This window comes from Massilia sp. P2_C2, assembly GCF_056404615.1.
The window spans coordinates 1-41598 of record NZ_JBFUDR010000014.1 but is presented as its reverse complement, the minus strand read 5'-3'; the positions used below and the strand labels follow the sequence as shown (position 1 = coordinate 41598).

The 41598-nt window shown below is 65.4% G+C and carries 39 protein-coding genes, 1 other RNA gene and 1 pseudogene; 25 read left to right on the top strand and 16 right to left on the bottom strand.

The annotated features are described in order from the left end of the window. Positions 1–74: 74 nt before the first annotated feature. The 3 genes from AC1DYX_RS03310 to AC1DYX_RS03300 form a co-directional block, all read right to left on the bottom strand. Positions 75–1874, bottom strand: coding sequence for an ABC transporter ATP-binding protein (locus tag AC1DYX_RS03310; RefSeq protein ID WP_477256234.1), 1800 nt, complete (start codon positions 1872–1874; stop codon positions 75–77). Continuing rightward, positions 1864–3615 (bottom strand): ABC transporter ATP-binding protein, encoded by a 1752-nt coding sequence (locus AC1DYX_RS03305; protein ID WP_477256232.1) that lies wholly within the window; start codon positions 3613–3615, stop codon positions 1864–1866. Before AC1DYX_RS03305 ends, AC1DYX_RS03310 begins: the two co-directional genes overlap by 11 nt. Before the next feature lie 156 nt (positions 3616–3771). After that, on the bottom strand, positions 3772–4650 hold the full coding sequence (locus tag AC1DYX_RS03300; protein WP_477256230.1) for a phasin family protein: 879 nt from the start codon (positions 4648–4650) through the stop codon (positions 3772–3774). A 211-nt stretch (positions 4651–4861) separates the two neighbouring features. On the opposite strand from AC1DYX_RS03300, the gene AC1DYX_RS03295 reads away from it, so the two are divergent. The 7 genes from AC1DYX_RS03295 (at position 4862) to AC1DYX_RS03265 (ending at position 8764) form a co-directional block, all read left to right on the top strand. Further along, on the top strand, positions 4862–6136 hold the full coding sequence (locus AC1DYX_RS03295; RefSeq protein ID WP_477256228.1) for an amidohydrolase family protein: 1275 nt from the start codon (positions 4862–4864) through the stop codon (positions 6134–6136). A 204-nt stretch (positions 6137–6340) separates the two neighbouring features. After that, entirely contained in the window at positions 6341–6823 is a 483-nt protein-coding gene (locus AC1DYX_RS03290) for an N-acetyltransferase family protein (RefSeq protein ID WP_477256226.1), read from the top strand. Positions 6824–6828: 5 nt separating this feature from the next. Then, positions 6829–7338: a GNAT family N-acetyltransferase gene (locus tag AC1DYX_RS03285; RefSeq protein ID WP_477256224.1), complete on the top strand. Its 510-nt coding sequence runs from the start codon at positions 6829–6831 to the stop codon at positions 7336–7338. A 158-nt stretch (positions 7339–7496) separates the two neighbouring features. Further along, positions 7497–7748: an AbrB/MazE/SpoVT family DNA-binding domain-containing protein gene (locus AC1DYX_RS03280; RefSeq protein ID WP_477256222.1), complete on the top strand. Its 252-nt coding sequence runs from the start codon at positions 7497–7499 to the stop codon at positions 7746–7748. Then, entirely contained in the window at positions 7742–8092 is a 351-nt protein-coding gene (locus AC1DYX_RS03275; RefSeq protein WP_477256220.1) for a type II toxin-antitoxin system ChpB family toxin, read from the top strand. The genes AC1DYX_RS03280 and AC1DYX_RS03275 overlap by 7 nt, the downstream gene beginning before the upstream one ends. A 48-nt stretch (positions 8093–8140) precedes the next feature. After that, positions 8141–8476, top strand: coding sequence for a hypothetical protein (locus AC1DYX_RS03270; protein WP_477256218.1), 336 nt, complete (start codon positions 8141–8143; stop codon positions 8474–8476). 54 nt (positions 8477–8530) lie between these two features. Then, positions 8531–8764 (top strand): hypothetical protein, encoded by a 234-nt coding sequence (locus AC1DYX_RS03265; RefSeq protein WP_477256216.1) that lies wholly within the window; start codon positions 8531–8533, stop codon positions 8762–8764. A 78-nt stretch (positions 8765–8842) separates the two neighbouring features. Here the strand turns inward: AC1DYX_RS03265 and AC1DYX_RS03260 are convergent, their stop codons facing one another. Then, positions 8843–9925 carry an alpha/beta hydrolase gene (locus AC1DYX_RS03260; RefSeq protein ID WP_477256214.1) on the bottom strand — a complete coding sequence of 361 codons (1083 nt, stop codon included), beginning with the start codon at positions 9923–9925 and terminating at the stop codon, positions 8843–8845. Continuing rightward, positions 9922–10647, bottom strand: coding sequence for a hypothetical protein (locus tag AC1DYX_RS03255; protein ID WP_477256212.1), 726 nt, complete (start codon positions 10645–10647; stop codon positions 9922–9924). Before AC1DYX_RS03255 ends, AC1DYX_RS03260 begins: the two co-directional genes overlap by 4 nt. 33 nt (positions 10648–10680) lie before the next feature. Between AC1DYX_RS03255 and AC1DYX_RS03250 the strand changes: the two genes are divergently transcribed. The 5 genes from AC1DYX_RS03250 (at position 10681) to AC1DYX_RS03230 (ending at position 17246) form a co-directional block, all read left to right on the top strand. After that, on the top strand, positions 10681–11118 hold the full coding sequence (locus AC1DYX_RS03250; protein ID WP_477256210.1) for a hypothetical protein: 438 nt from the start codon (positions 10681–10683) through the stop codon (positions 11116–11118). A gap of 197 nt (positions 11119–11315) precedes the next feature. Further along, entirely contained in the window at positions 11316–13100 is a 1785-nt protein-coding gene (locus AC1DYX_RS03245) for a DEAD/DEAH box helicase (RefSeq protein WP_477256208.1), read from the top strand. Between the two features lie 371 nt (positions 13101–13471). Next, entirely contained in the window at positions 13472–13825 is a 354-nt protein-coding gene (locus tag AC1DYX_RS03240; protein ID WP_477256206.1) for an MFS transporter, read from the top strand. Positions 13826–13895: 70 nt separating this feature from the next. Then, complete coding sequence (locus tag AC1DYX_RS03235; protein WP_477256204.1) at positions 13896–15536, top strand: alpha-D-glucose phosphate-specific phosphoglucomutase; 1641 nt, start codon at positions 13896–13898, stop codon at positions 15534–15536. A 27-nt stretch (positions 15537–15563) separates the two neighbouring features. Then, positions 15564–17246: an alpha-amylase family glycosyl hydrolase gene (locus AC1DYX_RS03230; protein ID WP_477256202.1), complete on the top strand. Its 1683-nt coding sequence runs from the start codon at positions 15564–15566 to the stop codon at positions 17244–17246. 100 nt (positions 17247–17346) lie between these two features. On the opposite strand, the gene AC1DYX_RS03225 is transcribed toward AC1DYX_RS03230, so the two are convergent. Both AC1DYX_RS03225 and AC1DYX_RS03220 read right to left on the bottom strand, forming a co-directional pair. After that, positions 17347–17946 (bottom strand): response regulator transcription factor, encoded by a 600-nt coding sequence (locus tag AC1DYX_RS03225; protein WP_477256200.1) that lies wholly within the window; start codon positions 17944–17946, stop codon positions 17347–17349. Continuing rightward, complete coding sequence (locus AC1DYX_RS03220; RefSeq protein WP_477256198.1) at positions 17943–20081, bottom strand: sensor histidine kinase; 2139 nt, start codon at positions 20079–20081, stop codon at positions 17943–17945. The genes AC1DYX_RS03225 and AC1DYX_RS03220 overlap by 4 nt, the downstream gene beginning before the upstream one ends. A 164-nt stretch (positions 20082–20245) precedes the next feature. Between AC1DYX_RS03220 and AC1DYX_RS03215 the strand changes: the two genes are divergently transcribed. From AC1DYX_RS03215 to AC1DYX_RS03205, 3 genes are all read left to right on the top strand, one after another. Further along, positions 20246–21604 (top strand): MFS transporter, encoded by a 1359-nt coding sequence (locus AC1DYX_RS03215; RefSeq protein ID WP_477256196.1) that lies wholly within the window; start codon positions 20246–20248, stop codon positions 21602–21604. Positions 21605–21794: 190 nt separating this feature from the next. Beyond that, entirely contained in the window at positions 21795–23666 is a 1872-nt protein-coding gene (locus tag AC1DYX_RS03210; RefSeq protein WP_477256194.1) for a glucokinase, read from the top strand. A gap of 11 nt (positions 23667–23677) precedes the next feature. Continuing rightward, positions 23678–24529 carry a DMT family transporter gene (locus tag AC1DYX_RS03205; protein WP_477256192.1) on the top strand — a complete coding sequence of 284 codons (852 nt, stop codon included), beginning with the start codon at positions 23678–23680 and terminating at the stop codon, positions 24527–24529. A gap of 67 nt (positions 24530–24596) precedes the next feature. Here AC1DYX_RS03205 and AC1DYX_RS03200 read toward each other — a convergent pair whose 3' ends face one another. Continuing rightward, entirely contained in the window at positions 24597–25142 is a 546-nt protein-coding gene (locus AC1DYX_RS03200) for a GNAT family N-acetyltransferase (RefSeq protein WP_477256190.1), read from the bottom strand. 204 nt (positions 25143–25346) lie between these two features. Between AC1DYX_RS03200 and AC1DYX_RS03195 the strand changes: the two genes are divergently transcribed. Together AC1DYX_RS03195 and AC1DYX_RS03190 are read left to right on the top strand one after the other, a co-directional pair. Next, positions 25347–25826 carry a group II intron maturase-specific domain-containing protein gene (locus AC1DYX_RS03195; protein ID WP_477256188.1) on the top strand — a complete coding sequence of 160 codons (480 nt, stop codon included), beginning with the start codon at positions 25347–25349 and terminating at the stop codon, positions 25824–25826. A gap of 532 nt (positions 25827–26358) precedes the next feature. Then, a complete protein-coding gene (locus AC1DYX_RS03190; protein WP_477256186.1) occupies positions 26359–27546 on the top strand; it encodes a TonB C-terminal domain-containing protein in 1188 nt (395 codons plus the stop codon). 208 nt (positions 27547–27754) lie between these two features. On the opposite strand, the gene AC1DYX_RS03185 is transcribed toward AC1DYX_RS03190, so the two are convergent. After that, positions 27755–28639 (bottom strand): TraB/GumN family protein, encoded by an 885-nt coding sequence (locus tag AC1DYX_RS03185; RefSeq protein WP_477256184.1) that lies wholly within the window; start codon positions 28637–28639, stop codon positions 27755–27757. A 137-nt stretch (positions 28640–28776) separates the two neighbouring features. Between AC1DYX_RS03185 and AC1DYX_RS03180 the strand changes: the two are divergent. Both AC1DYX_RS03180 and glk read left to right on the top strand, forming a co-directional pair. Next, positions 28777–29999 (top strand): annotated as a pseudogene (locus AC1DYX_RS03180) (alpha-amylase family glycosyl hydrolase); the annotation flags it as partial. Beyond that, on the top strand, positions 29999–31861 hold the full coding sequence (gene glk / locus AC1DYX_RS03175) for a glucokinase (RefSeq protein ID WP_477256181.1): 1863 nt from the start codon (positions 29999–30001) through the stop codon (positions 31859–31861). The pseudogene AC1DYX_RS03180 and the gene glk, both read left to right, overlap by 1 nt. 236 nt (positions 31862–32097) lie before the next feature. On the opposite strand, the gene AC1DYX_RS03170 is transcribed toward glk, so the two are convergent. From AC1DYX_RS03170 to groES, 4 genes are all read right to left on the bottom strand, one after another. After that, entirely contained in the window at positions 32098–32547 is a 450-nt protein-coding gene (locus AC1DYX_RS03170) for a hypothetical protein (protein ID WP_477256179.1), read from the bottom strand. Positions 32548–32692: 145 nt separating this feature from the next. Next, the gene (locus AC1DYX_RS03165) at positions 32693–33121 is read right to left on the bottom strand and encodes a hypothetical protein (RefSeq protein WP_477256177.1); all 429 of its coding nucleotides are present in this window, start codon (positions 33119–33121) and stop codon (positions 32693–32695) included. Between the two features lie 154 nt (positions 33122–33275). After that, complete coding sequence (groL, locus tag AC1DYX_RS03160) at positions 33276–34919, bottom strand: chaperonin GroEL (protein WP_477256175.1); 1644 nt, start codon at positions 34917–34919, stop codon at positions 33276–33278. Positions 34920–34951: 32 nt separating this feature from the next. Next, entirely contained in the window at positions 34952–35242 is a 291-nt protein-coding gene (groES, locus tag AC1DYX_RS03155; protein ID WP_036232227.1) for a co-chaperone GroES, read from the bottom strand. Positions 35243–35614: 372 nt separating this feature from the next. Here groES and AC1DYX_RS03150 point away from each other — a divergent pair, with 372 nt between their 5' ends. The 4 genes from AC1DYX_RS03150 to AC1DYX_RS03135 all read left to right on the top strand — a co-directional run bounded on the left by AC1DYX_RS03150 (position 35615) and on the right by AC1DYX_RS03135 (position 36915). Beyond that, the gene (locus tag AC1DYX_RS03150) at positions 35615–35842 is read left to right on the top strand and encodes a hypothetical protein (protein ID WP_258848967.1); all 228 of its coding nucleotides are present in this window, start codon (positions 35615–35617) and stop codon (positions 35840–35842) included. Next, complete coding sequence (locus tag AC1DYX_RS03145) at positions 35839–36150, top strand: cell division protein ZapA (RefSeq protein WP_477256172.1); 312 nt, start codon at positions 35839–35841, stop codon at positions 36148–36150. The genes AC1DYX_RS03150 and AC1DYX_RS03145 overlap by 4 nt, the downstream gene beginning before the upstream one ends. A gap of 44 nt (positions 36151–36194) precedes the next feature. After that, positions 36195–36376: non-coding RNA, 6S RNA (gene ssrS / locus AC1DYX_RS03140), on the top strand. A 74-nt stretch (positions 36377–36450) separates the two neighbouring features. Then, positions 36451–36915: an EVE domain-containing protein gene (locus tag AC1DYX_RS03135; RefSeq protein WP_477256170.1), complete on the top strand. Its 465-nt coding sequence runs from the start codon at positions 36451–36453 to the stop codon at positions 36913–36915. A gap of 93 nt (positions 36916–37008) precedes the next feature. Here the strand turns inward: AC1DYX_RS03135 and lgt are convergent, their stop codons facing one another. Together lgt and AC1DYX_RS03125 are read right to left on the bottom strand one after the other, a co-directional pair. Continuing rightward, complete coding sequence (lgt, locus tag AC1DYX_RS03130) at positions 37009–37821, bottom strand: prolipoprotein diacylglyceryl transferase (RefSeq protein WP_477256167.1); 813 nt, start codon at positions 37819–37821, stop codon at positions 37009–37011. A 2-nt stretch (positions 37822–37823) separates the two neighbouring features. After that, positions 37824–38711, bottom strand: coding sequence for a LysR family transcriptional regulator (locus tag AC1DYX_RS03125; protein WP_477256165.1), 888 nt, complete (start codon positions 38709–38711; stop codon positions 37824–37826). 115 nt (positions 38712–38826) lie between these two features. Here AC1DYX_RS03125 and ilvD point away from each other — a divergent pair, with 115 nt between their 5' ends. Then, positions 38827–40512 (top strand): dihydroxy-acid dehydratase, encoded by a 1686-nt coding sequence (ilvD, locus tag AC1DYX_RS03120; RefSeq protein WP_477256163.1) that lies wholly within the window; start codon positions 38827–38829, stop codon positions 40510–40512. Between the two features lie 241 nt (positions 40513–40753). Here ilvD and AC1DYX_RS03115 read toward each other — a convergent pair whose 3' ends face one another. After that, on the bottom strand, positions 40754–40978 hold the full coding sequence (locus AC1DYX_RS03115) for a TIGR04438 family Trp-rich protein (protein WP_477256161.1): 225 nt from the start codon (positions 40976–40978) through the stop codon (positions 40754–40756). 176 nt (positions 40979–41154) lie between these two features. Here AC1DYX_RS03115 and AC1DYX_RS03110 point away from each other — a divergent pair, with 176 nt between their 5' ends. Further along, the gene (locus AC1DYX_RS03110) at positions 41155–41469 is read left to right on the top strand and encodes a c-type cytochrome (RefSeq protein WP_477256158.1); all 315 of its coding nucleotides are present in this window, start codon (positions 41155–41157) and stop codon (positions 41467–41469) included. The last annotated feature ends 129 nt before the right edge of the window (positions 41470–41598 follow it).

The window sequence follows — 41598 nt, the reverse complement described above, 5'->3', positions numbered from 1 at the left end:
ATCACGCACTGTGCCCACGCGTGAAGCATGCGGTTTGTCGGCGTTACGCGTGGGCACGGGGTGCCCACCCTACATCAGACGCTCAGCTGCTGTAGTAAATAAAGCCGCTGGTACAGGCCGCCTTCGATGCGCATCAGCTCATCGTGGCTGCCGGCTTCGCTGATGCGGCCGTGGTTCAGCACGACGATGCGGTCGGCGTCGCGGATCGTCGACAGACGGTGCGCGATGGCGACGATCGTGACCTGGCCGCGCAATTCGTCGAGCGCCTGCTGCACGATCTGCTCCGTCTGGCTGTCGATGCGCGACGTGGCTTCGTCCAGCAGCAGGATGCGCGGCCGGCCGGAGAGGGCGCGCGCGATGGCGATCAGCTGCTTCTGGCCGGACGACAGCCGCGAGCCGCCTTCGCCCAGCGGCGTGTCGTAGCCATCTTCCAGCCGCATGATGAAGTCGTGCGCGTGCGCCGCGCGCGCGGCGGCCTCGATGGCGTCCTGCGGCAGGCCGCGGCCCATGTCGATGTTCTCGCGCGCCGATGCCGCGAGCAGGAAGGGATCCTGCGGCACAAGGCCGACTTCCGCGCGGAAGCGCTCGTTGCCGATGGCCGCCAGCGGTTCGCCGAACAGGGCAATCGTGCCCTGCTCGAATGGGTAGTAGCGCAGCAGCAGCGACAGCAGCGTGGACTTGCCGCTGCCCGTGTGGCCGACGATGCCGAAGAAGGCGCCCTGCGGGATGTCGAGCGACAGGTCGTGCAGCACCGTCTGGCCTTGCACGTAGCCGAAGGAGAGGCCGCGCACGCGCACGGCCGGGACGTCGATGGCGACCGGCCGCCGCGGAGGTGAGCCGGGATTCGCCGCGCGGTTCGTCGCATGCTCCGGCGCGCCGGCTTCGTCCAGCAGCGTGGCCACGCGCGCCGTCGCGACGACGGCCTGCTGCAGGCCGGAGAACTGCATCGTGATCTGGATGAGCGGTTCGACGACCCGCGCGATATAGCTGATGAACGCGTACAGCACCCCGACCTCGACCGCGTTCATGCTGCGCTGCCCGAAGCTGAAGATGACGACGGCCAGCAGGACCACGTTGAGGAAGTCGAGCGCGGGCCGCAGCAGGAAGGCGTTGGCGCGCAGCTCGGCCACGCGCGCCGTGTAGTGCTGATCGTTGGTGTGGGCGAAGCGCTGGCCGAAGCGGTGCTGCGCGTTGTTTGCCTGCAGCACGCTCATGCCGCCGATGGATTCCGCCATCTGGCCGTTGATGTCGCTGCGCAGCGCCCGCGCGCGCGTGACGGCGGGGGCGGACAGGCGCTGGTACAGCCACACGATGCCCAGCACGGCCGGCACGAGCGCCAGCACGATCACCATCAGGCGCCAGTCCAGCCAGGCCATCGCGATCGATGTGCCGACCAGGACGATGCTGGAATCGAGGATCACGAACAGCACCTGGATGTACAGCGTCTTGACGGCCTCGGTGTCGTTGGTGACGCGGCTCACGAGCTGGCCCGTGATCGCGCGGTCGAAGAAGGCCATGGGCAGGCGCAGCACGTGGCCGTAAACCCATTCGCGCAGGCGCTGCACGGCGCGCATAGCCATACCGGACAATCGGACCAGCTGCAGGAAGCGCAGCCACGACGCGGCCCATCCCGTGAGGAGCACGCCGGCCAGCAGCCAGGCCATGCGCGGCCAGTCGAGGTGGTGCGGCAGCAGGTGGTCGTCGATCAGCTTCTTGCCGAGCAGGGGCCCCAGCACTTCCAGGGCGGCCGCGAGGATGAGCCACAGGGTTGCCCAGACGAGGTGGTTGCGGTCCGGATGCGCGGCGCGGCGCAGCAGGCCGGCTGCCTGGCGCGCCTGCGCCGAGGTGACACTCTTCACGGTTTCAGATGGCATCGAGGCTGGCCTCCAGTTGCTGGTAGCGCCACTGGCTGGCGTACCAGCCGTCCAGGGCGAGCAGTTCGTCGTGCGTGCCGCGTTCGACGATGCGGCCTTCGCGCAGCACGACGATCAGGTCGGCCTTCACGACGGCCGACAGGCGGTGGCTGGCGATGATGGCCGACAGTTCCGGACGTGCGCGGCGCACGTCGTCCAGGTGGTCGAGGATGTTCGTTTCCGTGCCCGTGTCGACGGCCGACAGCGCGTCGTCGAGCAGCAGCAGGGCGCTCTCGGCCAGCAGTGCGCGCGCGATCGCCACGCGCTGGCGCTGTCCGCCCGACAGGGTGATGCCTTTTTCGCCGACGGGCGTGTCGTAGCCGTCCGGGAAGCGCAGGATGTCGTCGTGGATCGCCGCCATGCGCGCCGCCTGCTCGATCTCGGCGCGCGACGCGCCCGGGTTCCCGAGGGCGATGTTTTCCGCGATCGACGCCGAGAACAGGAACGATTCCTGCGGCACCCAGCTGACGTGGGCGCGCAGCGTGGCGAGCGTGTATTCGTCCAGCGCGTGCCCGCCCCACGAGACGCGGCCGTGCTGCGGCGTGGCCTGGCGCAGCAGCACGCGCAGCAGCGTGGACTTGCCCGCGCCGGTGGCGCCGACGAGACCCAGCGTCCGGCCCGGCGCCAGGCGCAGCGAGACGTCGTCCAGCGCGGGACGCGCGTCGCCGCCATAGGTGAAGCGGACGTGGTCCAGCACGAGCGGGCCGCGCCCCAGTTCCTGCAGCGTGCCGTGGTCGTCGACGGTCAATGGCGCATCGAGCAGCGGCTGCAGGCGCGCCAGCGCGGCGCGTCCGCGCTCGATCAGCGACAGCACCCAGCCGGCCGCGAACATCGGCCAGATCAGCTGGCCCAGGTACATGGAGAAACTCGTCAGGCTGCCGATCGTGATCTGGCCCTGCCACACGAGATAGCCGCCGAGGCCCAGCGTGAGCCCGGTGGCCGCAGTCAGCGTGAGGCCGACGGCCGGCTCGTATGCGGCTTCCCATTTCTGGGCCGAGAGGCTGGCGTCGGCGGCGCGCGCGGCCAGTTGCGCGAACTGGTTGGCGCTGCGCTGTTCCAGGCCGAGCGCGCGCAGGGTGCGCACGCCGGACAGCGTTTCCTGCACGTGGTCGTTGAGCGCGGAGAAGCGCTTCAGCGAATCCGTGGACGCCGTGTGGATGTGGCCCGAGATGCGCCAGAACGCGAGCGCCATCAGCGGAAACGGCAGCAGGGCGATCAGGGTCAGGCGCCAGTCGACGCCGAGGAACATGATGCCCAGCACCATGACGAGCGTGAGGGTGCCGTCGAAGCCGGCCAGCAGCGCCTCGCCGGCCGCCTGCTCGATGGCGTCGATGTCGTTGGTGGCCAGTGCCATCAGGTCGCCCGTGCGCTGGCGCTGGAAGAATGCCGGCCCCTGCGCCGCCAGCCGCTCGTACAGCTTCGTTCTCAGCTCCACGCCGAGCCGGTACGACGCGGAATACAGGCGCAGGCGCCAAGCGACGCGCAGCACGTAGATCGCGAGGCCGAGCCCGAGCAACTGGAAGAGCTGGATGACGAGATCATGCCCGGCGAGGCGGTGCGCGGCCAGGCCGTCGATCATGGCGCCAACCTTGCGCGGCACGAGCACCGTGCACAGGGCCACGCCGAACAGCATCACCGCCGACGACGCATAGGAACGCCAGTGCCGGCGTACGAAGCCGCCGATCAGCCTTGCCAAACCCATGGGAGATCCTGTTCTTGTTGTTGAGCGAAAAAAGAAAAAGCGGGCCGAAGCCCGCTAATTTACTATTTTTGCCGAATTCGTGCTGCGGATGCCAACATGACGCGGACGTCACGCGTGGGCACAGGGTGCCCACGCGTGACGTTCATTCGATGCGCGTTATTTCTTGCGCGGGTTGCGGGCGGATTTGCCACCCTGCGTCACCACGCGCAGCGGCTGCGCTCCCTCGGCCGGCGCGACGATCGGCAGGTCGACCTGCGGGCCGGCTTCCAGCGGCACGGTCGATGCGATCGGATGCTCGGCGGCGGGCGGCTTCGGTGCGGCCTTGTTCAGGGCCTTGGCCACCGGCTTGGCCTTGGCCGGCGGCACGTCGTCGGCAATGGCCGTGTCCACCGGATCGGGCGTCGGTGCCGGCGGCTCCGCGGCGGCCAGCGGTTCCGCCGAGGCAGCGACCGGTTCGGCCGGCGCGGGAGCCGGCGCGGCAGCCGGTGCCGGCGGTTCGGCCTGAGCGGCTTCCCCGGCGCGGGCCACGGCCTGCTGGCCCGCATCCAGCGCGGCCTCGGCCAGTGCGCTGCCGGTATCGACGGCGGCGCGGGCGATCTCGCTGCCCACCGTGGTGGCATCGGCCGTCGCGATGGCCGCCTGTTCCATCAGCAGCGGCACGGACGTCGGCACGTTCGCCGTCGCGGCGGGCACCAGTTGTRGCGGATTCAGCGCGGAGGCCGGGTCCGTGGTCCAGGTGCGTTCGTGGGTGCCGGTGGCAATGCCCAGCAGTTCACGGCCGTAGGAAAAGAATTGCTGCCACTGGCCCTGGGCCGTTGAACCGATGGCGACCAGGTCGCGCGGATTCGTAACTTCGAGTAATTGCTTGAAAGTGCCCGTCGCTTGTTCCACCGACGCACGGGACGTCTTCATATTAAGTGCAATCAGTTGTTCGGCACTGTCCAGTGCGCGTTTGCTCAAGGCGCGGAACACATCGAGCTGGGCTTCCCATTGGGACTTGCGGACGGCGGACAACTGTTCGGAAAGTGAAGTCATCTGAGTTCCTTGTCTTTCAGGTTTATGACCGTATGGTTTATGACGCACTGCAATAAGATTAGTGTAAAGGTGTTCATGCGGGATGAAAAGTAAATTCTATGTTGTTTTTATAAGGAAATCTTGCGGTGCAGCATTGTGGTTTGATATTTATCATTGACAAGATGATCATCGTGGTAATCTGATGTGATCGGAACGCAACAGGAGCCAACGCATGGATCTCATCCTCCGCAACGCCACCCTGGCCGACGGCCGCCGGGTCGACATCGCCATCGAGGGTGGCTGCATCGCGGCCGTGGAACCCGTCTTGACGCAACGCGGCAGCCGCGAGATCGACGTGGGCGGCGACCTCGTCATACCGCCTTTCGTCGACGCCCATTTCCACATGGATGCCACGCTCAGTTATGGTTTGCCGCGCGTGAACGCGTCCGGCACCTTGCTCGAAGGTATCGCGCTGTGGGGCGAGCTGAAGCCGCAACTGGCGCAGGACGCGCTCGTCGAACGCGCCCTGCAGTATTGCGACTGGGCCGTGGGGCGCGGGCTGCTGGCGATCCGCAGCCACGTGGACGTGTGCGACGACCGCCTGCTGGCGGTGGAGGCATTGCTCGACGTCAAGCGCCGCGTCGCGCCTTACCTCGACCTGCAACTGGTCGCGTTCCCGCAGGATGGCCTGTTGCGCAGCAGGACGGCGCTGGACAACCTCAAGCGCGCGATCCGCATGGGCGTGGACGTCGTCGGCGGCATCCCGCATTTCGAGCGCACGATGGCGGACGGTGCCGAGTCCGTGCGCATCCTGTGCGAATACGCGGCGGAGCAGGGCCTGATGGTCGACATGCATTGCGACGAAAGCGACGACCCGTTGTCGCGCCACATCGAGACGCTTGCCGCCGAGACCTTGCGCCTGGGCTTGCAGGGCCGTGTCGCAGGCTCGCACCTGACCTCGATGCATTCGATGGACAATTACTATGTGAGCAAGCTGCTGCCGCTGATGGCGGAATCGGGCGTGGCCGCCATCGCGAATCCCCTGATCAACATCACCCTGCAGGGCCGCCACGACACGTATCCGAAGCGGCGCGGCATGACCCGCGTACCGGAACTGCTGGCGGCCGGCGTGCCGGTGGCGTTCGGGCACGATTGCGTGATGGACCCGTGGTACGGCCTCGGCTCCGGCGACATGCTGGAAGTGGCACACATGGGGCTGCACGTCGCGCAGATGACGGGCCAGGCCGCCATGCGGCAATGCTTCGAGGCCATCACGGAAACGCCCGCCCGCATCCTCGGGCTGCAGGGTTATGGCATCGCGCCGGGCTGCCGTGCCGACCTCGTCTGGCTCGACGCCGCCGACCCCGTCGAGGCGATCCGCCTGCGCGCGGCGCGCCGGCTCGTGCTGCGCGGCGGGGAAGTCGTCAGCGAGGCGCCGCCCGCGCGCGCAACCCTGCGCCTGCCGGGACGGCCGGAGAAGGTGGATTTCCGGCTGGAGCGGCGCTAGGCAGGCATGCCCGCCAGTGACGCGTGGCACGAAACTTTTCCTGCTTTCATTGAACAGAAATTTTCTACGCCCAGTCACCGGAACGGCAGCCGTGCGGCCGAAAGCCAAGGTAAAATCTTGCGCTTTCGATACATACATCACCCGGCAGGTCACGCAGTGAAAGACATCCAGATTCGCCCAGCTACTGAGACTGATTTCAATGCTATGTGGACCATCTTCCAGGCCCATGCGGCCGAGGGCGAGACCTATGCCCAGGATGCCGGCATCAGTCGCGAGGAAACCTACGACTACTGGTTCGCGCCGGCAGCGTCGACCTATGTCGCCGTGCGCTGCGAGGAGCGCATCCTCGGGATGTACAAGCTGCAGCCCAATCATGTGGGACGCGGCGCGCATGTGGCGAATGCATCGTACATGGTGAGTCCGAACGCGCAGGGCGTGGGCGTTGGCCACCTGCTCGGCGAGCACAGCATCGGCGAGGCGCGGCGCCAGGGCTACCTGGCCATGCAGTTCAACTTCGTCGTCAGTACCAACAATCCCGCGATCCATTTGTGGAAGCGGCTCGGCTTTTCCATCGTCGGCACGCTGCCCAAGGCCTATCGCCACCGCCGGCTCGGCTACGTCGACGCCTATGTGATGTACAAGCTGCTCGAGGATCCGGCGCGCTGGCCCCTGCCGGACGAAGACTGAAGGTCGTGGACATCCTCGCGACGCCGCGCCTGCGCCTGCGCACGGTCGTCCCCGGCGATGCCGATTTCTACCTGGCGCTCGTCAACGATCCCGGCTTTCTCGAACACATCGGCGACCGCGGCATCCGCACCCGCGACGATGCCATCCGGGCGCTGATCGAAGGGCCGATCGCCATGCAGGAGATGCGCGGCCACTCGCTCTATGTCGTCGAACTGAAGGACCTGGGCGTGCCGGTCGGCATGTGCGGCCTCATCAAGCGCGAGACGCTGGACGGCGTCGACATCGGCTATGCCTACCTGCAGCGCTACTGCGGCAACGGATATGCCTACGAGGCCGGCATGGCCGTGCTGCGCCTCGCGCCCGTGCTGGGCATCAAGCGCGTGCTGGCCATCACGTCGCCCAATAACATCGCCTCGAACGGGCTGCTGCGCAAGATGGGCATGCGGTTCGAGCGATTCGTTCACCTGCTGCCGGACGATGCGGGCAGTAATTTGTACAGCCTGGATGTCGGGTAGGGCTGTTGTCGAACACGAGGGTGGTGCGGCGCCTGCGCACGATGCGCCGCGGCTGAGGAGATGTTCCGAACGGTGCTGGAAGTCGTATCTACATTGTAGAATTCGCTTGTCTGAACAACCTTCGGGTAATACAATGTATCTACATTGGAGGTGTAGCTATGGAACTCTCGATTCAAAAATGGGGCAATAGTGCCGCTGTCCGACTGCCGTCTACTTTGCTGAGTCAACTAGGCGTTGCGCTTGGCGACAAACTGAGCGCTGACATGCAACCGGARGGGCTGGTATTGCGGCCGGCTCGCAAAGCCTACTCGCTCGCCGACCTGATGGCGCAATGTGATCTGAAGGCGGCGCCTCCTGCAGACGCGGCGGGGTGGGAAGGTAGCAAACCAGTAGGCCAAGAAGTATGGTGAGGCGTACCACGTTCAACCGTGGGGATATCGTTCGCGTGAATCTCAACCCAACTGTTGGGCGGGAACAGCAAGGCGACTTTCGTCCCGCTCTTGTACTCTCGCCGGCCGCGTTTAATCTCATGGGGGTGGCGTTGGTGGCCCCAATTACCCAAGGCGGCGATTTCGCCCGTTATGCGGGCTTCGCAGTGCCGCTAAGCGGATCGGGCACCGAGACTCAGGGTGTCGCGCTGGTGAATATGATCCGTACGATGGACCTGGCCGCCCGCGGAGCTAAGAAAATCGAAGCAGCACCTGATTTCGTGGTCGAGGATGCACTTGCGCGATTACGGGCCATTCTTGAGTAAGGAAAACAAGGCCGTGTTGGCTGAAGCCAAAAAGGAGGGAAAAATACGATGCTGACGGCACTGCCTGTACAACTCTATCAACCAGATGACAAAGATGCCGCTGGCACTTGGCTGCACGAACAGAGGCGACAGGGGCTTGTTGCCGCAGTATTTCTTTATGCGAATCCTTCAGGAGCCACCGAGCATTGCTGGGGCACTCTTTTCACGTGTATGCCCATGAATACCGGGATCACGCTCGCGTGCCATGAAGCCTTGAAGAAGAACTATCACATTCAAGTGTTTGTTCAGGGCGAGCAGATTGCCTTGTGGCTCAAGGACTCTGACATCGAAGCTGCTTGCAAGCTACTTGCAAGTGGAATCCAACCTTCCAGCGGCAGGAAATAGGAAAAGCGCCGCGTGCGCCCGACAGCCAGCCGGTAGCTGGCAAGGATAAAAACAGTGGACATTACTGAGCTTTTGGACGAACGAGACGCTGCTAACAACAAGTCGAACACGCTGAATGCGAACCTCGGGTCGAAAGGCACGAATGAGGCGTATGACAAAGCGCAAGGCAATCGTGGTAAGCAGATGAACCCGAACTGGCGTCACGATCAAGGTAGATCTGGTGCGCCAGATGACGAAGAATTGGACGATGGCGGTGATGTCTACGGCCCGGTCGGCGGCGCAGACTGACCTCGGAAAACACATGAACACATTGGCAGCAAGGATCAGCCACGCAGGCGAACGATCGGGCCAGCATGCCGCCCCGGATCACTGCCGCGTCGCCCCCCACGGAAAGAACCAGGTAAGCGGCTTGTCCACGCGCGCGCCCCACGACGCCTCGTTGTGGCGCGCGCCCTCGGCCTTGTAGAACATCAGGTCGTCCGTTTCGCGGTAGCCTTTGGCCAGCATGGCGTCGCGCATCTTCGTCGTGTCGTCCAGGCCGTCGTCGCGGGTGCCGGCGTCGAGGTAGAACTTGACGGGCACGTGGTCCGCCACCTTCGCGAGCAGCGCGCCGTTGTTCCACCAGAACGAACTGGAAACGCCGCCCGCCTTCGAAAAGATGTCCGGGTGGCGCTGCGCGATCAGCACCGACGCGATGCCGCCCAGCGACGAGCCCATGATCGCCGTCGTGGCCTTGCCGGGCAGGGTGCGCCAGGTGCGGTCGACGTACGGCTTCACCGTCTCCACGATGAACGCGTCGTAGGCGCTCAACTTGCCGCCGCCGTATTTCGGATCGCAGCAGGGCGTGTATTCGGGGATGCGGTCGGGCGTGTTGTCGATGCCGACGACGATCACCTCGTCCATCACGCCGGTCGCGACGAGGCGGTTGACCGTCTCGTCCACGCCCCATTCGACGCCGTACGAGGCCGTCTTCGCATCGAACAGGTTCTGGCCGTCGTGCATGTACAGCACCGGGTAGCGCTTGGCGGCGTTTTCCTGGTAGCTGGGCGGGAGATAGATGCGCAGCGCGCGCTTGTTGTTCAGCTGCGGCGACGCGAAGTCCGGCACGACCGTCACCTTGCCGAACGGCGCGCCGAAGAACGGGTAGATGTCGACGGTCGCACCGGCCGGCAGCCGGTACACGCCGCCGATCGACACCTTGTCCGCGCCCAGCGCGGGCTTCATCTGGATGTCGCCCAGCGCGTCCGGCCACGTGAACGTCCACACGTTCACCGGGCCGCCCTCGGGCGTGGCGGGCACGCCCTGCGACCAGCCGGCGGCGCCCTTGTCGGCCCGGATCTGGATGCCCTCCYTGCCGGCCGCGTAGTGCACGCGCACGGTGGTCGCGCCCGCGTGCGCCTGGGCCAGCAGCCCGGCCGCCAGCGATGCGGCGATTGCGAATCGTTTCATGGTGTCGTTCCGTTGATACGCAGCAGCCGCACGCCGTAGATGTCGAAGCGGTTCGACGGTCCGTCGACGCCGCCCGCGGCGCTGAAGCTGGCGTTGCTGCTCAAATAGCTCATGTTGTAGAAATCGCTCATCTCGATCCGGTACGCCACGTTCGCCTTCAGGCGCGCGGCCAGTGGGGTCGAATACACGGTCGGGGTGTTCGCCTTGTCGATGCGCGCATGCGGCAGCTGCACGACACCCTCGGCGACGATGCGGCCCGACGCATCCTTGAGCGCCAGCCATTTTACGCCACCGCTGATGCCCAGGTTCACCTGGTTGGCGCCATTGTGGTAGCGGACCTGCACGGCGTAGTCGCCGGCCGCCGGCACGCGCACGTCGCGCACCGTGAAGCGGTCGGAAGGCTGTCCCCAGTTCGCCAGGTGCGGTTCGGCGAAGCGCGCGTTCGCGGGCGCGAGCGCCACGCTGGCGTGCATGCGCGGATCCGTCGCGGCGATCGCCACGCCGGCATCCGCGCAGCGCGGCACGCTGTGGTGGCTGCGGTTGCCCGACGATGTGGTCTGCGCTTCGACGGCGTAACAGGATGCCGGGGTGTCGCCGCTGCGGTCCGTCCACGCGCCGGACCGCAGGCCCGATGCGGCCAGCCTGCCGTCGCGGTAGACGTTGTTCGTGATGCCCGGTTGGCTGTCGGCGGCGGCAATCGTCACCGTGGCGGCAAGCTGCAAGGCCTGGAACTGGCCGCTTCGGTACCGCCGGATATGTTCACCCCGGTCCTCTCCGGCTTTGGCATCACGGCCAACGCGGCGTTCACGACGAGCGAGATCTCGATCAAGAACCAGAGCTTCGGCGACATGAGCATCCCGCTGCCGGGCCTGTCGAAGCGCGTCTTCAACGTGACGGCGTACTACGAGAACAACGGCTTCTCGGCCCGTATCGCCCAGCGCTACCGCAGCGACTATGTGGCCGAGATCGGCGGCATCGGCGGCGCGACCGAACTGACGTTCACGAAGCCGGACCGCGTCGTCGACCTGCAGCTCGGCTACGACTTCGCGTCGGTCAAGGGCCTGTCCGTGTTGTTCCAGGTGAACAACCTGACGGATACGGCATTCCAGACCTACTCGGGTTCGACGGACCGTCCACGCGGCTACACGAAGTACGGCCGCCAGATGCTGTTCGGCTTTAACTACAAGCTGTAACCCGATTCCGGTTCGGTAGGGTGGGCACCACGTGCCCACGCGGACGCCTGCGTCATGCAACCGTCCGCGTGGGCGGAGGCCGCCCACCCTACGTGCATTTTGGATGCATTGTGCGCCCACGCGGACAAATAATCGTGAAGCCTGGCGTCCGAAGGAGTAAACTGGAGGTTTGCTTACGATTTTTAAATATTCTCTCCATGCAAGACACACAGCTCCAGACGTTCGCCGATCTCGATATCCCCGCACCCATCCTCAAGGCATTGAAGGAGGTCGGCTACGAGACGCCGTCGCCGATCCAGGCGGCCACCATTCCTCTCCTGATGGAGGGACGCGACGTGCTGGGGCAGGCGCAGACGGGTACCGGCAAGACTGCCGCGTTCGCGCTGCCCGTGCTGGCGCGCATCGACGTGAAGAATCCGGCCGTGCAGGCCCTCGTGCTCGCGCCCACGCGCGAGCTGGCGATCCAGGTCGCGGAAGCCTTCCAGAGCTATGCCGCGCACCTGAAGAATTTCCACGTGCTGCCGATCTACGGCGGCCAGAGCTACGGCCCGCAACTGTCCGCGCTGCGCCGCGGGGTGCAGGTCGTGGTCGGCACGCCGGGCCGCGTCATCGACCACCTCGACAAGGGTTCGCTCGACATCTCGCACCTGAAGACCCTCGTGCTGGACGAGGCCGACGAGATGCTGCGCATGGGCTTCATCGACGACGTCGAACGCATCCTGCAGGAGACGCCTGAAGGGCGCCAGACGGCGCTGTTCTCGGCCACGATGCCGCAGCAGATCAAGCGCATCGCCAAGACCTACCTGAACGAGCCGAGCGAGGTGACGGTCGCGGCCAAGACGACGACGGCCACCAACATCACCCAGCGCTACTGGCTCGTCGCGGGCCTGCAGAAGCTCGATGCACTGACCCGCATCCTGGAAGCGGAGCCGTTCGACGGCATGATCGTCTTCGCGCGCACGAAGCTCGGCACCGAGGAACTGGCGGCGAAACTGCAGGCGCGCGGCTTCGCGGCCGCCGCCATCAACGGCGACATGGCCCAGCAACAGCGCGAGCGCACGATCGAGCAGCTCAAGAACGGCAAGATCGACATCCTCGTCGCCACCGACGTGGCCGCGCGCGGCCTGGACGTCGAGCGCATCAGCCACGTGATCAACTACGACGTGCCGTCCGACCCGGAAAGCTACACGCACCGCATCGGCCGCACGGGCCGCGCGGGCCGCAGCGGCGACGCGATCCTGTTCATCACCCCGCGCGAGCGGGGCCTGCTGAAGGCCATCGAGCGCGCCACGCGCCAGCCGGTGGCGCCCCTGACGCTGCCGACCATCAAGGCCGTCAACGAGGTGCGCATCGCGAAATTCAAGGACCAGATCGCCGAGACGCTGGCCGCCGGCGGCCTGGACGTGTTCCGTTCCCTCATCGAAGACTACGAGCGCGAACAGAACGTGCCCGCGATCGACATCGCCGCCGCGCTGGCCAAGCTGTACCGTGGCGAAGAACCGCTGCTGCTGGAAAAGCCGGACCGTGAACCGAAGCCGGAATTCCGCGAGCGCGAGCGCGAGTCACGGGAGCCCCGTGAACAACGCGAGCCCCGCGGCGATTGGCGCGACGAGCGTGATGCGCGTCCCGTGCGCGCGGGCCGCGAGAGCTTCAAGAAGGAGCGTGTGATGCGTCCGCCGGAGCCGGGCATGGCCACGTACCGCATCGAGGTGGGCCACTTCCACGGCGTCAAGCCGGGCAATATCGTGGGCGCGATCGCCAACGAGGGCGGCATCGCCGCGCGCGACATCGGCCGCATCGAGATCTACGACGACTTCAGCACGCTCGACATGCCGGCCGACCTGCCGCAGGACCTGGTCGACCACCTCAAGAAGGTGTGGGTGGCGGGCCAGCAGCTGGGCATCACGCGCGACGGCGAGGAGCCGCCCGAGAAGAAGCCGGCCAAGCGCAAGTTCGCCGACAAGAAGCCCCGCAAATCGTAAAACGTTTCTTATACCGTTGGGTGGGGTGATTGATGCGGGGGCATCAATCACGTGCCCACGCGGACGTATGCGGCGTGTTGGCGTTAAGCGTGGGCACGGGGTGCCCACCCTACTGTTGTTTGACTACATTTTTGTCTTATCTAGGGGTTGTCCCCGTTGGCGCCCCGAAAATCCAATTTACTTTGCTACATGATGCAGCCTGGCAAACGTCCGGGCGCGTTAGGGGACACAGATGGAAATGCAAACTCATACGCTCAAGCCGCGGCTGACCTTCTGCAGCTGTAGAACATGAGCTTCGGCTTCTTTGGCATCCAGTTCGGCTTCGCGCTGCAGAACGTGAACACGAGCCGGATCTTCGCCACGCCACCTCCATGGACGACCTGGCCCTCGTGTGGCTGGCCGCGCCCGTCACGGGCCTGCTCGTGCAACCGGTGATCGGTTACCTTAGCGATAACACTTGGCACCCGACCTGGGGCCGCCGCCGTCCGTTCTTCTTCCTCGGCGCCGTACTGGCCGCGACGGCCCTGTTCCTGATGTCGAATTCCGCCGCCATCTGGATGGCCGTAGTCGTGCTGTGGGTGATGGATGCCTCGATCAACATCTCGATGGAGCCGTTCACGCGGTGTTTACGCTGGTGCTGGGCGGCGTCTCGATGGTCATCGCGGCCGTGCTCGCGCTGTTCGTCACCGACCGCAACGGCGCGGCCGCCCGGTAAGTTGAATTAAGCGGCGCCATACCCGGTGCGAGTGTCGTATCCTTACGGGTTTGATAACAGACCCCCGACAGGAGCACGATATGACGATTCAGACGATTGCGACAACCCCGTTCGCCGGGCAACGCCCCGGCACGTCCGGGCTGCGCAAGAAGGTGACGGAGTTCCAGCAGCCCGGCTACCTGGAAAACTTCGTCGAGGCCATCTTCCTGACGCTGGGCGCGCTGGGTGATGTGCAGGGCCGCACCCTGGTGCTCGGCGGCGACGGTCGCTATTTCAACCGCAACGCCATCCAGACGATCCTGCGCATGGCCGCCGCCCACGGCGTGGGCCGCGTGCTCGTGGGCCGCGGCGGCATCCTGTCGACGCCGGCCGTCAGCTGCGTGATCCGCAAGCGCGCCGCGCTCGGCGGCATCGTCCTCTCCGCCAGCCATAACCCCGGCGGCCCGGATGGCGACTTCGGCATCAAGTACAACATCGACAACGGCGGCCCGGCGCCGGAAAAAATCACCGACGCGATCTACGAACACACGACGACCCTGGGCTCGTACCGCATCAGCGACGCCGCCCCGGTCGACCTGGATAAGCTGGGCAGCATCCGCATCGAAGGCATGGAAGTGGAGGTGATCGATTCCGTCGCCGACTACGCCGAGCTGATGGCCGGCCTGTTCGACTTCGACGCCATCCGCGCCATGTTCCAGAGCGGCTTCACGATGCGCTTCGACGGCATGTACGCCGTCTCCGGTCCGTATGCGAAGGCCATCATCGAAGGCATGCTGGGTGCGCCCGCCGGCACCGTCATCAACGCCGAGCCGCTGGAAGATTTCGGCGGCCACCACCCGGATCCGAACCCCGTCAATGCGGCCGAACTGATCGCGCTGATGGACGGCCCGGACGCGCCCGATTTCGGCGCCGCGTCGGACGGCGACGGCGACCGCAACATGATCGTCGGCCGCAGGCTCCCGGTGTCGCCGTCGGACAGCCTCGCGATCATCGCCGCCAACGCGACCGTGGCCCCGGGCTACCGCGACGGCATCAAGGGCATCGCGCGTTCGATGCCGACGTCGCAGGCTGCCGACCGCGTCGCCGCCGCGCTGGGCGTCTCCTGCTTCGAGACCCCGACCGGCTGGAAGTACTTCGGCAACCTGCTCGACGCGGGCCTCGCCACCCTGTGCGGCGAAGAGAGCTACGGCACCGGCTCGATGCACATCCGCGAGAAGGATGGCGTGTGGGCCGTGCTGTTCTGGCTGAACCTGATCGCCGCGACCGGCAAGTCCGTGAACGAGATCGTGCAGGACCACTGGGCCCGCTTCGGCCGCAATTACTATTCGCGTCACGACTACGAAGCCGTGGACGCCGGCGCCGCCAACGCGATGATGGATGCGCTGCGCGCGGAACTCCCCGCGCTCGCGGGCCGGACGTTCGCAGACTACCGCGTCCAGCTGGCCGACGATTTCACCTACACCGACCCGGTCGACAATTCGGTTGCGTCCCGCCAGGGCGTGCGCATCATCATGACGGATGGTTCGCGCATCGTGCTGCGCCTGTCCGGCACCGGCACCGAGGGCGCGACCGTGCGCCTGTACCTGGAACGCTACGAAGCCGATCAGGCCCGCCACGACCTCGATACCCAGGAAGCGCTGGCGCCGCTGATCGCCATCGCGGAACAGGTATCGGGACTCAAGGCGCGCCTGGGGCGCGAACAGCCGAGCGTCGTGACCTGATTTTCCACCACCACCACAGGAGCCTGAATGAAACTCTCCGTTCTCGCCGCCTCCCTGATGCTTGCCATCGGCGCCGCCAAGGCCGCGCCGGACCTCTCGCCGGTCAAAGGCAAGCCGTTCACCTGGGATAACGCGACCGTCTACTTCCTCGTGATCGACCGCTTCAACAACGTCGATCCGTCGAACGACCACGTCTACGGCCGCAAGGATGACGCGGCCGTCGCGCGCGGCTTCATGGGCGGCGACCTGGCCGGCGTGACGGCGAAGATCAAGGAGGGCTATTTCACGGACCTGGGCGTGGACGCCCTGTGGATCTCGCCGCCGGTGGAACAGATCCACGCGTCCACCGACGAAGGCACGGGCGCGAGCTACGGCTTCCACGGCTACTGGGCGCGCGACTTCACCGCGGTCGACGCCAACCTCGGCACCGCGAAGGACGTGCGCGACCTGGTCGAGGCGGCGCACGCGCGCGGCATCCGCGTGCTGCTCGACGTCGTGATGAACCACACGGGGCCGGTCACCCGGGAAGATACCGTGTGGCCGTCCGACTGGGTGCGGACGGAGCCGGTCTGTAACTTCAAGGACGTCAAGGGCACGGTCGACTGCGCGCTCGTGAAGAACCTGCCGGACATCCGCACCGACAGCAACGCGAACGTCGCGCTGCCGCCTTTCCTCGTCGCGAAATGGAAGAAGGAAGGGCGCTACGACCGCGAAGTGAAGGAGCTGGACGACTTCTTCAAGCGCACGGGCTACCCGCGCGCACCGCGCTACTACCTGATGAAATGGCACGCCGACTGGGTGCGCAAGTACGGCTTCGACGGCTTCCGCGGCGACACCGTCAAGCACACGGAACCCGGCGTGTGGAAGGACCTGAAAAAGGTGGCGAGCCAGGCCTACGAGGACTGGAAGCGCACGCCGGCCGGCAAGCAGGGCATCGAGAAGATCGGCAACCTGCCGTTCTTCATGGTGGCCGAGGCGTTCGGCCATCCGATCTCGGACGGCCGCCAGTTCGCGTATGACGATGGCACGAAGGTCGATTATTACGACAACGGCTTCGACAGCATGATCAACTTCAGCCTGCCGAAAGACGCGGGCCAGGGTTACGAGGCGTTGTTCTCCAAATATTCGGGCCTGCTGAACGGCCCGTTGAAAGGCGTCACCGTGCTGAACTACCTCGACTCGCACGACGACGCCCACGCGTTCGACGCCATGCGCGCGCATCCGTTCGAGGAGGCGAACAAGCTGTTGCTGACGCCGGGCCAGGCCCAGGTCTACTACGGCGACGAGACGGCGCGCTTGCTGAAGATCGACGGCGCCGTGGGCGACGCCAACCTGCGTTCCTTCATGAACTGGGACCAGTTGAAGAACAATGCGAACGTGGGCCTGTATGGCGTGGCCGAGGTGCGCGACTACTGGGCGCGGCTGATCCGCTTCCGCCACGCGCACCCGGCCGTGGGCGCGGGCGTGCACCAGATGATCGCGTCTATCCCCTACACGTTCAAGCGCACGTACGACAAGAACGGCGTGAGCGACCGCGTCGTCGTCGCCCTCGGCCTGCCGCTGGACCACGCCGTCCCGATCTCCGTCGCCGGCGTGTTCACGGACGGCCAGACGGTGCGCGACGGGTACACGGGCAGGACGGCCATCGTTTCGGGCGGCAAGGTGCAGTTCGATATGCGCGCGCCCGTCGCGTTGATTTCGCAGGATTAAGCACAACGCCAACACAACGCAAACCTCCGCGTGGGCACGGGGTGCCCACCCTACGTGTATCGATTGCCGTAGGGTGGGCTCCCCGAGCCCACGCGTAACGTTAGCCGAGCCACGGATGGGCGGCCAGCCACCGCCCGAGTTCGTTGTCGTTCGCGCACTGCAGCTTGCTGAAGATATTCGCGCGATGCGTCTCCACCGAACGCGGCCCGCACGGCGGCACGAGCAGCCGCGCGATCTCCTTGTTCGGCTGACCGAGCCCCACGAGCCGCGCGACTTCCCGTTCGCGCGGCGTCAGCTCCGCCCACAATCGCAGCGCGTGGGCGCGGGCGCGGGCCTCGGCGATGGCGGTCGGCAGCTTGTCGAGCAGGCGGCCCGTGTCCGGCTTCTCCACCCAGTCCCACGCACCCTGGCGCACGGCTTCCAGCGCCGTCGGAATGTCGCCGTGGCCGGACAGGAACATCGTTACCAGCGGACTGTGGGCGGCGCGCAGGCGCTCGAACACGGCCAGCCCGCTCATCCCACCGAGCCGCAAGTCGAGGATCACGCAGCCCGGCTGGCCCATGTCGACGGCGTCGAGGAAGGCCTCGCCGGATTCGAACGCCTGCACCGCCAGGCCCTGCGAAAACAGCAGCAGGAGCAGTGACCGGCGCAGGGCTTCGTCGTCGTCGACGACGTACAGGGTCAATGGGATGTCTTTCATGGCACCGTGGGAAGCGTGAAGGAAAAGGCGGCGCCGCCGCCGGCATGATTCTCGACGGTCATGAAACCGCCATGGGCCTCGACGATCGTGCGGCAGATGTTCAGTCCGAGGCCCAGACCATCCGGCCGCGTCGTGAAGAAGGGCGCGAACACCTGTTCCAGCTGTTCCGGCGGGATGCCCGGTCCTTCATCGGCGACGAAGATGCGCACGCCTTGCTCGACCTTGCGCGTGACGAGGTCGATGTGCCCGCGTGGCCGGTCGTGCATGGCATGCATTGCGTTGTGAATCAGGTTGACGAGCACCTGTTCGAGCAGCACGCGGTCGCCGCGCACGCGCGCGTCACCGTCGTCCAGGTCGAGGCGCAGATTGACGCCGTCGCGCCGCAGTTCCGGCGTCAGCAGGGCCGCCGCGTGCGTGATGACGCCATCGACGGCGAGGACCTCGTACTGGGCCCGCTGCGGATTGATGAAGGCGCGCACGCGCTTGACGATCTCGCTGGCACGCTTGCTCTGCTCGACGATCTCGTCGAGCGCGCCGGCCAGCATGTCCGGCTGGCCCTGCGCGGCGAGCGCGCGCGCCGCGACGGCGAAATTCGACAACGCCATCAACGGCTGGTTGAGTTCGTGCGCCAGCGTCGACGCCATTTCGCCGACACTGGCGAGGCGCGCGCTGCGCTGCAGCCGCACTTCCTGGTCGCGCTGGCGGGCCTCGGCCTGCTTCTGCGCGGTGATGTCGACGACGGAGCTCATCCAGCCCCGGTGCACGCCCTGCGCGTCGACGAGCGGCGCGGTGTACACCATCGTGATCACGTCGTGGCCATCCTTGTGGCGGATGCGCGATTCGAAACCGTGCGGCGCGGCGCGGCCCTGCAGGGCGTCGTCGCTTTCCCGCGCCTGTTTTTCCAGGTCGTCCGGATGCCAGTACGGGTAGGGCGGCAGGCGGCCCAGCAGTTCTTCCGCGCTGTAGCCCACCATCGCGCACAGGGCCGGGTTGACGTAGATGATCCTGCCTTCCGGGTCGCGCGCGCGCATGCCCACGAGCAGGGAGTCTTCCATCGCCTTGCGGAACGCGTGCGCTTCTTCCAGGTCGCGCGTGCGTTCTTCGACGCGGCGTTCCAGCTCGATGCGCGCGGTCCGCTGCTCGATGAAGCGCTTTTCGCGCAGGCGCCAGTACTGCACGCCCAGCAGCAGCAGCGCCACGGCGAGGGTGGCGAGGATCAGCGCCAGCTGGCGCGCCTGCACGACTTCCTTCATGTCCGTCGTCACGGTCAGCGTCCACCCGAGTTCCGGCAGCTGCGTGTCGAGTGCGAGCAGGTCCATCGGGCGGCTTTGGGTGGACGTGTGCAGCACGGTCGTATGTAGCCCCAGGGCGGAGGTGCCGGCGCGGGTCTCGACCGTCCACGGCAGCACGGGAAAGCGCGTGCGGTTGCCGTACTGGCGATGGTCGGCGACCCAGCGCAGGTCGGCGGCGGACACGGGCCGGATCGCGTGGAACAGCCAGTCCGGCACGGCGGAGAGGAACACGATGCCGCGGCTGTCGCGCAGCACGACAGGGTCGGCGCCGCGCATCCACGCGGCCTGCAGCGGCTCCAGGCTGATCTTGACGACGATGACGCCGAGGATGGTCCCATCCGCGCGCACGGGTTCCGCGATGAACAGGCCGGACTGGCCCGTCGTGAGGCCGAGGCCATAGAAGATGCCGCGCCGGCCCTGCACCGCATCCTCGAAGTAGGGACGCTGGCGGTACGACTGGCCGACGAACGAGGAGGGCGTATCCCAGTTGCTGGCCGCGAGCGTCAGGCCCGTGCGGTCCACGAGGAACAGCGCGGCGGCGCCGGTCGTCGCCTGCAGATCGGCGAAGTAGTCGTTGACGCGCGCGCGCAGCGTGGCGTCGCGCGGCGCGCGCAGCAGGTCGCGCACGTCCGGGTGGCGCGACGCCGCATGCGGCAGGTAGTCGTGCTTTTCGACGAGGCCGCGCAGGCCCAGCGCGTGTGCGGCGGCAGCCTGGCGCAGGCCCTCCGTCTTCGTCTGCAGCTCGTGCCGCTCGGCCCAGTTGCCCGATGCCGCGACGACGGCCAGCGCACCGGCAGCCACGAGGATGCGGCGCCAGTGACGAAGAGTGGACAGGGAGGGCATGACACCAACGATAGCAGGTGCGCGCCGCGMTGGGAACCGCCTCCGTAATTTTACGGAGAAGGGCACGCCGATGTTGCGGATGTGCGCCGGCCCGTCGATTGCGATAGTGGACATCCAGGAACGGGAGGGTTTCAAGAATCTCCCGTCGATCAAAGGAGACATCCATGAGCACAACCATCAGCAAGACCGCGCAGGGCGTGCGCGGCGACGCCAACGCCAGCGAACGCATCTCCGGCAAGCGCCTCTCCGCCATCCTCGTCGGCTCGGCCGGCAACCTCGTCGAGTGGTTCGATTTCTACTGTTATTCCGCGTTCGCGCTGTACTTCGCGAGTTCGTTCTTCCCCGCCCAGGACCCGACGGCGCAGATGATGTCCACGGCGGGCATCTTCGCGCTGGGTTTCTTCGTGCGCCCGATCGGCGGCATCCTGTTCGGCCAGATCGGCGACCGGCTCGGCCGCAAGACGGCCCTGATGACGTCCGTGCTGCTGATGTGCTTCGGCTCCCTGCTGATCGCCTGCGCGCCCACCTATGCGTCGGCCGGCATCCTGTCGCCGTGCATCCTGCTGCTGGCGCGCCTGCTGCAAGGCCTCAGCCTGGGCGGCGAATACGGCGCCAGCGCGACCTACCTGTCCGAGATGGCGGACTCGAAACACCGCGGTTTCTACAGCAGCTTTCAGTACGTCACGCTGATCGGCGGCCAGCTGCTGGCGTTGCTGCTGCTGCTCGTGTTGCAGAACTTCCTGCTCGACGCCGGACAGTTGCGCGCCTGGGGCTGGCGCATCCCGTTCTTCGCCGGCGCCTGCCTCGCACTGCTGGCCCTGCGCATGCGCCACAACCTCCCGGAGACCGCTTCGTTCGAGGCCGCGCGCAAGGAAGCGGGCAAACGCGCCAAACCGATGGGCGGCCTGAAGCAGTTGATGCAGCATCCGCGCGAGGTGCTGCTCGTGATCGGCCTGACGATGGGCGGCACCCTGGCCTTCTACGTCTACACGACCTATATGCAGAAATTCCTGCGCCTGTCCGTCGGCCTGACGGATGCGCAGACCACCGCCGTCTCGGCCGCGTCGCTGCTGTTCGCCATGTGCCTGCAGCCGCTGTACGGCGCACTGTCGGACCGCGTCGGCCGTCGTCCGCTGCTGGTCGGCTTCGCGCTGCTGGGCACCCTGTTCACCGTGCCGCTGCTCACCGGCATCCGCAACGCCAGCGGCCCGTGGGAAGCGTTCGGCCTGATCGCCTGCGCATGGATCATCGTGTCCGGCTACACGTCGATCAACGCCCTCGTCAAGGCCGAGCTGTTCCCGGCCTCGATCCGCGCCACCGGCGTCGGCGTGCCGTATGCGTTCGCCGTATCCGTGTTCGGCGGCACGGCCGAGTACCTGGCGCTGTGGTTCAAGTCGGTCCACATGGAAAGCGGCTTCTACTGGTACACGACGGCCGTCATCGCCTGCACGCTCATCGTCTGCTGGTTCATGCGTGATACCAGCGCGCAATCGAAGATCGATGCCGAGGCGCGCGCGCAATAAGCGTCTATTCTGGTAGGGGGGGCGGCCTCCGCCCACGCGGACGTTCGCAATCCGCATACGTCACGCGTGGGCACGTGGTGCCCACCCTACCGTTGTAACCGACCGACTCGGCCGATAATCGCTTTTTGGTGCATTTCAATCAATGGTATCCTACGCGCAATTAGAGGAACCCTTCCCGAGAAGTGCCACCATGAAGCCTGCATCCGACACCGCACAGAAGCCAACCCGCGCGGCCTATGCCGACGGTCCGCGCCTGCTGGCCGACATCGGCGCGACCCATGCGCGCTTTGCGCTGGAGATCGCGCCGGGCGTGCTGCGCAACGTGGCCGTGCTGCTGTGCGACGACTACCCGGGCATCGTCCCGCTGCTGACCGTCTACCTGGCGCAGACCCTGGCCCATAGCAAGGGCGAGCGCATCAGCCATGCGGCATTCGCGCTGGCGAACCCGATCAGCGGCGACTACATCCGCATGACCAACCGCGACTGGCAGTTCTCGACGGAAGAGGTGCGGCGCACGCTCGGCCTGACCACACTGCTGATCGTGAACGACTTCACGGCGCTGGCGATGGCGCTGCCGGGCTTCAAGCCGGACGACCTGTTGCAAATCGGCGGCGGCAAGCCGGTGGCGAATGCCGTGGCCGGCGTGCTCGGTCCGGGCACGGGCCTGGGCGTATCGGGCGTGATCCCCACGCTGGACGGCTTCGTCACCCTCGGCAGCGAAGGCGGTCACGTCAACTTCGCCCCGGCCGACGAGCGCGAATTCGCGATCCTGCAATACGCCTGGCGCGAATGGCAGCACGTGTCGAACGAACGCCTGATCTCCGGCCCCGGCATGGAGATCATCTACCGCGCGCTGGCGCTGCGCAACGGCGTCGACGCGCCTGCCCGTGACGCCGCCGCCATCGCCACCGCGGCCTTGGAGCAAAAGGATCCGTTGTGCCTGGAAGTGCTGGAATGCTTCGCCGGCATGCTGGGCGGCGCGGCAGCGAACCTCGCCGTCACGCTCGGCGCATTCGGCGGCATCTTCATCGGCGGCGGCATCGTGCCGCGCATCGCCGAGTGGTTCAAGACGTCGCCGTTCCGCACGCGCTTCGAGGCCAAGGGCCGCTTCTCCAGCTACCTGGCGCAGATCCCGACCTATGTGATCATGACGCCGACGCCGGCGCTGTATGGCGTGTCGAGCATCCTGTCGGAACACCTGCGCAACCGCAGCGGCGCCAATACCTTGATGGAGCGCGTGCAGCACCTGCAGGCCGAACTGTCGCCGGCCGAGCAGCGCGTGGCGCATTTCGTAATCGAGCATCCGCGCAAGGTGTTGTCCGAGCCGATCGCCGAGATCGCGAAGCTGGCGGACGTGAGCCAGCCGACCGTGATCCGCTTCTGCCGCTCGATGGGTTTTTCCGGCCTGGCCGATTTCAAGCTGAAGTTCGCCGGCAGCCTGACAGGCACCATCCCCGTGCGCCACAGCCAGGTGCGCATGACGGACAGCACCCATGACCTGTCGGCGAAAGTCATCGACAACACCGTGTCCGCGATCCTGAAATTCCGCGACCAGCTCGACGTGAACTCGATCGACCGCGCCATCGACATCCTGCGCAAGGCCAAGCGCGTCGAGTTCTACGCGATGGGCAGTTCGCGCGTCGTGGCGCTGGACGGCCAGCATAAATTCTTCCGCTTCCGCATCCCGACGTCGTCGTATGGCGACTCGCACCTGTTCGCGCTGGCGGCCGAGCTGCTGGGGCCGGGCGATGTCGTCGTCGCCATCTCGACGACGGGCCAGCTGCCGGAACTGCTGGACGCCGTCGACGTGGCGCGCGCCGCCGGGGCCGACGTCATCGCCATCACGAGCAGCAAGTCGGCGCTGGCGCGCAAGGCCAACGTCTGCCTCGCCGTGGACCACAGCGAGGACAGCACGACGTTCCTGTCGATGATCTCGCGCATCCTGCAACTGCTCCTCATCGACATCATGGCGGTCGGCATCTCGCTCGGCCCGTCCGGCGAAGCCGCGGGCAACGGCGACAGCGAGCGCCGCCGCCTGCTGATCTCCCACCTCGACATCTGACCGGGGCCGGCATGGCGCGCGCGGCACCGGCCACGATCGCCCTGACTCTACTGGCGATGGCGGCCTTCGCGGCGAATTCGCTGCTGTGCCGGGCCGCGCTGCGTGACGCGCACATCGATCCCGCGACGTTTGGCGCCATCCGCGTGACGGCGGGCACACTCGTGCTGGCGATTGCCATGCGTCTGCGGTCGCGCCCGACGGCGCCTTCGGATTGGCGCGCGGCCGCCATGCTGTTCGTCTACGTGGGCGCATTCTCCTTTGCCTACCTCACGCTGCCGGCGGGCACCGGCGCGCTGATCCTGTTCGGCGCCGTCCAGCTGACGATGTTCGCCGTGGGCCTCGTGCGCGGCGAACGGTTTGCGCCACGCGGCTGGGCGGGTCTCGCGCTCGCGGTGGCGGGCTTCGTCGTGCTCGTGCTGCCGGGTGTCGCGGCGCCGCCGGCGGCAGGTGCCGCGCTGATGGCCGTCGCGGGCGTCGCCTGGGGCGCGTATTCGCTGCGCGGACGCGGCGTGCCGGATCCGTTCGCGGCGACCGCGTCCAATTTTTTGCGGGCCATGCCGCTGGCGCTGGTGCTGGGGCTTGTGTTCGTCGCGCGCGCGCATGCGGACCTTGCCGGGATCCTGCTCGCCATCGCTTCGGGCGCGTTGACGTCGGGGCTCGGCTACGTGATCTGGTATGCGGCGCTGCGCGGGTTGTCCTCACTGCAGGCGGCCAGCGTGCAGCTGTCGGTGCCTGTGATTGCGGCGGTCGCGGGCGCGCTGTGGCTGGATGAGGCGTTCACGGTGCGGCTGTTCGTTGCTGTCGTCGCGATTCTGGGTGGGATCGGGCTCGTGTTGACGGATCGGGCGCGCGGGCGGGTTTAGCACGGCGAATGCAATCTCGGATCGCTATCGTCGGGACCGGTAAGAACGGGCGTGGATGGCTTGCTTGTTATCCGATCGCCTTGCGCATCAGCACCAGGGGCACAGCCACTTGCCCACCCCCGAGCGACAGGCTCAGGTCGTGCACGGGCACGAAGCCATGTGCCGTGTACAGCGGCACGCCCGGCATGGTCGCTGTCAGTTCGAGTGAAGTGAAACCTGCCGCGAGTGCATGCCCGGTGCAGTGCTGCATGAGCATCGAGCCAAGACCCAGGCGCTCCATTCCCGGATCGACAAAAAAGGCGCGGATCCTGGCGGGCTCGGTGGCCGGGTCGAGAAGGCGATCCGGTGCGACCTTGTGCTTGTCGCCGCCGTAGGGCGTCGAACGCTTGCTCCAGCCACCGCAGGCGACGATGCGCGTCTTGTCTTCGATGGCGAAGTAGGTACCGTCCCGAATGAGCTGGGTGTCGACGCCGAACACCTCGTGCGTGACCGCGTGCGCCTGTTCACGCGTGTAAAAGCCGACGGATAATCCGATACCGGAACGTTCGATCAGCTTTTGAAGCTCGGGTATGTCAGCTGTCGTGGCGGTGCGGATCTTGAAATCAGTTCGCATTGGACCATTCTACAGGCATGTACCTGGTCGCCTTGGCCAGTACCGTCGGTGCTCGCATGGCGTCGTCGGGTTTGAAGGACCGCGTCCGGAGCGCGGGACCGGGATGTCTTGAGGCGGGCGTGTACAAGGCCGGTTTCTGCCTCTCGAGACAGTCTGTAACTTTTTAAACTCTGCAAGATGTAGGCGCCAACGGTGACGGAAACGATGATCAACGACATGATGACCGCGTATGCTGAGGACGCTGTCGATTTCGCCAGCCGTAACATCGGCGTATCTCTTGACTACACCCCGGAAAGTATTCAACAGGTTGAGGCCATGGCTGAACGCTTGCGCGACGCACGACCCAGTGGTTTCATCGGAAAGCTCATTCGCAAGGGGCTGACCGACGAGGAGGTCCATGACCTGACCGACTTCTCAAGGGTATGGCAAGAGACCACGGAACTGGTGGGTAAGTTGAATCGTGTGTTACGGGGCTGGGCGAATTACTTCAGTGTGGGAACCGTCAGCCGTGCGTATCGCGCGCTCGACAGCTACACCGCGACGCGGTTGCGCCGGTGGTTGCGCAACAAGCATAAGGTCAGGCGACGCAAGGGCGGGACATATCCCCTCTCGCACCTTTACGGGAACTTCGGTCTCGTACGCCTGAGCGCGCGAGGGCGCAGCCAGGCGTGGGCGAAGGCGTAGTGTCTTGTCCGAGAGCCGGATGCGGGAGATCTGCACGTCCGGTTCGATGAGCGGGATGTGGAAACGGGGTCGCGGATACTACCGCGCCACATCTCGACTCTACCGCTAGCAGCCTGCCGTGACAGTCCGAGAGTTTGTCTGTCCGGCCGCATGCTATGCTGGCTCGACCGGCCGCTATCCTATCGCTTGAATTATCGAGTATGTAATATCGGGGACTGCATTCACTGGACCTGCACAAGGTTTACATTTGATAACCGCTTCGACAGCACAGCGCGCATATTGGCGATCAACCACAGCATTGTTGTTGTCTTTGCTGGCGCATGCGTTGTTGTTGAGCATTTCGCTCGGCGGGCAATCGTTGGGGATGCCGGGTTTCACCTTTTTTTGGGAAGCGCGACGACTTCGCGCAGACGGGCTACATGTCCGACTGGCGCCGCCATTACCGCCAGTGCCGGCCCCTCCCGCCCCAGTGCGCGAGCCCGTCAGCGAAGTAGCGACTCCCTCGGCGCACCTTCCGCCGGCTCCAAAAGCGTTGGCGCCGGCGCCCGTCGCGGCGCACAAGGTAATCGCCAACGTGGTCCGTCCAAAAGACCTGACTTCCGAACCCAGAGAGTTCAGGAAAGCGGAAGAACTTGTGATGAAGCCGGTCGAGCAGCTGGAGCCATCAGCACAGGTCGTAGAGCAGGCACCTGCCGACGTAGAGCGGGCGCGGCAAGTGGAGATTCTCGCCAGGACTCAACGTGAAGCACGGCGGCAGGAAGCGCTGCGGCGCGATGCGGCATTGGCTGAGCAGGAGGCACAGCAGGAAGCGACAAGGACCGAGGTAGCCAAGCAAGAGCTTGCGAAGTTGGAAGCAAAGCAGGAAGAGGCAAGACAAGAGTTGGTTAGGCAAGAAGCGGCAAAACAAGAGCTGGCGAAGGAAGAAGCGGTGAAGCAGGAGACCGCGCGACAGCAGGCCGCCGATGTCGAAACGGCCCGCCTGGAAGCCGCAAAGCAGGAACAAGCGCGGCAGCAGGCAGCCCGTGTTGAAGCGGCACGTCAGGAAGCCGCGAAGCAGGAGCTGGCCGGACGGGAAGCTGCAAAGCGGGAAGAAGCACGGCAGGAAGCGGTCCGGCAAGAGGCAGCACGGCAAGAGGCGGCTAGGCAGAATGCCGCAAGACAGGAAACGGCGCGCCAGGATATGGCAAGACAGGAGACAGCACGGCAGGAACTCGCGAAAAAAGAACAGGCACTGGCTGAGCGCGCGGCACAGGAATCGGCGCGCGAAGACCGGCTACGTCAGATCGGCAAGCAACTCGACCTCGAACGGTCGCAGCGCGAAAACGCGGTGAACCGTCAGGCCAACTCGCCGTTGCCGATAGCGAGCAGCCTGCGTCGGCGATGGATGTTCGGCCGTGCCGACCCGGACGGGGATCTGGTGTTGTACGCAGACGCGATGAGCCGGAAAATCGAGCTGAACATGACGATCGACATGGTGCGTGAGCTGGTCAAGCAGCCGCACACACAACCCATGGTGACGGTTGCGGTGCGCGCTGACGGTTCCGTGGAGAAGGTGACGTTTGAAGTGTCGAGCGGCGTTCCGGCTCTCGACGATGCCATACGCAAGGTCATTGCCAGCCAGGCGCCCTATGGGGCGTTCTCGCCCTCGCTGGCGCGCCAGTATGACGTCATCGAAATCCGCCGCACCTGGGTTTTCGACTACGCCATCCGCCTTCAATAAGCGCTCTCGGTCGGTTCCGGCCGGTCGTGGCAGCTCGACTACGGCCGTTCGTGACCGTCTGTGATGTTCCAGCCTGCTATGCTGAGCTGAACGGCCGAGAACGGCCAAAAGCAGTCATCGGTATCGGCCGCGGGTGTCGCAAACCGGGAGCACTGCATCACCTTTGATGCACAGCAAGGCTCCCCGCTCAACGGTCGACATGATCCCTTCAATACACCTGCTCGACCTTCAGTCCCTTTGCGCGCAACAACGTCGGCAAGCTGTCCTTGCCGATCAAATGCATGAGTCCAACCGCCGCCATCGTATTCTTTTCACGCTTCAGCAAACCGTCGAGTTTGTCGGCCATCGGCCCGTTGCGTTCGGTCAGGAAGCGCCGCTGCAGGATCTGCGACGACAGCCGCTGGTCCTTTTCATACTTGAGCGCCAGAGCATCGAGCGTGGCATGATCGGCCTTGGCCCAGCCGTCGGTAACGGACCGCACGTCCTGTTGCGATTCGCCCGAATCCAGCGATGCGAGGGTTTCATCCAGTATCGTCCACTGGTCGGCAACGGGCAGGCGGTCGAACACGTTTAGTTGGCTCTCGACCGTCTCCAGGCCGATGACCTTGATGTTCCGGCTGTGTGCCAGTTTGGCCAGGTGCGCGTCGACGCCCAGGTCGGGACGATAACCGAGCTTGCTGTATTCGATGATCGTCAGCGTCATGACCAGCATCCACGGCTTGACCTTGGTGGGCAGGGTCGCCGGCGCGCCCAGCGCCTCCAGATGGCGCGTCAGGCGCGGTCCGAGCGCAGGCGGCATGGCGGCGACAATCGCGGGCGTGGTCTGCGCGGCGCGCTGCACCGCCGCGGCCACCTCCGCAGTTTGCACGGTCGGATCGATTTCCAGGGCCAGTGTGGTCGAAGCGGCCAGGGCCCGGGTGACGCTCTCGTCAAGCGGGAAAAATTCGGGCAGCCCCACGTGGATGGTGYCGAACAGGTACATCGTATGGCCGTGGCCGCTAACCTTGAACAGCGCACCGCGCTCAACCGCCCATGCCGGGCCGGCCAGCAAACTGAACGCAGCAAGAAGAATAACAATCATCCGACGAGCCATCAGCGTTTCCTTAAATAAGAGTCAACTGTCCGAATTTTATCCACTCATTTTCCCGGCGGCTATTTAATTTTGACAACATTTTGCACAACAGCTAGTCGTGACAGCGCGTTCTCATCGTTGTCATGGGGTGTCCGCTGGACGCCAACCCGCCCAACAACTGGCTGTCCGTGTTCGGCGGCCCGGCATGGCAGTGGGGCAGCCGCCGCAAGCAGTACTACATGCACACTTCCTCATGAGCCAGCCGCAGGTGAATTTCCATCGCCCGGAAGTCCAGCAGGCCCACCTGGATTCGCTGCGCTTCTGGTTCGAACGCGGCGTCGACGGCGTACGCATGGACGCGTGCAACTTCCACTTCCATGATCGTGAACTGCGCAGCAATCCGCCGGCGCTCGTGCGCGACACGGCGACCGTCACCGACGTGAACCCCTACGGCATGCAGGCCCACGTCCACGACAAGACGCAGCCGGAAAACATCGCGTTCCTGCAAAGGCTGCGCAAGTTGCTGGATGAATACGGCGCGGTGGCGATCGGCGAAGTGGGCGCGGACGATTCGCTGGCCGTGATGGCCGACTACACGTCCGGCGGCGACAAGCTGCACATGGCCTACAGCTTCAACCTGCTCACGCCGCAGTTCTCCAGCCACCACATCCGCCGCCAGGTCGAGGAATTCAATGCACGCGTGAAGGATGGCTGGGCATCGTGGTCCGTGTGTAACCACGACTCGATCCGTGTCGCCACGCGCTGGTCCGACGGCGCATGGACCCCGGCCCGGTGTGCAGCTCTCTCGAAGCTCGTGCTGGCGCTGCAGCAGTCCTTGAAAGGCACGCCGTGCCTGTACCAGGGCGACGAGCTGGCGCTGCCGGAAGCGGACGTCCCGTACGAACTGCTGCAGGACCCGTACGGCATCACGTTCTGGCCCGAGTTCAACGGCCGCGACGGCTGCCGCACGCCGATGCCCTGGACGGGCGAGTCGCCGAACGCCGGCTTCACGACGGACACGCCATGGCTGCCGGTGCCGCCCGAGCACGTGGCCCTGGCCGGGGAAGGCCAGGACAAGGATCCGCAATCGCCGCTGAACTTCGCGCGCAATATCATCCGGTGGCGCCGCACCCTGCCGCAGCTGACGCGCGGCGAGATCGTGTTCTTCGACGTGCCGGAACAGGCGCTGGCGCTGCGCCGCGACCTCGACGGCCACCCATCCGTGCTGGCCGTGTTCAACGTGACCAATGCGCCGCTGACGTTCGACTGGCCGGAGGTGCAGGGCGCACGGACGCTGGAAGGCCACGGCCTGTCGGGTGAAGTGAGCGGTACGACGGTCACGCTGCCGCCACACGGCGCGTGGTTCGGTACAATCGCATAATGGAAGAGCAACCGGAAAACACAAGAACGGCGTTCGCCGATGGCCCGCGCCTGCTGGCCGACATCGGCGCGACCCACGCCCGCTTCGCACTGCAGACCGCGCCCGGCACCTACCGCTCGGTGCGGGTACTGAAGTGCGACGATTTCAGCGGTATCGTCCCGATGCTGCGTTTCTACCTCGACGAGCATGCGGACACGCGCCTGCACCACGGCGCGCTGGCGCTCGCGAACCCCGTCGACGGCGACTATGTGCGCATGACGAACCGGCCGTGGGAATTTTCCACGGACGCCGTGCGGCGCGAACTKGGCCTGGACAYGCTGTTGATCGTCAACGACTTCACGGCGCTGGCGATGGCGATCCCGGGCCTGAAGGAATCGGACCTGATGCAGGTCGGACCGGGCAAGCCGGTGCCGGGCGCCGTGCTGGGCGTGCTCGGACCGGGCACGGGCCTTGGCGTCTCTGGCGGCATCCCGACCGTCGATGGCTTTGTCACGCTCGGCAGCGAGGGCGGCCACGTCAACTTCGCGCCCAGCGACGAGCGCGAATTCGCCATCCTGCAGACCGCATGGCGCGAATGGAGCCACGTGTCGAACGAGCGCCTGATCTCCGGCCCCGGCATGGAGATCATCCACCGTGCGCTGGCCGGGCGGAGCGGCGTGGAGGCGCCGGCGCGCACGTCGGCCGAGATCATCGCCGCAGCCATGGACGACCACGATCCGCTGTGCCTGGAAGTGCTGGAATGCTTTTGCGGGATGCTGGGCGGCGCGGCCGCGAACCTGGCGGTGACGCTCGGTGCGTTCGGCGGCATCTTCATCGGCGGCGGCATCGTGCCGCGCCTGGGCGAGTGGTTCAGGACGTCGCCGTTCCGCACGCGCTTCGAGGCCAAGGGGCGCTTCTCCAGCTACCTGTCCGACATCCCGACCTACGTGATCTCGACGCCGCACGTGGCGTTCGACGGCGTCGCGAACATCCTGTCCGAGCACCTGCGCGGACGCAGCGGCGGCAATACGCTGATGGACCGCGTCCACAAGCTGCGGCCGGAACTGACGCCGGCCGAGCAGCGCGTGGCAAGCCTGGTGCTGGAACAGCCGCGCCTCGTGCTGAACGAGCCGATCGCCGGTATCGCGAAGCTGGCCGACGTGAGCCAGCCGACCGTGATCCGCTTCTGCCGCTCGCTGGGCTTCCTCGGCCTCGCCGATTTCAAGCTGAAGTTCGCGAGCAGCCTGACGGGCTCGATCCCCGTGCGCCACAGCCAGGTGCGCGGCAGCGACAGCACGCACGATCTGTCGGCGAAGGTCATCGACAACACGATCTCGGCGATCCTGCAGTTCCGCGACCAGCTGGACGTGCGCGCCATCGACCGTGCGATCGAACTGGTGAGCCGGGCAAAACGGGTGGAGTTCCACGCGCTGGGCAATTCGCGCGTCGTCGCCCTCGACGGCCAGCACAAGTTCTTCCGCTTCCGCATCCCGACGGCGCTGTATGGCGATTCGCACCTGTTCAAACTGGCGGCCGAGCTGCTGGGGCCGGGCGACGTCGTCATCGCGATCTCGAACTCGGGCCGTCTGCCGGACCTGCTGGCGGCCGTCGATGCCGCGCGCGAGGCCGGTGCCGACGTCATCGCCATCTGCAACAGCCAGTCGCCGCTCGCGCGCCGCGCGGACGTGCTGCTCGCCGTGGACCATGCCGAGGACAGTACCCATTTCCTCGCGATGATTTCGCGCATCCTGCAACTGCTGCTCATCGACATCATGGCGGTGGGCATCTCCGTCGACGTGCATCATGCGCGGGCGTTGCCGCCGGCCACGGCGGAAGGCGAAGGGGRAGGGCGCAGGACGCTCATTTCGCACCTGGATTCCTGATGCGAGCGAATGGTGGGCACGGGGTGCCCACACCCTACGACCTCGAGACGTAGGGTGGGCATTTGGGGCCGGGGGCCCCAAATGAAACGTGCCCACGCGTGACGTTAGCGGTGGGTGACAGGCGCCGCCGACCGGGGGAGGAGTGGCGTCATCGCTCATCCGCATGAGCGATGACGCTGCACGGTCAGCGGCAGCGTCCACGATAGACGTCCCAAATCAATCCGGCTTGTGCCCGATCAACCGGACTTCAATTCCACCTTACGGATATTCCGCCGCCATTCGGCCAGCGACTGCACGGTAGCCGTTTCCGCATCCTCGACGAGGATGTCGTCACCCTGCTGCGCCACGAGGAAGCTGGCGCGGCGGTGTACGTTCTGCTTGCGGTCTTCCACGAAGCTCAACTGGTAATACTTCCTGCCGTCGATGATGCGCGGGTTCGGGTCGTCCTCGATGACGGCGCCGTGGGCCGCGCCGTGCGAGCGCTTTTCGATCTGTTCCGACCACGTCTTCAGTTCCGGCAAGGCCATCAGTGCGGCCATGGCCTGTTCGCGCGTGCGCGTGGGCGCCGCCGGGGCCTGCACGACAGCCGGCTTCGGCTGCGGCGCCGGTTTTTCGTCCTTGCAGGCGGCCAGCGCGCACAGGGTCAGGGAGATGGCGCCCAGCAGGCGGACGGGACGTGCGGACATGGGGGCTCGATAGAGACAAAAAACCAGTCTAAACCAACTGGTGTCGCCCGGCAACTTGACCGATGACGTCCGGCATTTGGTGGGCACCCCGTGCCCACCCTACGGCATCGTACACAGGTAGGGTGGGCACCCCGTGCCCACCATCTCAGCCGCGCGCCTGCAATCCGTGCTCGTCGCACCAGCGGCGCAGCGCGGTGTGGGTCTGCTCAGTGCGGAAGCGCTGCCAGTCCTCGGCCGCGCCGCGTTCGTCCAGCAGGCGCGTGAAGCCGTCCGTATCGTTGGCGCGCACCAGCTCGGTGACCTGGGCCTGGTCGCCCGCCAGGTGCGCGGCGACGAAGCGGAACACCAGCTGGTCGCCGATGCCGAGCGTGCTCGCGGGCGGCACGGCGACATAGTCCTCATCGTTGTCCGTATCGCCGCCATCGGCCGGCAGCGGCGCTTCCTCGTCCATGTAGTCGTCGTTGAGCAGGTGGATCATGCCCGTCGCGCGCGCGACGAGGGCGCGCGCGCCGCCCTCGCCATCTTCGACGACGAGGGCCGCGTGTTCGAGTTCGTCCAGGTTGACTGCTGACATACCGCCTCCGCTTCGAATGGATGCCGCCAGTATGCAGCGCCTGCGCACACGGGCTCGCACGCTTGACGCGCAAACAAAAAGCCCGCAGGGCGCGAACCCTGCGGGCTTTCGTGGAAAGCGGTACCGGCGGGGCCGGTACCAGGCTTGCCGGCAATTACATCATGCCGTCCATGCCCATGCCGCCCATGCCGCCCATGCCGTGGCCGCCGGCTGCCGGCTTGTCTTCGGCGATCTCGGAGACCATGCAGTCGGTGGTCAGCATCAGGCCGGCGATCGACGCTGCGTTCTGCAGTGCCGAGCGGGTGACCTTGGCCGGGTCCAGCACGCCTTGTTCGACCATGTCGCCATAGGTGCCGTTGGCGGCGTTGTAGCCGTAGTTGCCCTGGCCGTTGATGACGGCGGCGACGACGACCGACGGCTCTTCGCCGGCGTTCTGGACGATCATGCGCAGCGGCTCTTCCATCGCGCGCAGGACGATCTTGATGCCGGCTTCCTGGTCGGGGTTGTCACCCTTGATGTTCAGCGCGGCACGGGCACGCAGCAGGGCCACGCCGCCGCCCGGGACGATGCCTTCTTCGACGGCAGCGCGGGTGGCGTGCAGCGCGTCTTCCACGCGTGCTTTCTTCTCTTTCATTTCGACTTCGGTCGCGGCACCGACGCGGATCACGGCAACACCGCCGGCCAGCTTGGCCACGCGCTCCTGCAGTTTTTCACGGTCGTAGTCCGAGGTCGCTTCTTCGATCTGGATGCGGATCTGCTTGACGCGCGCTTCGATCGCTTCGGCGGCACCGGCGCCATCGATGATGATGGTGTTTTCCTTGCCGACTTCGATGCGCTTGGCCTGGCCCAGTTCGTTCAGCGTGACCTTTTCCAGGGTCAGGCCGACTTCTTCGGCGATGACCTGGCCACCGGTCAGGATGGCGATGTCTTCCAGCATGGCCTTGCGACGGTCGCCGAAGCCCGGAGCCTTGACGGCGACGGTCTTCAGGATGCCGCGGATGTTGTTGACGACCAGGGTCGCCAGCGCTTCGCCTTCGATGTCTTCGGCGACGATGACCAGCGGACGGCCGGCCTTGGCGACTTGCTCCAGCACCGGCAGCAGGTCACGGATGTTCGAGATCTTCTTGTCGCACAGCAGGACGAACGGGTTCTCGTGAACGGCAACCTGCTTGTCCGGGTTGTTGATGAAGTACGGCGACAGGTAGCCGCGGTCGAACTGCATGCCTTCCACGATGTCCAGCTCGTCGTTCAGCGACTTGCCGTCTTCGACGGTGATGACGCCTTCCTTGCCGACTTTTTCCATCGCTTCAGCGATGCGCTCGCCGACGGACGAATCCGAGTTGGCCGAGATGGTACCGACTTGTGCGATCTCTTTCGAAGTGGTGGTCGGCTTGGCGATCTTCTTCAGTTCTTCGACGGTGGCGGCGACGGCCTTGTCGATGCCGCGCTTCAGGTCCATCGGGTTCATGCCGGCGGCAACGAACTTCATGCCTTCGCGCACGATGGCTTGTGCCAGCACGGTCGCGGTGGTGGTGCCGTCACCGGCGTTGTCGCTGGTCTTCGATGCGACTTCCTTGACCATCTGCGCGCCCATGTTCATGAGCTTGTCTTTCAGTTCGATCTCTTTGGCGACCGAGACGCCGTCCTTGGTGACGGTCGGGGCGCCGAACGAACGCTCGAGCACGACGTTGCGGCCTTTCGGGCCCAGGGTGACTTTGACTGCGTTGGCCAGGATGTTGACACCCTCGACCATCTTGGCGCGTGCTACGTCGCCGAACACTACATCTTTAGCTGCCATATCTTATTTCTCCGTATTCTGTTTGGACTGAATTACTGGGCCACGACGGCCATGATGTCTTCTTCGCGCATGACCAGCAGCTCTTCGCCGTTGACCTTGACGCTCTGGCCCGAGTACTTGCCGAACAGGACGCGGTCGCCGACTTTCACTTCCAGCGGACGGACGTTGCCGTTCTCTTGCACTTTGCCGTTGCCGACGGCCAGCACTTCACCTTGGTCCGGCTTCTCGGCCGCCGCATCGGGGATGATCAGGCCGGATGCAGTCTTGGTTTCCTGGTCGAGACGCTTCACGATCACGCGATCGTGCAATGGGCGAAGGTTCATGCAAAACTCCTTGTAGTTGATTTGACAGGCAATCCAGTATCCACAGCGGGTCAATACAGGACCGGCTCGCTGCGGGGTAGAAAGGTTTGTTAGCACTCTCTACTAACGAGTGCTAATTATAGGGACGATAATTTGGCATTTCAAGCCACAATGTTCGGCTTTTGACGGACTTTTTTGCGGCTTCGCAATCAGATTGGCCGACCTGGCGCAATGCGGAGACGCGCGGCCCGGGTGGCCGGGCAGCGGTTGGTGAACGCATAAGCATATGAGCCTAGCACCGATCCAGTGCGGGGCGGCGCACGATCGGAGGGCGGTCGCGCACGCGAGTGCGCGCCTGTTGACGAAAATTTCAAGTCGATCCTATAGTAATGGATGATTTCCGAATTCCAAGACCTCTCCGATAAGATCGACCGGCTCGCCCAGTTGACCCAGGCGCTGCGCAGCGAGAACTATCTGCTGCGTCAGGCGAATGCCTTGCTCAGCGCGGAAAACGTCGACTTCAAGAACCGGCTGATCGCGGCCCAGCAGCGTGTGGAAGCCTTGCTGGCGCATCTCGAACCCGCTCCCGAAACCATTGACGACGCCGAGGCCGCGCAATGATCCAGCTCGACGTGAACATCATGGGCCAGCCGTATCGCCTGGCCTGCCGCGACGGCGAAGAACGGACCCTGCGCGAAGCGGTGGCCTACCTCGACGGAAAAATGTGCGCGCTGCGCGATTCCGGCAAGGTCAAGGGCACGGACCGCATCGCCGTCATGGCGGCGCTGTCGGTGGCGGCCGAATTCCTGTCCGTGAAGGCGCCGCAAGGTCCGCTGTCGGACCTGACGATCCTCGAAGTCAAGCAGAAACTGGACGCCATGCACACGGTGTTGGATGCCGCCCTGTCGCCCAAGGAAAACCTGGCGTGAGACCAAAAACGTTTGACATACCGGTTCATCGTAGTAAACTGCCGTCTACCCTGCGGTGTTCGAGATTTGCCATATATTCCTTGAACCATTCTTTCGCATAGGTTGTGGGACATGTTTGGTGGGCGCGATCGTCGCTAGTCCGACGAACCCGAAATTGAACTGACTGCGACCACCTTGAGCCGTTCAGGTTCGGGATGCCGGCAAAAACGGCACAGGCGGGGATATATTCCGAAGCGGCTGCGTACGATACGTGCGCAGCCGCTTTTTTATTTGTGCTTTCGTGTCGAGGGAGTCCCGCGCATGCGTTACTGGCTGATGAAATCCGAACCCGACGAAGTGAGCTTCGCCGACGTGCTTGCCGCGCCCGGCAGGACGGTCGCCTGGTTCGGCGTGCGCAACTACCAGGCCCGCAACTTCATGCGCGACCAGATGCAGGTCGGGGACGGCGTGCTGTTCTACCACTCCAGCTGCGCGGTGCCGGGCGTGGCGGGCATCGCTCGCGTGGCCAGTGGAGCGTATCCGGATGCGTCGCAGTTCGACCCGGCGAGTCACTATTTCGATCCGAAGGCCACGCGCGAGCAGCCGCGCTGGATTTCCGTCGACGTAACGGCGGTGGCGGAGGGGCGTTATCTGCCGCTGACCGACATGCGTGGGGTGCCGGAGCTGGAAGACATGGTGCTGCTGCAGAAGGGCAGCCGGTTGTCCATCTCGCCGGTGACGCAGGGGCAGTGGGACAAGGTGTTGGAGTTAATGAGCGTCGCGTGACGGCATGGTGGGCACGGGGTGCCCACCCTACGCGGTTCGATGATCGTAGGTGGGCACCCCGTGCCCACGCGTTACGCCGGTGGACCGTTTACATCACGCGTGCACGGTCCGCTTGTTCGCGCCCGAATACGCCCACCCGAGCATGATGATGCCGGCCACGATCATCGGCAGCGACAACACCTGCCCCGACGTGATCGGCAACCCCATCACATGCGTCTCCCAGTCCGGCACGCGGAAGTACTCCGTGAAGAAGCGCGCGCAGCCGTACAGCAGCGTGTACAGCGCACCCACCGCCAGACGGGGACGCGGCTTGCGCGCGAACAGCCACATGATCACGAATACGAGGATGCCGTCGACCAGCATCTGGTACAGCGGCGACGGATGGCGCGGACCCTCGACGCCCGGCCACAGCATCGCCCACGGCAGGCTCGGGTCGGCCAGGCGACCCGGCAGCTCCGCGTTGATGAAATTACCGAGGCGGCCGCACGCGTAGCCGATCGGGACCATCGGCGCGATGAAGTCGTACACGTCCAGCAGGTTGCGGCCACGCTTGCGTGCCCACAGCGCCATCGCGATCAGCACCCCGATGAAGCCGCCGTGGTACGACATACCGCCATGCCACGTCATGAAGATCTCGGCCGGATGCGAGAAGTAATAGTCCGGGCGATAGAACAGCACTTCGCCGAGGCGCCCGCCGATCACCACGCCCAGCATCCCGTAGAACAGCATGTCGTCGAGGTCGGTGTAAGTCCAGCCCTGGGCCTGGACGTGCGCCTGGGTCTTGATGCGTACGCGCCCCAGGATGATAAAGAGTGCGAACGCGACCACGTACATGATCCCGTACCAGTGGATGTCGACGGGGCCGATGCTGAAGGCGACCGGGTTCGGTTGCGGATGAACGAGCATATTTAAATAGTCCTCAGTAGTTCCAGGAAGCCCTTGAGCACCGGCGAAGCATTATCGCGGCGCCATGCGATGCCGGTCTCGACCAGCGGGGTCGGATCGGCGAGGGCACGGTATTCTACGCCCGGGCGCATCAGGTTCGACACGGATTGTGGCACAAGTGCCAACCCCATGCCCGCGGAGACGAGGCTGACGATGGTCTGCATCTGGATCGCCTGCTGGCCGATGGCGGGCGTGATGCCGGCGGCGCGGAAGCACGACAGGATGGCGTCGTGCAGCGCCGGCGAAATCTCGCGCGGGAAGATGATCAACGGCAGCGACGGCAGGTCGCGCAGACGCACGACGCCTTTCCTGCGCAGGAGGCCCGTGGGCGCACACAGGATCAGCGGCTCGTCCAGCACCTTCATGTAGTCGAGCCCGGCGCGCGCGCGGTCGGGCAGCGGGGGAATCAGCAGGCCCGCGTCGATGCGCCCGCGCAGCAGCTCGTCGACCTGCACGTCCGACGTCGCTTCCTGCAGCGCGAGCTGCACGCCCGGATAGCGCTCGCTGTAGCGGCGCAGGAAAGGCGGCAGTACGCTGTAATCGGCCGACGTGATGAACGCGAGCGCCAGCCGTCCCGCCTCGCCGCTCGCGGCGCGCCGCGCCAGCTCGGGCAGCAGGGCAGCCTCGGAGAGGATGCGGCGGGCTTCGGGCAGCAGGGCGCTGCCGGCCGGCGTCAGCGCGACGGTGCGTCGGTTGCGCAGGAACAGCGCGGTGCCGAGGCCGTCCTCCAGCGCGGCGATCGCCTGCGACAGCGGCGGCTGCGTCATGTGCAGACGCGCGGCGGCGCGGCCGAAGTGCAATTCCTCGGCCACGGTGACGAAGTAGCGCAACTGACGTAATTCAAGGTTCATCGTATGAATGGCATATCTGTGATTCGCGCAGCATATCAGAAGCACGCATGCGCGCCCATTTGACGCGGACCGGTCCGCACGGCATGCTGGGAAACCGTCAAAGCAGGAGCCGACCATGTCCGATCCAGCGCGCTACAACCGCCGTTCCCGCCATGTGACCGAAGGCGTCGCCCGCAGCCCGAACCGCTCGATGTACTACGCGATGGGCTACCGGCAGGAAGACTTCGACAAGCCGATGATCGGCATCGCCAACGGCCATTCCACGATCACGCCCTGCAATGCCGGGCTGCAGAAACTGGCCGACGCCGCCATCGAGACGGTGCGCGCGGCGGGCGCGAATCCGCAGGTATTCGGCACGCCGACCATTTCCGACGGCATGTCGATGGGCACCGAGGGCATGAAGTTTTCGCTGATCTCGCGCGAGGTCATCGCCGACTGCATCGAGACCTGCGTCAACGGCCAGTGGATGGATGGCGTCGTCGTGATCGGCGGCTGCGACAAGAACATGCCCGGCGGGATGATCGCGCTGGCGCGCACGAACGTCCCCGGCATCTATGTCTACGGCGGCACCATCAGGCCGGGGCACTGGAAGGGCAAGGACCTCACGATCGTGTCGGCCTTCGAGGCCGTGGGCGAATTCACGGCGGGGCGCATGAGCCAGGAAGACTTCGACGGCATCGAGCGCAACGCGTGTCCGTCGTCCGGGTCGTGCGGCGGCATGTACACGGCGAACACGATGTCGTCGTCGTTCGAGGCGCTCGGCATGTCGCTGCTGTACTCGTCGACGATGGCCAATCCGGACGACGAAAAAACGGCGTCGGCGGCGGAGTCGGCGCGCGTGCTCGTGGAAGCCGTCAAGCGCGACCTGAAGCCGCGCGACATCATCACGAGACGGTCCATCGAGAATGCCGTCGCGCTGATCATGGCGACCGGCGGCTCGACGAACGCCGTACTGCACTACCTCGCCATCGCGCATGCGGCGGACGTCGCGTGGACGATCGACGACTTCGAGCGCGTGCGCAGGAAGGTGCCCGTGATCTGCAACCTGAAGCCGTCGGGCGAATACGTCGCGACCGACCTGCACCGCGCGGGCGGCATCCCGCAGGTCATGAAACTGCTGCTGGACGCGGGGCTGCTGCACGGCGACTGCATCACGATCACGGGCCGCACCCTGGCCGAGGAACTGAAGGACGTGCCGTCCGCGCCGCCTGAAGGGCAGGACGTCATCCGCCCGCTCGACCGTGCGCTGTACCAGGAGGGGCATCTGGCGATCCTGAGGGGGAATCTGTCGCCGGAGGGTTGCGTGGCCAAGATCACGGGCCTGAAGAATCCCGTGATCACGGGACCGGCGCGCGTGTTCGACGACGAGTACAGCGCGATGGACACGATCCTCGCCAACCAGATCAACCCGGGCGACGTGCTCGTGCTGCGCTACCTGGGCCCGCGCGGCGGCCCCGGCATGCCGGAGATGCTGGCGCCGACGGCGGCGCTGATCGGCAAGGGACTCGGCGAATCCGTCGGACTGATCACGGACGGCAGATTCTCGGGCGGTACCTGGGGCATGGTCGTCGGCCACGTGGCACCGGAAGCCTACGAGGGCGGCACGATCGCGCTCGTGCAGGAAGGCGATTCGATCACCATCGACGCCCACCAGCAGCTGATCCAGCTGAACGTGCCCGACGAGGAAATCGCCCGGCGGCGCGCGGCGTGGGTGCGGCCGGCACCGCGCTACACGCGTGGCGTGCTCGCGAAGTTCGCGGCGCTGGCGCAGCCGGCGAGCAAGGGCGCCGTCACCGGCTAAAATTTCGTGACCAAAATTCGGGGTCAGAGCACTTTTTCGCACAATTGTTCTTGACTGAGGTCCCTACGATCACGGGACGGTTGCAAGTCATGAGTGCTCGACTGCACCGCCTCCTCGCCGCGGCCATACGACGAGGGGCGCTAGTCGAAAAGTGCGCTTACGCTATTGCACAAAAAAGTGCTCTGACCCCGAATTTTGGCTGATCACTATACGTKCGAGGAACATCTAAGCTCCGGGCGCATTATTTGCGCTTGTCGAAGCTCTCCTTGACGCGTTCCTTGCGTCGCTTCTCGTTGAGGTCGTGGGCCTTGCGCTTGTCGAGTCCGAGCATCTTTTCGATGAACTCGAACCAGATGAAAGCCACCACCATCAGGCCGACGATCCACCACCAGGACAGGTCGGCGAAGCGCCATACCTCGAAGTAGCGCAGGATGACAAGGGCGAGGATCAGGAGGATCAGTGGCATACGGTATTCCTTTCTACCCGGCAATCTTACAACAGAAGTGCCGGGAAACAACGGAAACCTGCCATCCGGTCAACGACAATCTGTATCATCCGTTACTGAATATATCCCCGCCGTTCCGGGCGGAGAAACACGATAGAATAAAAAACATAGAAAAGTCCCTCACTGGAGAATAGCTGATGAAACGTTCCATGTTGTTGTTTGTTGCAGTTTCTGCCCTGGCCTCGACCGGCGCATTCGCGCAGGACGCTGCCGCGCTGGCGAAGTCGAAGAATTGCATGGCTTGCCACTCCRTGCAAAGCAAGCTGGTCGGCCCGGCTTATAAAGATGTCGCCGCCAAATACGCTGGCCAGAAAGATGCCGAAGGCAAGCTGGTCACCAAGGTCATGAAGGGTGGCTCGGGTGTCTGGGGTCCGGTCCCGATGCCGGCCAATCCGCAGATCAACGAAGCGGAAGCGCATACGCTGGTCAAGTGGGTGCTGTCGCAGAAATAATCCTGCGATTCATATGTAAAAAGCGCGCCGTGCGTGAGCCGGCGCGCTTTTTTTTGGGGGCGGATCATCAAACAAATGGTGGGCACGGGGTGCCCACCCTACGGCTCGATCATTCAACCCGTAGGGTGG

What these genes read in the sequence shown, in the direction of transcription:
- AC1DYX_RS03305 (WP_477256232.1), bottom strand. Translation starts at nt 3,615, where the DNA reads ATGGGTTTGGCAAGGCTGATCGGCGGCTTCGTACGCCGGCACTGGCGT.
- AC1DYX_RS03225 (WP_477256200.1), bottom strand. Translation starts at nt 17,946, where the DNA reads ATGAAAGACATCCCATTGACCCTGTACGTCGTCGACGACGACGAAGCC.
- AC1DYX_RS03245 (WP_477256208.1), top strand. Translation starts at nt 11,316, where the DNA reads ATGCAAGACACACAGCTCCAGACGTTCGCCGATCTCGATATCCCCGCA.
- AC1DYX_RS03125 (WP_477256165.1), bottom strand. Translation starts at nt 38,711, where the DNA reads ATGAACCTTGAATTACGTCAGTTGCGCTACTTCGTCACCGTGGCCGAG.
- groL (WP_477256175.1), bottom strand. Translation starts at nt 34,919, where the DNA reads ATGGCAGCTAAAGATGTAGTGTTCGGCGACGTAGCACGCGCCAAGATG.
- AC1DYX_RS03230 (WP_477256202.1), top strand. Translation starts at nt 15,564, where the DNA reads ATGAAACTCTCCGTTCTCGCCGCCTCCCTGATGCTTGCCATCGGCGCC.
- AC1DYX_RS03240 (WP_477256206.1), top strand. Translation starts at nt 13,472, where the DNA reads ATGGACGACCTGGCCCTCGTGTGGCTGGCCGCGCCCGTCACGGGCCTG.
- lgt (WP_477256167.1), bottom strand. Translation starts at nt 37,821, where the DNA reads ATGCTCGTTCATCCGCAACCGAACCCGGTCGCCTTCAGCATCGGCCCC.
- AC1DYX_RS03205 (WP_477256192.1), top strand. Translation starts at nt 23,678, where the DNA reads ATGGCGCGCGCGGCACCGGCCACGATCGCCCTGACTCTACTGGCGATG.
- groES (WP_036232227.1), bottom strand. Translation starts at nt 35,242, where the DNA reads ATGAACCTTCGCCCATTGCACGATCGCGTGATCGTGAAGCGTCTCGAC.
- ilvD (WP_477256163.1), top strand. Translation starts at nt 38,827, where the DNA reads ATGTCCGATCCAGCGCGCTACAACCGCCGTTCCCGCCATGTGACCGAA.
- AC1DYX_RS03275 (WP_477256220.1), top strand. Translation starts at nt 7,742, where the DNA reads ATGGTGAGGCGTACCACGTTCAACCGTGGGGATATCGTTCGCGTGAAT.
- AC1DYX_RS03235 (WP_477256204.1), top strand. Translation starts at nt 13,896, where the DNA reads ATGACGATTCAGACGATTGCGACAACCCCGTTCGCCGGGCAACGCCCC.
- AC1DYX_RS03295 (WP_477256228.1), top strand. Translation starts at nt 4,862, where the DNA reads ATGGATCTCATCCTCCGCAACGCCACCCTGGCCGACGGCCGCCGGGTC.
- AC1DYX_RS03145 (WP_477256172.1), top strand. Translation starts at nt 35,839, where the DNA reads ATGATCCAGCTCGACGTGAACATCATGGGCCAGCCGTATCGCCTGGCC.
- AC1DYX_RS03135 (WP_477256170.1), top strand. Translation starts at nt 36,451, where the DNA reads ATGCGTTACTGGCTGATGAAATCCGAACCCGACGAAGTGAGCTTCGCC.
- AC1DYX_RS03115 (WP_477256161.1), bottom strand. Translation starts at nt 40,978, where the DNA reads ATGCCACTGATCCTCCTGATCCTCGCCCTTGTCATCCTGCGCTACTTC.
- AC1DYX_RS03210 (WP_477256194.1), top strand. Translation starts at nt 21,795, where the DNA reads ATGAAGCCTGCATCCGACACCGCACAGAAGCCAACCCGCGCGGCCTAT.
- AC1DYX_RS03215 (WP_477256196.1), top strand. Translation starts at nt 20,246, where the DNA reads ATGAGCACAACCATCAGCAAGACCGCGCAGGGCGTGCGCGGCGACGCC.
- AC1DYX_RS03250 (WP_477256210.1), top strand. Translation starts at nt 10,681, where the DNA reads ATGTTCACCCCGGTCCTCTCCGGCTTTGGCATCACGGCCAACGCGGCG.
- AC1DYX_RS03150 (WP_258848967.1), top strand. Translation starts at nt 35,615, where the DNA reads ATGATTTCCGAATTCCAAGACCTCTCCGATAAGATCGACCGGCTCGCC.
- AC1DYX_RS03220 (WP_477256198.1), bottom strand. Translation starts at nt 20,081, where the DNA reads ATGCCCTCCCTGTCCACTCTTCGTCACTGGCGCCGCATCCTCGTGGCT.
- AC1DYX_RS03165 (WP_477256177.1), bottom strand. Translation starts at nt 33,121, where the DNA reads ATGTCAGCAGTCAACCTGGACGAACTCGAACACGCGGCCCTCGTCGTC.
- AC1DYX_RS03310 (WP_477256234.1), bottom strand. Translation starts at nt 1,874, where the DNA reads ATGCCATCTGAAACCGTGAAGAGTGTCACCTCGGCGCAGGCGCGCCAG.
- AC1DYX_RS03200 (WP_477256190.1), bottom strand. Translation starts at nt 25,142, where the DNA reads ATGCGAACTGATTTCAAGATCCGCACCGCCACGACAGCTGACATACCC.
- AC1DYX_RS03270 (WP_477256218.1), top strand. Translation starts at nt 8,141, where the DNA reads ATGCTGACGGCACTGCCTGTACAACTCTATCAACCAGATGACAAAGAT.
- AC1DYX_RS03170 (WP_477256179.1), bottom strand. Translation starts at nt 32,547, where the DNA reads ATGTCCGCACGTCCCGTCCGCCTGCTGGGCGCCATCTCCCTGACCCTG.
- AC1DYX_RS03195 (WP_477256188.1), top strand. Translation starts at nt 25,347, where the DNA reads ATGATCAACGACATGATGACCGCGTATGCTGAGGACGCTGTCGATTTC.
- AC1DYX_RS03290 (WP_477256226.1), top strand. Translation starts at nt 6,341, where the DNA reads ATGTGGACCATCTTCCAGGCCCATGCGGCCGAGGGCGAGACCTATGCC.